Source organism: Komagataeibacter sp. SM21 (genome assembly GCF_041402665.1).
Classification (GTDB): Bacteria; Pseudomonadota; Alphaproteobacteria; order Acetobacterales; family Acetobacteraceae; genus Komagataeibacter; species Komagataeibacter saccharivorans.
This window is the reverse complement of sequence record NZ_JBGLOV010000002.1, coordinates 1-57,003: the sequence shown is the minus strand read 5'-3', so window position 1 is coordinate 57,003 and position 57,003 is coordinate 1. Positions and strand designations below refer to the sequence as shown.

General features: G+C 62.5%; 52 protein-coding genes, 1 tRNA gene, 1 other RNA gene and 1 pseudogene (1 of these 55 only partly in view). 14 read left to right on the top strand and 41 right to left on the bottom strand.

The genetic code is table 11. The features are described from left to right. The 25 genes from ACBR42_RS02225 to rnpB all read right to left on the bottom strand — a co-directional run. Positions 1–38: the 5' portion of an ABC transporter permease gene (locus tag ACBR42_RS02225; RefSeq protein ID WP_102323354.1), read on the bottom strand. The gene continues 901 nt to the left of window position 1, outside the view; 38 of the gene's 939 nt are visible here — the first part of the coding sequence; its start codon is at positions 36–38; the stop codon falls past the left edge of the window. Continuing rightward, a complete protein-coding gene (locus ACBR42_RS02220) occupies positions 35–1,114 on the bottom strand; it encodes an ABC transporter permease (protein WP_102323355.1) in 1,080 nt (359 codons plus the stop codon). Before ACBR42_RS02220 ends, ACBR42_RS02225 begins: the two co-directional genes overlap by 4 nt. After that, positions 1,114–2,700: an ABC transporter ATP-binding protein gene (locus ACBR42_RS02215; RefSeq protein WP_102323356.1), complete on the bottom strand. Its 1,587-nt coding sequence runs from the start codon at positions 2,698–2,700 to the stop codon at positions 1,114–1,116. The genes ACBR42_RS02220 and ACBR42_RS02215 overlap by 1 nt, the downstream gene beginning before the upstream one ends. Then, the gene (locus ACBR42_RS02210; protein WP_371207187.1) at positions 2,693–3,820 is read right to left on the bottom strand and encodes a BMP family ABC transporter substrate-binding protein; all 1,128 of its coding nucleotides are present in this window, start codon (positions 3,818–3,820) and stop codon (positions 2,693–2,695) included. The genes ACBR42_RS02215 and ACBR42_RS02210 overlap by 8 nt, the downstream gene beginning before the upstream one ends. A gap of 171 nt (positions 3,821–3,991) precedes the next feature. After that, on the bottom strand, positions 3,992–6,136 hold the full coding sequence (ligA, locus tag ACBR42_RS02205) for an NAD-dependent DNA ligase LigA (protein WP_371207186.1): 2,145 nt from the start codon (positions 6,134–6,136) through the stop codon (positions 3,992–3,994). A 1-nt stretch (position 6,137) separates the two neighbouring features. Next, a complete protein-coding gene (gene recN, locus ACBR42_RS02200; RefSeq protein WP_110547887.1) occupies positions 6,138–7,859 on the bottom strand; it encodes a DNA repair protein RecN in 1,722 nt (573 codons plus the stop codon). A gap of 36 nt (positions 7,860–7,895) precedes the next feature. Continuing rightward, on the bottom strand, positions 7,896–8,780 hold the full coding sequence (locus tag ACBR42_RS02195; RefSeq protein WP_102323360.1) for an outer membrane protein assembly factor BamD: 885 nt from the start codon (positions 8,778–8,780) through the stop codon (positions 7,896–7,898). A gap of 82 nt (positions 8,781–8,862) precedes the next feature. Beyond that, positions 8,863–9,828, bottom strand: a complete 966-nt coding sequence (gene lpxC, locus ACBR42_RS02190; protein ID WP_371207184.1) for a UDP-3-O-acyl-N-acetylglucosamine deacetylase — start codon at positions 9,826–9,828, stop codon at positions 8,863–8,865. A 160-nt stretch (positions 9,829–9,988) separates the two neighbouring features. Further along, a complete protein-coding gene (ftsZ, locus tag ACBR42_RS02185; RefSeq protein ID WP_371207183.1) occupies positions 9,989–11,500 on the bottom strand; it encodes a cell division protein FtsZ in 1,512 nt (503 codons plus the stop codon). A 77-nt stretch (positions 11,501–11,577) separates the two neighbouring features. Then, positions 11,578–12,981, bottom strand: coding sequence for a cell division protein FtsA (gene ftsA / locus ACBR42_RS02180; protein ID WP_102323363.1), 1,404 nt, complete (start codon positions 12,979–12,981; stop codon positions 11,578–11,580). Continuing rightward, positions 12,978–13,910 (bottom strand): cell division protein FtsQ/DivIB, encoded by a 933-nt coding sequence (locus tag ACBR42_RS02175; RefSeq protein WP_371207182.1) that lies wholly within the window; start codon positions 13,908–13,910, stop codon positions 12,978–12,980. The genes ftsA and ACBR42_RS02175 overlap by 4 nt, the downstream gene beginning before the upstream one ends. Beyond that, entirely contained in the window at positions 13,907–14,848 is a 942-nt protein-coding gene (locus ACBR42_RS02170; protein ID WP_371207181.1) for a D-alanine--D-alanine ligase, read from the bottom strand. Before ACBR42_RS02170 ends, ACBR42_RS02175 begins: the two co-directional genes overlap by 4 nt. After that, positions 14,845–15,795, bottom strand: coding sequence for a UDP-N-acetylmuramate dehydrogenase (murB, locus tag ACBR42_RS02165; RefSeq protein WP_243705350.1), 951 nt, complete (start codon positions 15,793–15,795; stop codon positions 14,845–14,847). Before murB ends, ACBR42_RS02170 begins: the two co-directional genes overlap by 4 nt. Before the next feature lie 17 nt (positions 15,796–15,812). Next, positions 15,813–17,264 (bottom strand): UDP-N-acetylmuramate--L-alanine ligase, encoded by a 1,452-nt coding sequence (gene murC, locus ACBR42_RS02160; RefSeq protein ID WP_102323366.1) that lies wholly within the window; start codon positions 17,262–17,264, stop codon positions 15,813–15,815. Between the two features lie 32 nt (positions 17,265–17,296). Then, positions 17,297–18,412 (bottom strand): UDP-N-acetylglucosamine--N-acetylmuramyl-(pentapeptide) pyrophosphoryl-undecaprenol N-acetylglucosamine transferase, encoded by a 1,116-nt coding sequence (locus ACBR42_RS02155; RefSeq protein ID WP_282759686.1) that lies wholly within the window; start codon positions 18,410–18,412, stop codon positions 17,297–17,299. Next, complete coding sequence (locus ACBR42_RS02150; RefSeq protein ID WP_102323368.1) at positions 18,409–19,575, bottom strand: FtsW/RodA/SpoVE family cell cycle protein; 1,167 nt, start codon at positions 19,573–19,575, stop codon at positions 18,409–18,411. Before ACBR42_RS02150 ends, ACBR42_RS02155 begins: the two co-directional genes overlap by 4 nt. After that, positions 19,572–20,972, bottom strand: coding sequence for a UDP-N-acetylmuramoyl-L-alanine--D-glutamate ligase (gene murD / locus ACBR42_RS02145; protein ID WP_371207180.1), 1,401 nt, complete (start codon positions 20,970–20,972; stop codon positions 19,572–19,574). Before murD ends, ACBR42_RS02150 begins: the two co-directional genes overlap by 4 nt. Then, complete coding sequence (gene mraY / locus ACBR42_RS02140; RefSeq protein WP_110547881.1) at positions 20,969–22,060, bottom strand: phospho-N-acetylmuramoyl-pentapeptide-transferase; 1,092 nt, start codon at positions 22,058–22,060, stop codon at positions 20,969–20,971. The genes murD and mraY overlap by 4 nt, the downstream gene beginning before the upstream one ends. Further along, complete coding sequence (gene murF, locus ACBR42_RS02135) at positions 22,060–23,454, bottom strand: UDP-N-acetylmuramoyl-tripeptide--D-alanyl-D-alanine ligase (protein ID WP_371207179.1); 1,395 nt, start codon at positions 23,452–23,454, stop codon at positions 22,060–22,062. Before murF ends, mraY begins: the two co-directional genes overlap by 1 nt. Beyond that, positions 23,451–24,923: a UDP-N-acetylmuramoyl-L-alanyl-D-glutamate--2,6-diaminopimelate ligase gene (locus tag ACBR42_RS02130; protein WP_371207313.1), complete on the bottom strand. Its 1,473-nt coding sequence runs from the start codon at positions 24,921–24,923 to the stop codon at positions 23,451–23,453. Before ACBR42_RS02130 ends, murF begins: the two co-directional genes overlap by 4 nt. A gap of 3 nt (positions 24,924–24,926) precedes the next feature. Beyond that, entirely contained in the window at positions 24,927–26,951 is a 2,025-nt protein-coding gene (locus tag ACBR42_RS02125; RefSeq protein WP_110547879.1) for a penicillin-binding protein 2, read from the bottom strand. A gap of 36 nt (positions 26,952–26,987) precedes the next feature. Continuing rightward, positions 26,988–27,773 carry an ABC transporter permease gene (locus ACBR42_RS02120; protein ID WP_282759694.1) on the bottom strand — a complete coding sequence of 262 codons (786 nt, stop codon included), beginning with the start codon at positions 27,771–27,773 and terminating at the stop codon, positions 26,988–26,990. Next, the gene (rsmH, locus tag ACBR42_RS02115; protein WP_110547877.1) at positions 27,770–28,768 is read right to left on the bottom strand and encodes a 16S rRNA (cytosine(1402)-N(4))-methyltransferase RsmH; all 999 of its coding nucleotides are present in this window, start codon (positions 28,766–28,768) and stop codon (positions 27,770–27,772) included. The genes ACBR42_RS02120 and rsmH overlap by 4 nt, the downstream gene beginning before the upstream one ends. Then, positions 28,765–29,238, bottom strand: coding sequence for a division/cell wall cluster transcriptional repressor MraZ (mraZ, locus tag ACBR42_RS02110; protein ID WP_102323375.1), 474 nt, complete (start codon positions 29,236–29,238; stop codon positions 28,765–28,767). Before mraZ ends, rsmH begins: the two co-directional genes overlap by 4 nt. A 330-nt stretch (positions 29,239–29,568) precedes the next feature. Continuing rightward, positions 29,569–29,982, bottom strand: an RNA gene (gene rnpB / locus ACBR42_RS02105) — RNase P RNA component class A. Positions 29,983–30,085: 103 nt separating this feature from the next. Here rnpB and ACBR42_RS02100 point away from each other — a divergent pair. Then, positions 30,086–31,102 (top strand): alpha/beta hydrolase, encoded by a 1,017-nt coding sequence (locus tag ACBR42_RS02100; protein ID WP_371207177.1) that lies wholly within the window; start codon positions 30,086–30,088, stop codon positions 31,100–31,102. Here the strand turns inward: ACBR42_RS02100 and ACBR42_RS02095 are convergent. Together ACBR42_RS02095 and zwf are read right to left on the bottom strand one after the other, a co-directional pair. Next, entirely contained in the window at positions 31,041–31,496 is a 456-nt protein-coding gene (locus ACBR42_RS02095; RefSeq protein WP_371207176.1) for a hypothetical protein, read from the bottom strand. The two genes, ACBR42_RS02100 and ACBR42_RS02095, sit on opposite strands and share 62 nt — an antisense overlap. A 6-nt stretch (positions 31,497–31,502) precedes the next feature. Beyond that, entirely contained in the window at positions 31,503–32,984 is a 1,482-nt protein-coding gene (gene zwf, locus ACBR42_RS02090; RefSeq protein WP_102323377.1) for a glucose-6-phosphate dehydrogenase, read from the bottom strand. A 255-nt stretch (positions 32,985–33,239) separates the two neighbouring features. On the opposite strand from zwf, the gene ACBR42_RS02085 reads away from it, so the two are divergent. Beyond that, a complete protein-coding gene (locus tag ACBR42_RS02085) occupies positions 33,240–33,515 on the top strand; it encodes a DUF2312 domain-containing protein (protein WP_102323378.1) in 276 nt (91 codons plus the stop codon). 64 nt (positions 33,516–33,579) lie between these two features. Then, on the top strand, positions 33,580–34,308 hold the full coding sequence (locus tag ACBR42_RS02080) for a hypothetical protein (protein ID WP_371207174.1): 729 nt from the start codon (positions 33,580–33,582) through the stop codon (positions 34,306–34,308). A gap of 12 nt (positions 34,309–34,320) precedes the next feature. On the opposite strand, the gene proB is transcribed toward ACBR42_RS02080, so the two are convergent. The 4 genes from proB to rplU form a co-directional block, all read right to left on the bottom strand. Continuing rightward, entirely contained in the window at positions 34,321–35,475 is a 1,155-nt protein-coding gene (gene proB, locus ACBR42_RS02075) for a glutamate 5-kinase (protein WP_102323380.1), read from the bottom strand. Then, entirely contained in the window at positions 35,472–36,509 is a 1,038-nt protein-coding gene (gene obgE / locus ACBR42_RS02070; protein ID WP_102323381.1) for a GTPase ObgE, read from the bottom strand. The genes proB and obgE overlap by 4 nt, the downstream gene beginning before the upstream one ends. Positions 36,510–36,657: 148 nt before the next feature. Beyond that, complete coding sequence (gene rpmA / locus ACBR42_RS02065; protein ID WP_102323382.1) at positions 36,658–36,927, bottom strand: 50S ribosomal protein L27; 270 nt, start codon at positions 36,925–36,927, stop codon at positions 36,658–36,660. 65 nt (positions 36,928–36,992) lie between these two features. Continuing rightward, positions 36,993–37,307 (bottom strand): 50S ribosomal protein L21, encoded by a 315-nt coding sequence (gene rplU / locus ACBR42_RS02060; RefSeq protein ID WP_102323383.1) that lies wholly within the window; start codon positions 37,305–37,307, stop codon positions 36,993–36,995. A 249-nt stretch (positions 37,308–37,556) separates the two neighbouring features. Here rplU and ACBR42_RS02055 point away from each other — a divergent pair. After that, a tRNA-Ser gene (locus ACBR42_RS02055) sits at positions 37,557–37,646 on the top strand. A 22-nt stretch (positions 37,647–37,668) separates the two neighbouring features. Here ACBR42_RS02055 and guaD read toward each other — a convergent pair. The 4 genes from guaD to ACBR42_RS02035 all read right to left on the bottom strand — a co-directional run bounded on the left by guaD (position 37,669) and on the right by ACBR42_RS02035 (position 43,431). After that, complete coding sequence (gene guaD, locus ACBR42_RS02050; protein ID WP_371207173.1) at positions 37,669–39,003, bottom strand: guanine deaminase; 1,335 nt, start codon at positions 39,001–39,003, stop codon at positions 37,669–37,671. 40 nt (positions 39,004–39,043) lie between these two features. Beyond that, on the bottom strand, positions 39,044–41,248 hold the full coding sequence (locus ACBR42_RS02045) for an FUSC family protein (RefSeq protein WP_102323385.1): 2,205 nt from the start codon (positions 41,246–41,248) through the stop codon (positions 39,044–39,046). 108 nt (positions 41,249–41,356) lie between these two features. Further along, positions 41,357–42,595, bottom strand: a complete 1,239-nt coding sequence (locus ACBR42_RS02040; protein WP_371207172.1) for a UdgX family uracil-DNA binding protein — start codon at positions 42,593–42,595, stop codon at positions 41,357–41,359. Between the two features lie 47 nt (positions 42,596–42,642). Further along, positions 42,643–43,431, bottom strand: coding sequence for a sulfite exporter TauE/SafE family protein (locus ACBR42_RS02035; RefSeq protein WP_371207171.1), 789 nt, complete (start codon positions 43,429–43,431; stop codon positions 42,643–42,645). A gap of 202 nt (positions 43,432–43,633) precedes the next feature. Between ACBR42_RS02035 and ACBR42_RS02030 the strand changes: the two genes are divergently transcribed. The 4 genes from ACBR42_RS02030 (at position 43,634) to ihfB (ending at position 46,212) form a co-directional block, all read left to right on the top strand. Continuing rightward, complete coding sequence (locus ACBR42_RS02030) at positions 43,634–44,047, top strand: helix-turn-helix transcriptional regulator (protein WP_102323388.1); 414 nt, start codon at positions 43,634–43,636, stop codon at positions 44,045–44,047. Between the two features lie 387 nt (positions 44,048–44,434). After that, the gene (locus tag ACBR42_RS02025) at positions 44,435–44,893 is read left to right on the top strand and encodes a MucR family transcriptional regulator (protein WP_371207170.1); all 459 of its coding nucleotides are present in this window, start codon (positions 44,435–44,437) and stop codon (positions 44,891–44,893) included. Positions 44,894–44,959: 66 nt separating this feature from the next. Next, complete coding sequence (gene sppA / locus ACBR42_RS02020; protein WP_371207169.1) at positions 44,960–45,889, top strand: signal peptide peptidase SppA; 930 nt, start codon at positions 44,960–44,962, stop codon at positions 45,887–45,889. A gap of 26 nt (positions 45,890–45,915) precedes the next feature. Further along, entirely contained in the window at positions 45,916–46,212 is a 297-nt protein-coding gene (ihfB, locus tag ACBR42_RS02015; protein ID WP_102323391.1) for an integration host factor subunit beta, read from the top strand. An 82-nt stretch (positions 46,213–46,294) separates the two neighbouring features. Here ihfB and ACBR42_RS02010 read toward each other — a convergent pair whose 3' ends face one another. Both ACBR42_RS02010 and trxB read right to left on the bottom strand, forming a co-directional pair. Further along, complete coding sequence (locus ACBR42_RS02010; RefSeq protein WP_102323392.1) at positions 46,295–47,182, bottom strand: LysR family transcriptional regulator; 888 nt, start codon at positions 47,180–47,182, stop codon at positions 46,295–46,297. A 107-nt stretch (positions 47,183–47,289) separates the two neighbouring features. Further along, on the bottom strand, positions 47,290–48,246 hold the full coding sequence (gene trxB, locus ACBR42_RS02005) for a thioredoxin-disulfide reductase (RefSeq protein WP_371207168.1): 957 nt from the start codon (positions 48,244–48,246) through the stop codon (positions 47,290–47,292). Positions 48,247–48,386: 140 nt separating this feature from the next. On the opposite strand from trxB, the gene ACBR42_RS02000 reads away from it, so the two are divergent. After that, a complete protein-coding gene (locus ACBR42_RS02000) occupies positions 48,387–48,857 on the top strand; it encodes an Lrp/AsnC family transcriptional regulator (RefSeq protein ID WP_102323394.1) in 471 nt (156 codons plus the stop codon). Further along, positions 48,854–50,314 (top strand): ArnT family glycosyltransferase, encoded by a 1,461-nt coding sequence (locus ACBR42_RS01995; protein WP_371207167.1) that lies wholly within the window; start codon positions 48,854–48,856, stop codon positions 50,312–50,314. The genes ACBR42_RS02000 and ACBR42_RS01995 overlap by 4 nt, the downstream gene beginning before the upstream one ends. A gap of 21 nt (positions 50,315–50,335) precedes the next feature. Here the strand turns inward: ACBR42_RS01995 and ACBR42_RS01990 are convergent, their stop codons facing one another. The 3 genes from ACBR42_RS01990 to ACBR42_RS01980 form a co-directional block, all read right to left on the bottom strand. Next, entirely contained in the window at positions 50,336–50,680 is a 345-nt protein-coding gene (locus ACBR42_RS01990) for a response regulator (protein WP_102323396.1), read from the bottom strand. Beyond that, the gene (locus ACBR42_RS01985; RefSeq protein ID WP_110547863.1) at positions 50,677–51,186 is read right to left on the bottom strand and encodes an NUDIX hydrolase; all 510 of its coding nucleotides are present in this window, start codon (positions 51,184–51,186) and stop codon (positions 50,677–50,679) included. Before ACBR42_RS01985 ends, ACBR42_RS01990 begins: the two co-directional genes overlap by 4 nt. 96 nt (positions 51,187–51,282) lie before the next feature. After that, complete coding sequence (locus ACBR42_RS01980; protein ID WP_102323398.1) at positions 51,283–51,666, bottom strand: hypothetical protein; 384 nt, start codon at positions 51,664–51,666, stop codon at positions 51,283–51,285. Between the two features lie 174 nt (positions 51,667–51,840). Here ACBR42_RS01980 and guaA point away from each other — a divergent pair, with 174 nt between their 5' ends. Next, positions 51,841–53,445 carry a glutamine-hydrolyzing GMP synthase gene (gene guaA / locus ACBR42_RS01975; RefSeq protein ID WP_102323399.1) on the top strand — a complete coding sequence of 535 codons (1,605 nt, stop codon included), beginning with the start codon at positions 51,841–51,843 and terminating at the stop codon, positions 53,443–53,445. A gap of 305 nt (positions 53,446–53,750) precedes the next feature. Next, a pseudogene (locus tag ACBR42_RS01970) lies at positions 53,751–54,947 on the top strand (tyrosine-type recombinase/integrase). On the opposite strand, the gene ACBR42_RS01965 reads toward ACBR42_RS01970, so the two are convergent. Next, entirely contained in the window at positions 54,934–55,785 is an 852-nt protein-coding gene (locus tag ACBR42_RS01965) for a winged helix-turn-helix transcriptional regulator (protein WP_371207166.1), read from the bottom strand. The pseudogene ACBR42_RS01970 and the gene ACBR42_RS01965 sit on opposite strands and share 14 nt — an antisense overlap. A gap of 109 nt (positions 55,786–55,894) precedes the next feature. Between ACBR42_RS01965 and ACBR42_RS01960 the strand changes: the two genes are divergently transcribed. Beyond that, positions 55,895–56,116 (top strand): AlpA family transcriptional regulator, encoded by a 222-nt coding sequence (locus ACBR42_RS01960; RefSeq protein ID WP_061508591.1) that lies wholly within the window; start codon positions 55,895–55,897, stop codon positions 56,114–56,116. Between the two features lie 156 nt (positions 56,117–56,272). Further along, the gene (locus ACBR42_RS01955) at positions 56,273–56,995 is read left to right on the top strand and encodes a replication initiator protein A (protein ID WP_371207164.1); all 723 of its coding nucleotides are present in this window, start codon (positions 56,273–56,275) and stop codon (positions 56,993–56,995) included. The last annotated feature ends 8 nt before the right edge of the window (positions 56,996–57,003 follow it).

Sequence of the window (57,003 nt, the reverse complement as noted above, 5' to 3'; positions counted from 1 at the left end):
ACGGCGGTGGCCAGCATCCCTGTCAGCAGCGTGATCATGATACTTTACTCCCTGCCGCAGTACCCTGTGGTGTTGTCCGGGCCAGCGGCCGGTAATGAGCCAGTTCGTCGCCAATGGCGATCATGAACAGGATCAGCCCGGTAATGGCCAGAATGACCGAAGCCGAAAGCTGCTGGGTCTGCATGACAATGCCCGAATCAAGGATAAGGGCCATGAGCAGCGCGGCAGGGATCACGTTCAGGCACGACCCGCGCGCCAGCACCGCCACGACAATGCCCAGATAACCGAAATTATTGGCCATCCCGCCCTGAAGCCGGTGCACGGTACCCGCAACTTCAAACATGCCAGCCAGCCCCGCCAGACCGCCGGAAAGCAGCATGACCGAAATGATGCGCAGCCTGACCGGAATTCCGGCATAGCGCGCGGCTTCCGGGTTCGCGCCGCCAATACGGATTTCATACCCCCACCGCGTGCGCGACAGCACCAGCGCCAGTCCGATCACGATCACGATCGCCACCGGAAAGCCCCAATGCACGATTCCCCACATTTCGGGGATGGAGACCGAAATCCGCTGTGTCGAAACCTGCGCCCCGCTGATCCGGTCCCGCCATGGCCCGGTCGTAAGATAATAGGTCAGGAGGGAGGCGATAAAATTGAGCAGAAGGGTGGTGATGATTTCATTCACCCCCGCATAGGCCCGCGCCAGCGTGGGTACCGTAATCCACGCCATGCCCCCCACGATACCGGCGATGGTCATGAGCGGCAGAACCGTAAGGGCGGAGCCATGCACGCCAAGGGCCACCCCCGTCGCGGCAATGGCGCCAGCGTAGAACTGTCCTTCCGCGCCGATATTCCACAACCCGATCGTGCCGCACACGGTAACAGCCGCGCCGGTCAGCAGCAGCGGACACATGAACAGGGCCAGATCCTCCAGCCCGAAGCGCGACCCGAGGGTGGAGTGTATGATCAGTTCCGCCAGCATCAGCGGGCTATGCCCCGATAGCGCCAGCACGCAGGCGATGATGAACAGCGACAGGATAATGGCCACCAGCCGCAGCATAAGGATGCGCCCGGCCGGGGCGGTGGGCAGGCGCTGGAATGCACGTGTTGCCATTACTGTGCTGCTCCCGCCTGTATGTCAGCCGGTTCGCGGCCACCCATCAGCATTCCTATTGTAGCGATATCCGCGCCCGCGGCAGGGATCACCGACATGAGACGACCATGAAACATGACCCCGATCCGGTCCGATACATTCAGCAGGTCTTCCAGATCTTCCGATATGAAAACGACCGCCACCCCCTGATCGCGCAGGTCCGTAAGATAACCCAGCATGGTGGCGATGGCCCCGATATCCAGCCCGCGCGCGGGATAGGCCGCGACCAGAACCCGGCTGGCGATACGGATTTCGCGTCGCGCGACCAGACGCTGCTGGTTACCACCCGACAGATTGCGGATCGGCATGGCGAAGTCAGGAATGTTCACCTGCGCCAGTCCGGCGATATCGTGCGCCAGCGCACCCGCCGCCGTGGCGTCATACAGCCCGTGCCGGCCAATCGGTGGCTGGGCATATTCACGCAGCGCCATGTTGGCCGTAATGGACAGCGATGGGGCCAGCGCGCTGCGCAGCCGGTCTTCGGGTATGTGGCCTACGCCTGCTGCGGCAAACAGGGCGGGGTCCGCCCGGTCCACCAGCGCGCCATCAAGCAGGATCTCGCCCGAGGTGCGGGCCATGAGGCCGGTCAGCACATGGGTCAGTTCGCGCTGTCCATTACCCGCAACCCCCGCGATACCAAGGATCTCACCGCCATGCAGGTCAAGGCTGACATCGCGCAGGGTTTCCACCCCGCGGTCGTCGCGCACGCTCACATGGCGTAGCTGCATGATCGGTTCCGGTGCGATGGGGGCCGCCCCTTCGGGCCGGGTCCGCATGTCGCGGCGCACGATGTCGCGCCCCACCATGGTCGCCGCCAGCATGGACGGGTTGCAGTCCGCCGTGTTGAACGTGCCGATCTTGCGGCCACCGCGCAGTATGCTCACGCGGTCCGAAATCTCCATCACCTCGTCCAGTTTGTGACTGATGATGATGACGGCATTGCCCTGCGCCCGGAACGCGCGCAGCGCGCGGAACAGTTCGCGCGTCTCCTCCGGCGTCAGGACGGCTGTGGGTTCATCCATGATCAGCAGCCGGGCCTTGCGCGCCAGCACGCGCAGGATTTCAACGCGCTGCTGTTCCCCCGCCGACAGGTCGCATACGCGGGCATCGGGGCGGACGGGAAAGCCGAAACGCTCCGAAATTTCCTGCGTGCGCGCTTCCATCACGGCGGGGGAGGCGATACGCGGGGCCTCGTCCCAGCCAAGATGGATGTTTTCCGCAACGGTGAAGGCTTCCACCAGCTTGAAGTGCTGGTGGACCATGCCGATCCCGGCCCTGATCGCTTCCTGTGGGGAGGCAAAGGTCTGGCCATACCCGTCAAGGATGATTTCACCTTCCTCGGGCTGGTAGATGCCGGTCACGACGTTCATCAGCGTCGATTTGCCGGCTCCGTTCTCACCCAGCAGGGCATGGATTTCACCCGGCCAGACATCAAGGTCCACGTCCTTGTTGGCGATTACGCCGGGAAAGAATTTTCCGATGCCACGCAGTTGCAGGACAGGCGGTGTGCCCGGCGCCCTGCCGTTCGGGTTGGACGGTTTATTCAAGACCGGATACTCCCGCCACAGCCCAATCGCTGTGATAGATGTCAAGATCGCTTGGCGTGACTCCAGCAGGCACGCGCAGCCGCCCGTGATTGTCATGTATCGGGCCGGTGAAGGGAACATACCCCGCCAGGATGCGCGTACGCATGTCATCGGCCTGGCGCGCTACGGCTTCGGGCACGCTTGGCCCCCAGGCATCGCGGTCCACGCCGTGGCCCAGCGTCAGGAACCGCCCCTGCGGCTGCCATGTGCCCGCCAGAAGGTCGCGCACCTGCGATACATAGAAATCGTTGAAATCCAGCGATACGGAACTGACATAGGCTTCCGGCCCGTAGTTCAGCATGCCGGTATTCCACATCGCGGCCTTCAGGCCGCGTTGCACGGCCACACGCAGATAGGCGGGTTCATCCATGATCCCGCACAGGAAGTCGCATCCGTTATCGGCCAGCGCCGTCGCCGCCTGCGTGGCCGCCTGCGGGTCGAACCATGCGTTGATGGTGATGGCCTGCATCGTGATGGATGGATTGACCGACTGCGCGCCCAGCAGCGTCGCATTGGCGCTGGCATAGACGGAAGGAATGGGAAACGACCCCAGAAAGCCCAGCTTGCCGGTTCGCGTCATAAGCCCCGCCGCAATGCCGATGATGTAGCTGGCATACCAGTGCGCCACGTAATACCAGCCCAGATTGCCGGTTACGTTGTTGCCGTCACATTCCATGAAGGCGACATCGGGCGCGCGGTCGGACACGTCCTTGATGAAATCGCCATATTCCGAAGTGGCGAACACCATCTGTGCGCCTTCGGCCACGAACTGGCGGAAAATGCGCGTGGCGTCGGCGGAATAGGGCACGCTTTCGACATAGATCGTACGCAGTCGCGGGAAGGTCCTGCGCACCGCCTGCACACCCCGGTCATGCACCATGGACCAGCCACCATCGGTAATCGGCCCCGTATGGCCAAAGGCAATGACCGCATCCGATTCCGCCAGCGGCCTGCGCCACGCGGGCTGGTCCGCCGCCGTGGCGTGACGTGGCAGCAGCAGGCCGGACCCGGCTGCCCCGGCCATGCCCAGCAGGCCCCGGCGCGTTGTCAGTAACCGCCCCCGCGGTCCTGAAACTGTCATAAAATATTATCCCCCTGATAATCCATGCCGCATCCCATCGCGGCATCATGACGTGTCGGTCCCGTGCGGCTGCTCCTGCTACTTCATGACTGGTTCGATATGACAGTAAACGTTACGCGACACAGACATGCAAGGCCGCATCCACAGCTATGCGGCCCCGACCCGCATGCGTCATTCCTGCGCCGTCACGGGCGGCATGCCAGCCAGTGTGCGCCAGTCGGCTTCATCCATGGTGGCGACGCCCAGTTCGGCGGCCTTGCGGGCCTTGGAGCCCGCTTTTTCACCCAGCACCACAAGATCCGTCTTTTTCGATACGCTGTCCGAGACCCTGGCGCCCAGACGCTCGGCTACGGCGCGGGCTTCGGGGCGGGTCATGGTCGTCAGCGTGCCGGTAAAGACGATGGTCTTGCCCGACAGTGCGCCTTCGGCCACCATTTCCTCGTCCACAACCTGCGCAAGCTGTGCGGTCAGGTCATCCAGCGTAGTACGGTTGTGTTCCTCGGCAAAGAAGGCGACCAGTTCATCGGCGATGGCCGTGCCGATTCCGGTGATGGAACCCAGTTCCAGCCGTTCATCCGATCCGATTATGGCTGCCTTTTCCATCTGCTCGCGCCAGTTCGCCAGCGAATGGTAATGCCGCGCCAGCAGCCGGGCATTGTTGATGCCGATGCGCCGGATACCCAGCGCATAGATCAGCCGTGACAGTTCAATGGTGCGCCTTGCCGCGATGGCGGTGACAAGGTTGCGGGCCGAAACCTTGCCCCAGCCGTCACGACTGGCGATTTCGGTTTCATGGGCTTCAAGGCGGAAAATATCGGCCGGGGTGCGCAGCCAGCCGAGTTCATGGAATTCCGTAATCGTGCGGTCGCCAAGGCCGTCGATATCAAACGCATCGCGCGATACGAAATGGCTCAGACGTTCCACCACCTGCGCCGGACAGGTCAGCCCGCCGGAACAGCGCCATACGACCTCGCCTTCGGGGCGTTCGGCATGGGCGCCGCAGACGGGACAGATATGGGGAAAAGCGTAGGGCTCCCGCTTGCCATCACGCGGCAGGACAACACCCGTCACCTGCGGGATCACGTCGCCTGCGCGCTGGATATGCACCAGATCGCCGATACGGATGTCCTTGCGCGTGATTTCGTCTTCATTATGCAGGCTGGCGCGGGTCACGATCACGCCGCCCACATTGACGGGTTGCAGGAATGCCACCGGTGTCAGGGCGCCGGTGCGTCCGACCTGTATGTCGATGGCTTCCAGCCGTGTTATCGCCTGTTCAGCGGGGAATTTCCACGCTACCGCCCAGCGCGGCGCACGCCCCGCGAAGCCGAGGCGGTCCTGTAGCGCCCGGTCGTCGATCTTGTAGACAATGCCATCAATGTCATAGTCCAGCGCCGAACGTTCGCGTGTCAGCCGTTCCATGAAGGATTCGGCATCCGCCGCATTGCGGACCTGCGTGTTGAGCGGATTGATCCGGAAACCCCAGTCCTCAAGCAGCCGGAGGTAGGCATGATGGGTCGCGGGTAGCGGCGCGCTGCAAAAACCGGCGGCATAGGCAAACAGGGATAGCGGGCGTCTGGCCGTAATATTGGGATCAAGCTGGCGTAACGACCCTGCAGCGGCATTGCGCGGGTTGGCGAACGGTTTGTCGCCCGCGCGTTCCTGTGCCGTGTTCAGGTCCAGAAATGCCTGCTTGGACAGGAAAACCTCGCCCCGGATTTCGATGATATCGGGGAAAGGGGCAGGTAGCTGTTCAGGCACATCGCCCATCGTGCGCAGGTTGGCCGTTACGTCCTCGCCTTCCGTCCCGTCACCCCGTGTGGTCCCGCGCACGAAACGCCCGTGTTCGTAGGTCAGGCTGATGGACAGGCCGTCAATCTTGGGTTCCGCCACAAAGGCAAGCTGGTGGGCATGTTCATCCGTCAGGCCAAGAAAGCGGGCGATACGGCTGACGAAGCTGTCAAATTCCTCGCGTGAGAAAACGTTATCGAGCGAGAGCATCGGCACCATGTGCCGGTGGCGGTGGAAGGGGCCGCTAGCAGGAGCGCCGACCCGTGCGGTCGGGCTGTCGGCGCGGTGCAGGCCGGGGAAGCGGGATTCCAGTTCGGTATTCAGCCTGCGCAGCGCATCGTAGGTGGCATCATCGACAGCGGGCGCATCATTCTGGTGATAGGCGGCGTCCAGTGCAGGCAGCACCTGTGCCAGACGTTCCAGCAGGCGTGCTGCATGGGGTGCGTCCTGTTTGGTGGCGGCGGCATCAGCCAGCAGGCTTCTGGCCTGTTCCGTAAGCGATTGCAGGGGGGCGAGGGGGGGCATGTCAGTCCCCTTTCAGCAGGCTGTCCGCCGCGGCCCGCGCGGCGGGGGTAATGGTGTCGCCGGACAGCATGCGGGCGATTTCCTCGCGCCGGGCCTGCGCGTCCAGCGGGGCGGCGTGGGTTTCCGTCCGGCCTTTGCTCACACTCTTGCTTATGCGCAGATGGGCGTCACCGCGCGCGGCAACCTGCGGGCTGTGTGTCACCACCAGCACCTGCACGCTGCGGCCCACGGTATAAAGCCGTTCCCCGATGGCGGAGGCCGTGGCCCCGCCCACACCGGAATCCACTTCGTCAAATACCAGCGTGGGAATGGCCGACCGACCGGCCAGCACCACCTTGAGCGCCAGCATGAGGCGCGAGAGTTCACCACCGGACGCCACCTTGGCCAATGGTCCCGGCGGCTGGCCCGGATTGGCCGCGATCAGGAAAGACGCCTGTTCCTTGCCCCGTGCATTCCATGCCTCAGCTTCCAGCGGCACAAGGGAGACGATAAAGCGGGCGCGTTCCAGCTTGAGCGGCTTCAGTTCGGCCATGACGGCCTGTTCCAGCCTGCGGGCCGCCTTTTCACGTGCCCCCGTCAGTTCAAGGGCGACGGCTTCGAACGCGGCGCGGGTTTCGGCCACGGTTTTTTCCAGAGTCTCGATCCGGACATTGCCCGAATCCAGCGCGGCCAGCCGATCGGTAAAGGCGGCAAGCAGGCCCGGCAATTCCGGCACCGATACGCCATGCTTGCGGGCTTCGGCGCGCAGGGCGAAAAGGCGTTCTTCCGTCTGTTCCAGCAGGCGTGGTTCAGCCTGCGCATCGGATGCAAGGCGGGACAGCAGGCTTTCGGCTTCGGCCAGCGCTTCTTCCGCCCGTTCCAGCGCGTTCAGGGCTTCCTGTGCGGCTGCCTGTTCATCCGCCCCTATGGCGTCCGGGTTCAGGTCGGTAGGTGCCGGCAGCAGGCGTTGCAGCGCACGGCTGGCGTTACGCAGCGCCGATGCGGGGCCGGGGGCGCGGCGGTCACGCGGCGAGAGGTCGGCAAGGGCTGCGGATATGGCTTCCGCCCGGCGTTCCCCCTGTTGCAGCGCCTGACGCAGGCCAGCCAGATGGGCTTCCTCGTCTTCCTGCGGGGCGAGTGTGCCCAGATCCTCCACCGCCTGACGCAGCCAGTCTTCCTCCCGCGCGGCATTTTCCATTTCGGCTCGGGCCGCAGCCAGTTCCGCCGTGGCCTCGATCCATTTGCGATATGCTCCACCCGTCTGGCCGCGCAGGGCGGGGGCCACGCCAAAGGCATCCAGCAGGTCCAGATGCGTGGCCTGATCGGCCAGCCCCATCTGTTCATGCTGTCCCTGTATTTCCACCAGCAGGGTCGCGGCGCGACGCAGCAGGCTTACGGCGACAGGCTGGTCGTTGATATAGGCGCGCGAACGTCCGTCGGTCGTAACGACACGGCGTAGCAGGACAGGCTCGCGCACGTCATCCAGCACGATGCCCTGTTCATTCAGTAGGGTATGCAGCGGGTGGGTGGGGGTAATTTCAAAACAGGCGCTGACACTGGCCTGTTCGCAACCCGCGCGCACCAGCGATGCGCTGGCGCGTTCCCCCAGTGCAAGGCCGAGACTATCCAGCAGGATGGATTTTCCGGCCCCGGTTTCCCCCGTCAGCACGGTCAGTCCGGGCGGGAACGCCAGATCCAGTTTTTCGATCAGGACCACATCCCGTATCGAGAGCTGTGTCAGCATGCAGGATTCCTGTTCAGCAAACGTCGTTGGCGGAAATCAGAAAACCGAATGCCATGCCCGCGAGATTACGTTGCGCCCCTGCTTGTGATCCTTGCCATCCACGCCCTTGATCAGGTTATGCGCGCGCAGGTGGTCATACGCATCATGATACCATTTGCTGCTGGGATAGTTATAGGCCAGCACCGATCCGGTCTTGCGCGCCTGTTCCAGCAGTCCCATGTCCAGATAGACTTCAACCAGCCGTTCCAGTGCCTCGGGCACGTGGTTGGTTGTCTGGAAATCCTGCACCACGCGCTGATAGCGTCCTGCGGCGGCGAGATAGTCGTTCTGCTGCTGGTAATAGCGGCCCACCAGCATTTCCTTGCCCGCCAGATGATCACGGCACAGGTCGATTTTCAACTGCGCATCACGCGCGTACGGACTTTGCGGGAAGCGGGTGATGACTTCCTCCAGCGCGTCCATGGCTTCGACCGTGCCCTGCTGGTCACGCTGCACGTCGGCGACCTGTTCATAATAGCATAACGCACGCAGGTAGAAGGCGTAGGCAGCATCCGCGCTGGTGGGGTGGAGTTCCAGAAAGCGGTCAAGCTGCTGCACGGCCTCGGGATATTTGTTCAGCAGGTAGTTGGCGTAGCCTTCCATAAGCTGCGCATTGGCCGTGTAGGGCGAGTAAGGATAGTTGCGCTGCAACGTATCGAACTGATTGACCGACAGCAGGAAACGGTCCGAACGCAGGGCATCCACGCCGTTATTATACAGCGTTTCGGCCGAACCGACGCGGGGCGCACGTTCGTTGATGCTGCTGGCGTTGTTGCCGCACGCCGCCAGCATGCACGCTGCGGGCAGGAACGCCATCCAGCGCGCCATGTGGCGGGTACTACGCGATAGCTGTGGGGTATATCGTGATCTGCGTACGAACATGCCGGCTCTTCCAGTTACGGAAGCTTTATATCATGCGCCGGGTGCGGGTGAAGTCTCCGCGTGCGGATTTCGCCCCTTCCCATCATGCGGCCTTGATCTGGGGCAGGCGCGTGCGGGTGCCCGGTCGTGTCGTGCGCCAGTTTTCCTGATTTGCAAACAGTTTGCGCAGCAGGCGGTTATTGAGGGTATGCCCCGATTTATGACCCCGGAAATGGCCATGGATCATCCCACCGGCCAGATACAGGTCACCGATCGCATCCAGAACCTTGTGCCGGACAAATTCATCCGCATGGCGCAGTCCAGCCGGATTCAGCACATTATCCCCGTTGACGACAATGGCGTTGTCAAGCGAGCCACCCCGGGCCAGTCCCACGGAATGCAGGTGGTCGATTTCGGATTGCAGAACGAAGGTGCGCGCCGTGCACAGATGCCTGCGGAACAGGGCGGCATCCACCTGCGCCCCATAACGCTGCTGGCCGATGGCCGCGGCGGGAAAATCTATCGATATGTCAATCGACAGGCCAGGCTGGGTGGTGGGTGAAAGTTCAGCAAAGGCGTCGCCGTCTTCCACGCGCACGGTCTGGCGGATGTAGATGTTCCGGCGCGCGGCAGCCTGCTGCGTGATGCCCGCGCATTCCAGCAGGAAGACGAATTCGGCGGCAGAACCGTCAAAAACCGGGATTTCCGGGCCGTTAACATCAATGAACACGTTATCGATGCCGCAGCCGGACAGGGCGGCCATCAGATGTTCTACCGTAGCGATGCGTTCAGCCTGCGGTGGGTTCGTGCCGTGCCCGAGCACCGTGCTGAGCCGCGTATCAACCACTGCGTCATAGCGTGCCGTAATGGGCGGCAGGGCTATATCCGTGCGTCGGAATACGATGCCGGTATTTTCCGGTGCAGGGGAAAGGCGCAGTTCAATACATGCGCCGGTATGAAGGCCCGTGCCAACACTACGGATCGGCTGGCGGGGGGTATGCTGCATCTGCCCGTCATGTTGGGGGGAAGGCATGAGGGTAGCGCCTGTCTGCGGCAATGCGGCGTTCATCGCCTGTATCCTTGAGGGCAGAGTGGGAAAACTCGCAGTAGATGGCATGACGTAATGCTACTGCCTTGTCGCCCGTTCGGACAGTCAAGGATTATTGCCTATTGTTACCTATCGGCAAGGAGACGCGGCCTGTCATGAAACAGGCCGCGTGGAACAGGAATTATGAAGAACGGCGGCGCAGGAAGGCGGGAATGTCCAGCCCCCCGTCATCCGGCGTCGGGTTGCCGCTGGCGGCCTGTTCGGGCTGCTGTGGCTGCGGCTGTACCTGCTGTGGCGCGGCCTGCTGCGGGGCTGCGGTGGGTTCGTTCCGTACGGGTGCTTCGTGCTGCGGCGGCGGGGAGGAATGGCGGCGGAGCGCGCCGGTCACGATTCCAAACAGGCTGCGCGGTGCGGGCTGCGGTTCGGCAGCGGGGGCCTTCGCACTTTCCGTAAACAGTGGCGAGCGCGGGGAGGCGCTACGCTGTGCCTGTGCAACCTGCGGCGGGACCGCGTTGGGGGAAGGGGCCTGCGGGGCTGCAGGCTGCTGCGCGGTGGCGGCGGCCGGCTGGGCGGCAGCGGGTGCCGCCGGTGCGGGCGTGGCCGGCTGGGCCGGTGCTGCGGCAGTCGGTGCGCCCGCCTGCTGCTGCCCGGCGGCGGGGGCCGCCTGCGGGGCCGCTGCGGCTTCAGGCTGCTGCGGCGGCTGGGTCGTGGCGCGGGAAGGCGGGTTGTCGATACCGGTCGCCACCACGGATACGCGGATGCGCCCGTTCAGCGATGTATCAATGGCGGAACCGAAGATGATGTTGGCGTCCTCGGCCACTTCCTCACGGATGCGGTTGGCGGCCTGATCCACTTCAAACAGGGTCAGGTCCTCGCCACCGGTGATGTTGATGAGAAGGCCCTGCGCGCCCGCCATGGATGTATCTTCCAGCAGCGGGTTGGAAATGGCGTCCTCGGCGGCGGCGATGGCGCGGTTTTCCCCTTCGGCTTCGCCGGTGCCCATCATCGCCTTGCCCATTTCGGCCATGATGGTACGGATGTCGGCAAAGTCGAGATTGACCAGACCCGGCGCCATCATGAGGTCGGTCACGCCGCGTACGCCCATGTACAGCACGTTATCCGCCATCTTGAAGGCGTCTTTCCAGCTTGTGCGCTCATTGGCCAGCCGGAACAGGTTCTGGTTCGGGATGACGATCAGCGTATCGACAAACTGCTGCAGTTCGGCAATGCCCGCATCCGCCGATTTCGCGCGGCGTCCGCCTTCGAACGTGAAAGGCTTGGTCACCACGCCCACGGTCAGGATGCCACGCTCGCGCGCCATGCGGGCGATGACGGGGGCCGCGCCCGTGCCGGTGCCGCCGCCCATGCCTGCGGTGATGAACACCATATGCGCGCCATCAAGGTGGCGGGAAAGCTCATCGCATGCCTCTTCCGCCGCCGCACGACCGATCTCGGGCTTCGCACCCGCGCCGAGGCCCTGCGTCAGATGCGGGCCAAGCTGGATGCGGCGGTCGGCGCTGCTGTGCGAAAGTTGCTGGGCATCGGTGTTGGCGACAACGAATTCCACCCCCTGCAACTGCGAATGGATCATGTTGTCCACCGCATTGGTACCACCGCCGCCAACCCCGATCACCGTGATGCGTGGGGTAAAATCGGAATGATTCTGCTGCGGGATGGTCAGGTTGAGGGTCATGCTTGGCTCCCGATGGCTTGGGGTATGCGGGCTGGCATATTAACGGCTAAAGTACAATAAAGGGTTTTGACACAATGTCATACCCTTTCGCGTATGAAATCCATAAAACGTCGCACAAGCCCGGCGGGGCGTACGTCGCGTATGTCGGGTTCGCCCATCTCATCAGCGGCACCCGCCGCCCATGCCAGCAACCCCGCCGAGGTGGAGAACATGGGCCAGGTCGCCGCGTTTTCCGGCAGCCCCACGATCCGGCGCGGACGGCCCAGGCGGACCTGACGGTTCAGGATGCGCGCGGCCATCGGCCCGATCCCTTCCAGCAGCGATCCGCCCCCCGTCAGGATGACGCGCCCGTCCGATGCGGGGCCGACGCCCGCCATTTCCAGCCTGTCCCGAACCATTTCCAGTGTTTCCTCCACACGCGGATGGATGATCGAGACAATTCTTGCACGTGGAATTCTGACGTAATGATGGTCGTTGTCACCAATAAGCTGCACAAGGATCGGATCGTGATCGTCGCCTGCCAGCAGTTCGGCTGACCCGTGCATGGTTTTCAGCCGCTCGGCATTGTCGATGGATGTGGACAGTCCATGGGCGATATCGCGGGTGATGTGCAGCCCGCCCACGGGAATCGTGGAGGTATGCAGCAGCCGCCCTTCGCCAAACACGCCGATGGAGGTGGTGCCCCCACCCATATCCACAACCGTCGCGCCAAGGTTGCGCTCATCCTCGTTCATGACCGCAAGGCCGGAGGCGAGGGGGGATGAGACCATGCCCTCGATATTCAGTTCCACGCGCGACAGTACGGCTTCAAGGTTGCGCAGGGCGGTCGTGTTGGCATCAATGACATGCAGGCGTGCGGAAAGCAGGTCGCACAGGTGCCCGCGCGGGTCGAGCACTTCCTGCGTGTCATCAACCGCGTAATCCAGCGGCAGGGTATGGATGGCGGACCGCCCTTCCGACACTGCCCGCAGGCGGCCTTCGGCGATGATGCGGCTGACATCGCCCTTTGTGATCTCGCGCCCGCCGATGGGCCAGCGCGCATTGATATGCCGGCTTTCGGGATGGCCACAGGACAGGTTGACGAAAATCGAGTCGCGGCGTTCCGTCGCCATGTCCTCCGCCTGGGCCACGGCGGCGCGGATGGCGCTTTCCGCTTCGCGCAGGTCCACGATCCCGCCCGACCGCACGCCATGCGACCGGCGCCAGCCATGGCCCAGAATCCGGATGGTGTTGTCAGGCTCGCCGCGTCCGATCAGGCACACGATCTTGGTGGAACCGATATCCAGCACGCTGAACGGTCCCGTACGCAGCCTGCGCGCGGGGGCGCGTTCTTCCGCCGGCACCAGTGCGGTGGCCTGACGGGAACGTGATGTCCGCGCGGGCCTGCCCTCCGCGCGAAGGGCCGGGACCGGCGCGCCCGGTGTGGATGTGCGTGGGGTGGGAAGAACCGTCTTCACCGGCCCCGGCACTGGATATGTCATGCCCGCCTCCGTCTTGAACCGGCATCAGGTAAAAGCCATGGCGCGGAAGGTGCCTGATCCCCCGTAGGGGCCGCCTGCGGTTGCGTGTCGCCTTTGTCCCGGTCCGTATCGCCGGATGGGGCAGCGGGGTTTTCACGTATGATCAGGCGGTCAGGCAGGCGCATGTCTATGGCGATGACCGGCCGGTCCAGTATTTTTATGTTTTCCTGCATTTGTGCAAGTCGCTTCAGCGCCGCGACCTCCTGTCCTTCGGGCAGGAGGATGGTCGTGCCGTTGCGCAGGGTCAGGTTCCACCGGCGCTGGCCCACGCGGGCGGCGGCCACCACATGGCTGCGTACTTCGGGCTGGGCGGACAGTTCATCGATCAGCGCCGCGGCGGCTGTGTTCGCGTCCGGCCCCACGACCAGCGGCAGTTGCATGAAGGCTTCAGCATCCTTGCCGGTCATGCCCTGGTCACGCACCGGATTGCCCTCGCGGTCGATCAGGGAGAAATGGCCGTGATTCTGCCACACGGCGAACGGACGGCGTTCAAACAGATGGATGATGATGGTGTGGGGCAGATGCCGTTCCACCACGGAATGATCGACAAACGGCAGGTCGTCGATCCGCTTGCGCGCGGCGGTGACGGAAAATCCAAGGATGAAATCACCCGTCCGCACGCCCAGCGCTTCCTGCAGGGCGGTTTCACTGGTCAGCACGCAGCCCGTCACGTCGATTTCGGTAATACGCAGCGGCAGCATGTTGATGACGCGCGCGCGCAGGGGCGCGAAACGGGTGTCCGACCCGAAATGCCGGAATGCCGTGGCGCAGCCTGCCACGATCCCGGCCAGCACGAGCAGGACCAGCAACGGACGCAGCAGCCGTTTCTGCTTGCGCAGGAAAAGCGAAAGCCGGGAAGGGCGATGGCTGCTGTCAGTCGGTCGTTTCATGTACGACAGGTCGCGTGGTCGATCATCCACTGGCACAGTGCGGCATAATCTGTGCCACATGCCGCCGCCTGTTCAGGCAGGAGCGAGGTCGGCGTCATGCCCGGCTGGGTATTGGTTTCCAGAATCACGAGACGACCGGGCCCGGTCGGGTCCGTCGTGTCGTCATAGCGGAAATCCGTGCGGCTCGCCCCCCGGCAGCCCAGTGCGCGGTGCGCGGCCAGCGCGAGTTCACGCGCCTGCGCGAAGGCCGCGGGATGAATGCGCGCCGGAAGTTCATGGCATGAACCACCTGCGGCGTATTTGGCCTGATAATCGTAAAAACCGGTTCCATTGCCCGCTGGTGTTATATCCGTAACCGTCAGCGCGCGGTCTTCCAGCACGCCTACGGTCAGTTCCCGACCCGGCACGAATTCTTCTACAAGGATATGCGTGCCAAATGACCATGACTGCGCGACCATGGCGCGACGGTTGCTGCCGGGATGGATGATCTCGACCCCGACGGACGAGCCCTCATTCAACGGCTTGATCACATACGGGACGGGCAGCGGGTCCGCCGGTTCCAGTTCGGCGGGCGTCATGACCCGACCCGTCGCCACCGGCAGGCCGGCGGCGGCGAAAACCGTCCGCGCGGCGTCCTTGTCCATGGCCGTGGCGGATGCCCGTACGCCGGAATGGGTATAGGGAATGCCGATCCAGTCCAGCACGCCCTGAATGGAGCCGTCCTCGCCAAAGCGGCCATGCAGGGCGTTGAAGACAACATCGGGCCTGTGGTCATGCAGGTCGCGCACGATTGTCAGCAGGTCTGTTCCCGTATCGATGCAGCGCACCGTATGACCAAGACCCCGCAGGGCGTCTGCCACGTTGCGACCGCTGTTCAGGCTGACTTCGCGCTCGGCGGACAGGCCGCCCATCAGGACGGAAATCTTCCGACGGGTCATGCGCATTCTCCATTGGTGACAGGGCGACCGATTCGTTTGATTTCCCAGCGCAGGGTAACGCCCGTATGGTCATGCACGCGCCTGCGTACGGTTTCGCCCAGCCGCTCAAGATCGCCCGCGCAGGCATCCCCCGTATTGAGCATGAAGTTGCAGTGTTTCTCGCTGATCTGCGCGCCGCCTTCACGCAGGCCCCGACAGCCCGCCGCATCGATCAGTTCCCATGCCTTGCGGTCGGATTCGTCCGGGGCGGGGTTGCGGAAGGTGGACCCGCCGGTGCGGGCGCGTACGGGCTGGGCCGCTTCACGCGCCGCGCGGATTTCCTCAATACGCTGGCGGATGACGGCAGGCGGGGCTTCAATCCCGTTCAGCCGCGCGCGCACGACAACCGCATGTGCGGGCAGGGTGGCATGGCGGTACCCGAAATCCAGCGATGCGGCAGGCAGGCGCAGAAGCCTTCCGTCGCGGGTGACGACCTCCACCCAGTCCAGGACGGTTGCCATGTCCGAACCATAGGCCCCCGCGTTCATCGCCACTGCGCCGCCGATGGAACCGGGAATGCCCGCAAGGAATTCCAGCCCGGCCAGTCCCGCTTCCGCCGCATGTTCGGCAACGGTCATGTCAAGGCAGGCGGCCCCCGCGATCAGGCCATCCCCATCGCGCGTGATGGTGGAAAAGCCGCGTGCGAGACGGATCACCAGCCCGTCCACACCGCCGTCGCGCACGATCACGTTGGAACACGCGCCCAGCGCCAGCACCGGCACCTCCAGCGGCAGGCGACGCAGGACCTGCGCCAGATCCTCCGCACTTGCGGGCTGAAACAGCAGCTCCGCCGGTCCCCCCACGCGGAACCATGTGCGCGGGCCAAGGGCTGCCTGCGCGGTCAGGCGGCCACGGGGATGGAATTCATCCGTATCCAGAACCCGCGCCCACGGGGGCAGGGCGGACATGGCAGGGGGCGTCTCGCTCATTGATGGGCTTCCGCCTTCTGGGCGGGGGCTGCATGCGTGCCGGACTGGAGTTCCGCCAGTTGACCCGGCAGCGCCTGTGCCCAGTTGGTGATGCTGCCTGCGCCAAGGCAGACCACGAAATCACCGGGGCGGGCGATGGCGTTGATCATTTCCGCCAGATGTTCCGGGCCGGGCAGGGGCACGACCGAACGGTGCCCGCGTTCACGCAGTCCTTCCACCAGCGCGTCACGGTCAATGCCATCAATCGGCTGTTCGCCCGCCGCATAGACATCGGCGATGATGACGGTGCCCGCATCGTTCATGCAGGTGCAGAATTCGTTGAACAGGGTCTGCAGCCGGGAATAACGGTGCGGCTGCACCACCGCGATCACGTTGCCCGCGCCCGCCTGCCGGGCCGCCTTCAGCACGGCGGCGATTTCCACGGGGTGATGGCCGTAATCGTCGATCACGGTAATGCCGCCGGTTTCCCCCGTGCGGGTGAAGCGGCGCTTGACGCCACGGAACGCGGCGAAGGCGGAGCGGATGGTCGCGTCGTCGATTTCCATCTCCGTGCCGACAGCAATCGCCGCCAGCGCGTTCTGCACATTATGGTGGCCAAGCATGGGCAGGCGGAACGGCCCCGCCCGGCGGGAACGGTTGCGGTTGCGGTTGGTGATCACGACCTCGAACGTTGCGCCCAGTTTGTCGGTAATGACCTTTTCCGCGCGCACGTCCGCCTGCGGGGAAAAACCATAGGTGATGATCCGGTGGTCCGACAGGCGCGGGATCATCTGCTGAACGGCGGGATGGTCGATGCACAGGACCGCAAAGCCGTAGAAGGGGATGTTGGACACGAACTGGTCATAGGCCGCCTGCATGGCCTCTTCCGTGCCCCAGTGGTCCAGATGCTCGGGGTCCATGTTGGTCACGACCGTAATGACGGAGGGCAGGCGCAGGAAGGAGCCATCGCTCTCATCCGCCTCCACCACCATCCAGTCACCCGAGCCCATGCGGGTATTGGTGCCGTAGGCTTCGATGATGCCGCCATTGATGACGGTGGGATCAAGCTTCGCCGCTTCCAGTACTGCGGCGACAAGGCTGGTTGTCGTGGTCTTGCCATGCGTGCCGCCAACCGCGACCGACCAGCGCAGGCGCATGAGTTCCGCCAGCATTTCCGCCCGGCGCACTACCGGGATCAGCCGCGCGCGCGCGGCCACGACTTCGGGGTTGTCGCGCTGTACGGCGGTGGATGTGACCACCACCTGCGCATTGCCAAGATTGGCCGCGTCATGGCCTATGGTCACGGGAATGCCCGCGGCCCGCAACCGCTGGACATTGGCGTTTTCCGCAATGTCGGAACCCTGCACCACGTAGCCGAGCATGTGCAGCACTTCGGCAATGCCGGACATGCCGATCCCGCCAATGCCGACGAAATGAATGGTGCCAATGGAAAGGGGCAGGGCTCTCATGTAACCGGGTCTCCGTAATCGCGCAGCGGGAATTAAGCGGTGCGGGGCTGCTCAGGCAAGCGTGCTTCTATCATGTCCGCCAGACGGGTGGCGGCATCGGGACGGCCAAGGCTGGCCGCGGCCTGTGCCGTGCGGGCCAGCAGGTCACGGTCGCCCAGCAGGGTGGTAAGGCGGTCGGTCAGGGCAGGGGCGGTAAAATCAGGCTGGCGGATCATCCATGCAGCCCCCGCGTCGCTCAGCGCCTGCGCGTTGGCGCCCTGTTCATCACGGGCCGCGATGGGCAGCGGCACCAGCAGGGACGGACGCCCCGCTACGGTCAGTTCCGCAACCGACGATCCGCCCGCACGGCCAATGACCAGATGGGCGGTGCGCAGGCGATCGGGCACATCATCAAGGAATGGCGCGACGTGGGCGGGAATTCCCGCCGTGGCGTATGCCGCGCTGACACGCGCCACATCTTCCGCACGTGCCTGCTGTGTCACCTGAATCCGCGCGCGCAGGGCAGGGGGCAGGGCGGCAAGGGCCGTGGGCACGACATCACTGAACACCCGCGCGCCAAGCGATCCGCCCCAGACCAGCAGGTTTATGACCCCATTGGACGGGCTGTACCCTTCTCCCGCCAGTGCCGCGATGTCAGGCCGTACCGGCATGCCCGTAAGGGTGGTGGGAATGGCGGCGGGCACCCCCGCGACAAGGCTGAAGGAGGTCGCGATCGCATCCATGCGCGACGCCAGGAAGCCATTGGCCTTGCCCAGAACGGCGTTGCCTTCATGCACGAACAGCATCGGCCGTATGGCCCGTGGCAGCAGGCTGCCCCCCAGCAGTGGCGGAACGGAAGGATACCCGCCAAAGCCAATGACGGCGGATGGCCGCAGCCGCGCCAGTATGCGCCGCGCCTGCATCGTGCCCCGTGCCAGCGCGAATGCCGCGCGCGCGGCCCGGACTGCACCGCGTCCCGCAATGCCGCCGCCGGGCAGGACAAACTGCTGGCGGCTTGCGAATATGCCGCTTTCGCGCACGCCCGCGCGGCGGTCGGTCATGAGGATGATGTCATGTCCCCGTCGCACCAGTTCGCAGGACAGGGCTTCGGCAGGGAAGAAATGGCCACCGGTCCCTCCGGCCGCGACAGCAATGCAGTGACGGGTCATGACGGTACTTTCCGGTTTGAAGAGGGGGCCTGCCCGAACTGTCCGAACCGGCCTTCGCCCAGTCGGCTGCGGGTCAGGGCCAGAACCATGCCGATGGTCAGGGCGACCGACATGGCGGACGATCCGCCATAGGAAATGAACGGCAGGGTCATACCCTTGGTCGGGATCAGGTGCAGGGTCGAACCCATGTTTACGAAAGCCTGCAACCCGAACCCCGTCATCAGTCCCGCCGTCGCCACCGCGATGAACGGATCGTTCTCGCGCAGCAGCTTGAGCAGCGTGCGGATGACCATTACGGCAAACACCCCGATGATGAACAGACATATCAGCATGCCGAATTCCTCACCCGCCACGGCGAATACGAAGTCGGCATGCGCATCGGGCAGCAGGTCCTTCACCCGGCCTTCACCCGGCCCGCGCCCCAGCAGTCCGCCATTGCCAAAGGCGCGCAGGGCGGTATCGATCTGATAATGGTCGCCCACGGCGGGATGCAGGAAACGTTCCACGCGCGAACGCACATGCGGGAACACCATATAGGCCCCGATGAACGCCGCGACCATGCTGGCGGCCCCTGCACCGACCAGAAACAGGCTGAGCCCGTCGATGAAAAGCTGGGTCAGGAAAACGGTGGTGATGACGCTGAGCATCCCGATATCAGGCTGCGACTTGAGCAGCAGCAGCACGACCCCGAACAGCCCGAACGCCACCAGCAGGCCGGGGAAATACCGTCGCTCCTTACGCACCGTCAGCAGCCAGGCCGTGACAACGGCAAAACAGGGCTTGAGGAATTCCGATGGCTGGACCGACATCATCGGCAGCGCGATCCAACGGCGCGCGCCCTTGATCTCGATCCCATGCACAAGGGTCAGGAACGTAGCCCCCAGCGCCAGCACGAAGCCCACCCAGGCGGCTATCCGCACCCCGCGCAGGGACAGTAACGACGTGGCGATGACAATGCCCGCCGCCAGCAGCAGGAAGCAGACCTGCTTGAAAATGAACATGTCGCGCGACGCACCGATACGCACCGCCACCGCCGGACTTGCCGCCAGCATCAGGATGTAGCCAAAGCCGATCAGGATGCCGACGCATATCAGCGTGACCCGGTCGATGCTTCGCCACCACCGCGCCGCCTGCGAGGTGTTTATGCGCGACAGGCCACTCATGCGCGAAAACTTCCACCTGCATGCGCCGTCAGATCGCGCACGAGGGCCGCGAAGCGCGCTCCACGTTCCTCAAACCCGCTGAACTGGTCGAAACTGGCGCAGGCAGGTGAAAGCATTACCGCATCCGCGTGCAGTGTGCGTGCCGCCTCCAGCGCATCCGGTACGGCGCGTTCAAGCGTATCGACAATACGGCAGGGAATATCGTGGCGTTCCAGCGTCCGCGCCAGTTCAGGGGCATCGCGCCCGATCAGCAGGGCAAGGGCAATGCGGTCGAACAGGGGGGCAAGATCCTCGATGCCGCCTGCCTTGGCGATGCCGCCCGCAATCCAGATCATCCGGTCATGGCAGGCTAGCGCACGGGCGGTCGCATCGGCGTTGGTGGCCTTGCTGTCATTGATGAACCGGATGCCATCAATGGTTCCCACCACTTTCTGCCGGTGATCCAGCGCGCGGAACGATACCAGCGCGGGTTCTATCGCCGTCCGTGGTACGCCCAGATGCAGCGCCATGGCACTCGCCGCTGCCGCGTTTTCACGGTTATGGGTGCCGGGCAGGTCATGGACAGGACGCAGATCCGCGATGACGCCCTGCTGGTCACATAGTGCCGTGGTGGTGCAGTACAGGTCACATTGCGCGACATCGGTGCCGCTTATGCATGCGATACGGGCGCGGGATGCGGCAAGCCTGCGGTGCAGGTCGGCAAGATTGGGTAGCGTGGCCCCCAGCACGGCCAGGTCGCCCTGATGCTGGTGATCGAATACATGCAGTTTCGCCGTGACATACCCGGCCATGTCCCCATGACGGTCCAGATGGTCGGGCGTCAGGTTCAGCAGGCAGGCAGCATCGAAATGCAGCCGTTCCAGCCGTTCGAGCATGTAGGACGACATTTCGAGCACATAGACACCGTTATCGGGCAATAATGGCAGCGAGAGGGCGGCTGGCCCCAGATTGCCCCCCACAGCCACGGGCACGCCAGCGCTTTCCAGCATATGGGCCAGCAGCACGGTGGTAGTTGATTTGCCGTTGGTGCCGGTGATGCCTGCAAAACGTGCGCGGCTGCCTGCCGCCCGGACGGCACGGAACAGGATTTCCGCATCCGACACGATGGGCACGCCCGCTTCCATCGCCATGGTCGCAAGCGGGTGCGGCGCGGGCAGGCGGTGCGGGATGCCGGGGGACAGGATAAGGGCGGCAAGCCCCAGCATGCCGGTAAAGGGGGCGATCTTCAGCCGTTCATGGGTGGGTAGCGCGGCGCGCGCGCTGGCATTGTCATCCCACGCCTGCACGCTGGCCCCCATGGCCAGCAGTGCGGCAACGGCTGCGTTGCCATTACGGCCCAGTCCCGCCACCCCGTAATGGTAGCCCGCGAACAGGGTAGAAGGAAAAGAGCCGTTCAACGCAGTTTCAGCGTGGCCAGACCACACAGCCCCAGCACGATGGATACGATCCAGAAGCGGATTACGATCTTGGATTCAGCCCAGCCCTTTTTTTCGAAATGGTGGTGCAGCGGGGCCATCAGGAACACGCGCCGTCCGGTGCGCTTGTACCAGAACACCTGAATGATGACGGAAAATGTTTCCACCACGAACAGGCCCCCCACAATGCACAGCACCAGTTCATGCTTGACGGCGACGGCGACGGCACCCAGCGCCCCGCCAAGCGCCAGCGATCCCGTATCCCCCATGAACACGGCCGCGGGCGGTGCGTTGAACCACAGGAAACCAAGTCCGGCACCCACCAATGCCGAACAGAATACCCCCAGTTCCCCCGTGCCGGGTACGGCATGAAGCTGCAGGTAGTCAGCGAAGATATGGTTGCCGACAAGGTAGGAAATCAGCGCGAAGACCAGGGACGCGACGATAACCGGCACGATGGCCAGTCCGTCCAGCCCGTCGGTAAAGTTCACCGCGTTGCCAAAACCCGTAATCGTGATCATGGCGAACAGGGGAAAGGCATAGCCAAGCGGCAGCAGCAGATCCTTGACGAAGGGGAAGGCCAGATGATTGGCAAGGTCGGGCGGCATGAGGCTTTCCAGCCAGATCCCCCCGATCAGCGAGGCCGAGAACTCACACCCCAGCCGCATGCGTTTGGAAACGCCATCGGTATTGCGGCGGGACAGCTTGAGGTAGTCATCCGCGAACCCCACCGCGCCAAAAGCCAGCGTGGTCAGCATCACCGCCCATACAAATCCGTTGGTAAGGTCAGCCCATAACAGCGTCGATCCGAATAGTGAAAGCAGGATCAGCACGCCGCCCATGGTGGGGGTGCCCACTTTCTCGATCAGGTGGCGTTCCGGACCCAGCTTGCGGATGGGCTGTCCCTCGCGCTGGATGCGACGCAACTGCGCAATCAGCGGATTGCCCAGACACAGGCTGATGAGCAGCGCGGTCATGCACGCCGCGCCGGAACGGAAGGTGATGTAGCGGAACAGGTTGAGCACGGAAGTATGGGACGTGGCATGCTGCTGGAACAGGTCATAAAGCATCAGGCCAGCCCCGCCTGCACGGTATCCGCCCGCAGGGCCGCAACGATCCGGTCCATCCGGCTGCCATGACTGCCCTTGACCATTACGGTGTCACCGGCGCGCAGGCTGGCGCGCACGATGGGGGCCAGCAGTTCGGAATCGGGCGTCCACCCCCCCTGTAGGGAAGAAGGCAGGGTGTCGAAGAGTATTTTCATATTCGGGCCGCAACAGAAGACAGTATCCGCATTTTCACGGACAGCAGGAAGGAGGGAGGCATGCTCATGCCCCGCGAACGTGCCCAGTTCAAGCATGTCGCCCAGCACGACGACCCGCCGACCGGCTGCGACAAGCCCGAGCAGGTCAAGTGCCGCGCGGACGGATGCAGGCGAGGCATTATAGCTTTCGTCGAGCAGTGCAACACTATCGTGCATCACATGGGTGATGGCGCCACGCCCGGTGCCGGGGCGGAAGGTGGCCAGACCATCTGCCGCGCGCGTCATGTCCGCGCCGCAGGCATCGGCCGCGGCAAGGGCCAGCATGGCATTTGCCGCCATGTGGCGTCCCGGCGCATTGATGCGGGCCTGCCCGTGCCAGCCGGGCAACCGGATGTCCAGATCGCTGCCCTGCGTGTCATGCCGCGTCACTTCGACCGTTACGGTGCAGGTGGCGTCGTATCCAGCACGCCACAGGCGGGCACCTGATCCGGCGGCATTCAGCACGAAATAGTCCTCGCCCGTTATGCCAGCGGGAATGATGCCGGTGCCACCGGGGGGCAGGGCGCGCATGATCTCCGCCTTTTCACGCGCGATGGCATCCACGCTGCCCATAAGCCCCAGATGGGAGGAAGCGACCGTGCTCACGACCGCTACATCCGGGCGCACCATACGTGCCAGCGGCAGGATCTCGCCTGCATGGTTCATCCCGATTTCGCACACGCAGTAGGCGGCACCGGCGGGCAGACGCGCCAGCGTAAGCGGCACGCCCCAGTGATTGTTGTAGGACGCCACGGCGTAATGCGTCGGCCCGCAGGCTTCCAGCGCGTGACGCAGCATGTCCTTGACCGATGTCTTTCCCACGCTGCCGGTCACCGCCACCATGCGCCCGGCAAAACGCGCGCGGGCAAAGCGTGCCATGTCCTGCAGGGCGACCAGCGTATCGGCAACGGACAGGATGCGCGGATCGGCAATGTCGCATCGTTCATGGACAATGACAGCCGCCGCACCCGCGTCCAGCGCCGCGCGGACATGGGCATGGCCATTGCTGCGTTCCCCCTGCAGCGCAATGAACACATCACCGGGCCGCAAGGTACGCGTGTCGATCGAAACGCCCGTACCTGCGATATCGGATGGGATGGTGGATGGAAAATGTCCCGATGTCGCGGCCAGCAGGTCCGCGCGGCTCCATAGCAAAGTCATATAGTCCCCGTCAGGCCACGGATTACCGTGGCGTCGTCAAAAGGCAGGATTTCCCCGCCTATGATCTGCCCCTGCTCATGCCCCTTGCCCGCGACCACAAGCACGTCGCCCGCTTCCAGCATGTCCAGCCCGGTGGCGATGGCCTGACGACGGTCGCCGATTTCAAGCGCGCCGGGGGCGGCGGCCATGATGTCGGCGCGGATCGCGGCGGGAGTTTCGGAGCGGGGATTGTCATCCGTCACGATCACCCGGTCGGCAAGGCGGGTCGCGGTCGCCCCCATGACCGGACGCTTGCCCCGGTCACGGTCGCCGCCGGCACCCATCACAATAATGATCCTGCCCTGCGTATGCGGGCGCAGGGATTGCAGCAGGCGTTCAATGGCGTCGGGCGTATGGGCGAAATCAACATAGGCGGCAGCCCCGCTGGGCAGGACGGCCACGCGCTCCATGCGGCCCCGGACGCCATGCAGGCGCGGCAGCAGGTCGATGGCATGGTCTACCGATGCTTCCGTCTCCCCCGCCATGGCGGCGGCAAGAAGCAGGTTATCGACCTGGAAACGCCCGACCAGAGGCACCGTAACCTCACGCCGTCCGGCGGGGGTGGCGACATGCAGCACCTGTCCCGTGGGGGTCGGACGTGCTTCCAGCAGCTTTACCGTCTCACCCTGCGTGCCGGTCGTGCGCAGGATCAGATTACGCCGCAGCGCCACATCGCGCAGGGCGGCGCAGGTGGTCGGGTCCATATCCGCGTTGATGGCCGCTATGCCGCCTTCGGGCAGGATGGTGTCGAACAGGCGCAGCTTGGCCCCGCGATAGGCTTCGCTACTGCCATGATAGTCCAGATGGTCGCGCGTCAGGTTGCTGAAACCGGCCACATAGGGCGCAAGCCCGTCCAGCCGCCGCTGCTCCAGCCCGTGGGAGGACGCTTCTGCCGCCACATGGGTTACGCCCCCTTCGGCCATCGCACCCAGCAGGTGCATAAGCCCCACGCTGTCGGGCGTGGTCAGCACGGGGCCGCAATCGGGCAGCGGGCAGGGCGCAATGGCGCCCAGCGTGCCGATCGTGCCTGCCTTGAAGGCCTGCAGGGTCCATATCTGGCGCAGGAATTCAACCGTGCTGGTCTTGCCATTGGTGCCGGTTACCGCGGCGATATGTGAAGGCAGGCGGGGTGTCAGCGCACGGGCGATCAGCGCCAGCGCCCGGCGTGCGTCATCCGCGCGCAGCACGGTTATGCCGGGGGGGGGGGTGAAAGCCGGGTCCGTATCCAGCAGCAGCGCCGCAGCCCCTGCCGCCATGGCCTGCGCGATATAGGCCCGGCCATCCTGATGGGTGCCGCGCAGCGCGGCGAAGATCATGCCGGGGCCAATGTGGCGGCTGTCAGCGGAAATACCGGTAATGTTCAGGTGTTCTGCCCCGGCGGGGCATGACAGGTCCATCCCCGCATGGCGCAGGACTTCAGGCAGGTGCATCATTCATCCCCTGTCGCGCGGGTGCTGGGCGGGTGTGCGGCGTACGTCGTTGCGGGCGTGCAGGGCGCGGTCCGTTATCTGCGCGGTATCGGTGGCATCACGGGGCGTGCGGGCGTGGCGTGCGGCACGGGCCGGGGCATCATGTTCATGGTCATGTTCGTGCAGATGCGCGGTGCCCGGATCGTAATCCGGTCCCAGCGCGCGATAGCCACGCGGCACAGCCGGTTCCATCGGGATCGCCAGTTCGGCCTCGATCGCTGCCGTATGCTGCGTATCGGGGAACAGGCCAAGCATGGGCGCTATGCGCGTGATCATGTGCGATGCGGTGGGGGCCGCGTTCCAGCCCGCCGTTGTCCAGCCATGGGTCTGCGCTGTGGGCTTGGGGCTGTCGAGCATGACGTAAATGGCGTAGCGCGGCGCATTCATCGGGAAAATACCGGTAAAGGCCGATACGTTGACGTGCTTGAGATAGCCGCCATGCGGACCGATTTTTTCCGCCGTGCCGGTCTTGCCGCCCACATAGTAACCCGGCGATTCCGCCTTCTGCCCCGTCCCCTTGACGACATCGAGGCGCAGGATCTTGCGCAGGATATCCGCATTGGCGGCCGAGATCACACGTTCCGCATCGGGCGGGATGTCCGCGTCGGATGCAGCCGGTTCGGCTCCCGGCACCGCAGGCGCGCTGTCATGGGCCAGCAGGGTGGGCTTGAGCAGGAAGCCGCCATTGGCGGTCGCTGCCGTGCCGCGCACGATGGATAGCGGGGGTTCGGCCACACCATGGCCGAACGCCACGGTCATGGTGGTTGAAACGCCCCAGTTATGGAGGGACGGGATGATCGGATGGCCCGCTTCCGGCAGTTCGACCGGCACGCGGGAGAAAAAGCCCATATGCCGCAGCCAGTCCTGCTGCCGCGCGGCCCCCGCATCCAGCGCGATATGCGCCGCCGCCGGGTTGGAGGAATAGGCCATGACTTCAGGCAGGTACAGCCACGGCGCGAAATGGTCGGACTTCATGTCCGATATGGTGAAGCGACCGATCTTGATGGGAATGCTGGAAAAGCGGTCCCAGATATGGGCCACCCCTTCCTGCAGCGCCATGGCGGTGGTCTGCAGCTTGAAGGTCGAGCCGGGTTCATACATGCCCGTCACCGCCCGGTTGAAGCGTGAGTCGGGGGGGGCCTTGCCAAAATCATTGGCGTCATAATCGGGCAGGCTGACCATGCTGATGATCTCGCCCGTATGCACGTCCATCACGATGGCGCATGCGCCGATGGCCTGGAACATGTCCATGGCCCCCTGCAGTTCATCATGCACCACGTTCTGCACGCGCACATCCATCGACAGGCGCAGCGGCGTGCGGTCAGTGTCCAGCCGCCGGTCGAAATAACGCTCGATCCCGGCTACGCCGTGGTCGTCGATATCAACCCCGCCCAGAATCTGTGCCGCCACGCGGCCCATAGGGTAGCGACGACGCTCCCCGGGTTCGAAATACACACCGGGAATGCCCAGATTGTTGATGGCGAGTTCCTGCGCGGGGGTAATGTCGCGCGCCAGATAGACGAACTGCTTGTTCAGTGACAGGCGGCGCTTCGTTTCCGCCTCGTTCAGGGTTGGCAGCACGCTCTTGAGCTTATGGGCCGCATCCGTCGGGTCGATCATCTCCAGCGGGTTGGCATAGACCTGTGCCACCGGCAGCGACATGGCCAGCACCTGTCCGGTGCGGTCAATGACCGATGCCCGGTGAACCTGCGGCAGGACGGTGTCGCCCGCGATAATGCCCTTGGGGTCGCTTTTGGGAATGGGGGGAACCTGCGGCGCGATCTGCTGCTGCTGTGGCGGCATGGGCCGGATGATCGTGGCCAGTGTCAGCTTGAAACTGATGGCCGAAAAAAGAACGAAGAACCCGCCCGCCAGAAACAGCAGGCGCGCATGCATCCGGTCCTGCGCCATAAGCGTGCGCAGGCTTCCCCCCGGGGGGAGGGAAGCCTGCTCGCTTCTGCCATTTCGGTCATGGATCGGGTTGCTCATGCGCGTTCCGGGCGTGAAAGCCGGTAGAAAGGAAAATCAGTTGCTGACGGGAACCGGCGGCGGCAGGGCGCTGACATGCGGGCTGCCAAGGGATGTGCTTCCCATATGCGCCACCGCCGTCGGGTGCCATGCCACATCGGCAATGTTCTGGCTGCGGACGCGATAGGCGGGCATGCGGGTGGCAGGCACCACAGTGTCATGCTGGACACTGCTGGCCACAGGGGCCGGTTCGACCGCCGCAACCCGTTCCGGCGCGCGGACATGTTCAGGGGCCGCCACATGCGGCGGCGTGCGTACGTCATTCTGCGCCATCGCCCTGACCGGGGTGTCATGCGGTGTTTCCACATGGCGCGGCGTAACGGTGGCAACCGCATGATCCACATGCGCTGCCATGGCAGTGCTGACAGCGGGGATGATACGGGGGGATGACGTCACCGGTGCGTCGGCCTGTGCCGGCGTCATGCCATGGTCGGCTGCCAGGGTCGCAACCATGACGGCGCGCGGGGCAGGCGCGGGATGATGCGGCGCACTGCCGACGGCGGGCAGGTGGCTGCTCAGGGCGGACAGTTGCACGAACTGGCCGGGGGTCACGGTCTGCAGGCTCCGGTCATAGCGGCTGGCGAGGTTTGCCAGCCGGTCGGGCTGGTTCAGCATGGCCCATTCGGCCCGCAACATGGCGGTTTGTGAACGCGTGCGCTCCGTCTGCCCCACGATCTGGGCGATCTGGTGGTCCAGCGCGGTAGTCTGCTGCTTCTTGTTATACAGGAACAGGCCAGACACCGCCGCCATGACAGCGCAGAATAACGTAACAAACCGACTCATCGGGCAGGTTCCGATACTGGGGTTGGGGGAGCCGTGCATTCCATCGCGCGCAGCCGTGCACTGCGGGCGCGCGGATTGCGGCGGGTTTCATCTTCACCGGGGCGAACAGGGCGTCCGGTCAGGAGCGTAAAGCGCGTCCGCTCGGGGCGGAGCATCATGGCGCGCGGGTCATGGCGCGACGGGGCGGGCATGCGCCCGGCTGCAAGGGACATGGCCTGCTTGACCAGCCTGTCTTCCAGCGAGTGGAAGGAGACGACCACCAGCCGCCCGCCGGGCGCCAGCAGGGCAGGCGCCTGTTCCAGCACGCGCCTGATCTGTCCCAGCTCGTCATTGACGTGGATGCGCAGCCCCTGGAACGTGCGGGTCGCGGGATCAATGCCGGAACGGTCGGGCCGCACGACCGAACGCACCACATCAGCCAGTTGGGTCGTGCGCAGCAGCGGGGCTTCGGCGCGGGCGGCCACGATGGCGCGCGCCACCCGGCGCGACATGCGCTCTTCGCCATAATGGTAAATGATGTCGGCCAGTTCTTCTTCCGGCGCGTTGTTGACCACATCGGCGGCTGTGGGCCCCGTATCGGCCATGCGCATGTCCAGCGGCCCGTCCATGCGGAAGGAGAATCCGCGATCGGCCTCGTCAATCTGATAGGACGACACGCCGAGGTCGAGCACGATTCCATCAACCGCCGTAATGGCGTTTTCCGCCAGTAATTCGGCCATGTCCCCGAAGCCACCATGGAGCATATGCAGCCGTGACCCACCGCTACCATCAGGATAGGCGGGGGCGAGTGCAGCGCCGCGCTCCATGGCCGCGGGATCGCGGTCGATGCCCCACAGGGTGCAGTTGCCGGAAGCCAGAATGGCGCGGGCATAGCCGCCACCGCCAAAGGTGCCATCCACGTAGCGCCCGCCATCACGCGGGGCCAGATATTCCATGACCTCGGCCAGCATTACGGGCACATGGCCCGGATCGTGCGGGGGAAAAGCTGCGTTCATGATGACGCGCTCCCGCTGCCCGTGCCACGACCGGCCGTAAGGCGGCGGGCACTGTCGCGTGCCGCCTGACGGCGTTCCATCGCGGCCTGCGGGTCCCAGATCTGGAAGGTGCGGCCCAGCCCCATGAACGCCACCTGATCGGTAAGCCCGGCATGGCTGCGCAGGGTTTCAGGCAGCAGGATGCGGCCTTCCCGGTCGGCTTCGAACGGGTACGCATCGGCATATAGCGCTGTGGCGAGGTCGTCGTGGTCTTGGGAAAAAATATCCATCTCATCCAGCGGGCGGGTCAGTGCGGCAAAAGCATCGGCGGGCCATGCCTCAAGGCAGGGATGCAGATGGGACGGTCGCAGGATGGCAAGCGGTTCGCCCGATTTGGCCCTGGCACGCAGCGCCGTGCGGAATGCGGAAGGGATGGAAACCCGTCCTTTTGCATCCAGCCGGTTCTGGTGTGTGCCCAGGAATACACTCACGCTGCGCGATGCCCTCCCTTGCTTGGCACGTATTTCAGAAACCGACCGTATTCAGCCCAGACCGTCACGCCTGAATTCTGGTGACTGCCCTTTGCCCGGCGTAGGAATGGGATAACATGGGATTTTATGGGCGGTCAATTAAAGATGCGCGAAAGATGGCCGAAAACCGCAGTTATTCAGCACAGACACAGGTGCGGGCAGGTAAAGCGCACAATCTGCATATAAAATGGCGATGCTGTGGCAGGTTTATGTTTTGTTCTTTTGGGTAATACTTGTTAACAACACGGCGTGCGACGCTGTCGTTACGCGTGTTGTGGTGCGGATTGGGTAAATACCAGACGGTCTGTAAGCCGGGTTCTGTCCGCCCCGGAAGGGGCGGGACGGTCATTCCTCTGCGATGAGTCTTGCGACACACCTTGCGCGACCAACCCGAACGACAGGGCGGAAAACCCCCGATGGCGCCTTGCGGCCCATCCGCCGTTCCTATTCGGTCTTGCTCCCGGTGGGGTTTACCCTGCCATCCATGTTACCATGGATGCGGTGCGCTCTTACCGCACCGTTTCACCCTTGCCCCCAACACTGCCCGTATTGCTACGGACACCGCCGTGAGGGCGGTCTGTTTTCTGTGGCACTGTCCCTGGGGTCGCCCCCGCCGGCCGTTAGCCGGCACCGTTTTTCCGTGGAGCCCGGACTTTCCTCCATCACATGGCAGAACCACGCGACAGCGACCGTCCGACCGTCTGGCATGCGGAAACTGGAGGTGCAGGGGGGCTGCGTCAAGCTATAAATGAAATCATGCCATCCGCTCTCGCCCTTTATGTCCGTTTTGTCCCGTACGACGTGCATCATGCCTGATCTGGCCAGCCCATCTCGCCCCGGCCTGCTGACCCGTGTGCTGCTGGGGGGAATGAAGTGGCTGTCTTCCCGCAGGCCGCAAGCGCCCCATACACTGGAAGACCTGCGCCGCAAGCTGGATCGCCCATGTTTTCCCATGGCGCTGTCCTCGCTACAGGTACGGCGCGTGATGGATTGCCACGCGCCGGGGCGTGATCGCCTGCTGCCCGCCCGGTTATACGTGCCTTATGGCCGGGTGCATGGCGTGGTGCTGTTCATGCATGGTGGGGGGTATGTGCATTGTGGGCTCAATTCCCACCATGGGATCTGCTGCAGGCTGGCGCGGCAGTCAGGTGCCGCGGTTCTGTCGCTATCCTACAGCCTGGCGCCGGAAAACCGTTTTCCCCATGCGGTGGATGACTGCTGGGCTGCGCTGCGGTGGCTGGCGGGGGAAGCCCATCGCTGGGGCGGTCCCATTGCGGTGGCGGGCGACAGCGCCGGGGGCACGCTGGCGGCGGTGCTGAGCCAGATGGCGCGGGATGCGGGTGGTCCCGAACTGGCCATGCAACTGCTGTATTATCCGTCCCTGTTTGGGGAACGTGATGTCCCTTCGCGGCAGGCCTATGCGCATGGCTACGTCCTGTCGACGCGGCTTATGGAATGGTACGCGGAGCAGTATATCCGCACGCCCGATGACCTGCGTGATCCGAAACTGGCGCCGATTTTTGCTCCGTCGCTCGCGGGGTTGCCGCCTGCGATCATCGCGCTGGCGCAGTGCGATCCGCTGCATGATGAAGGAACGGGATACGCGGCGGAAATGCGGCGGGCCGGAAGCCATGCCGAAACCCGGACATGGCGGGGAACGGTGCATGGCTTCCTGAACTTCTATTCATTCCTGCCCGCCGGACGCGAGGCCATCCGCTATGGGGCTCGTGCGCTGCGGCGTACCCTGCGTGATAAAGATGTGCCTAACGGGGCAGGGGATGGAACATCCCCGGCGACTGCCAGTCCGTCTGGGCGGTCTGGTTAAGGCGGTCGATCTGGATGGTGAACAGGTGCGGCAGGGTATCCCGGTCGCCAGGGCACTTGCCTGAATGTTTTTCCAGAACCTCCAGACGTGTGGCGTCTGGCGGGTCGTTGCCATTGATGACGAACAGCAGGCAGTCCTTGGCGTCCGATGTCATGCCGTTATGGGTGACGATGGTGCGGAAATGCTCGACCACGGCGGTATTGTCGAACCAGCTTGTGCGTGAAAACGTCAGCTTGTCCGCAGCCTGATCCAGCCAGCCCATCCGGCCGACCAGAAAAACCAGCGCGGCCATGGGCACGATCATCATGACCCGGCGCAGGATGCGCTGTTTCAGGCTGAGGGGCGCGCGCCTGCGGGTCAGGCGCGGCGGGGTGGCCTGTGTTGTATCATTCATGTGGGATTATTTTTTCATGTCCTCGTGCCACAGATGCCCTGACTGCGACAGCAGGTTTCGGGCACCTTCCGGTCCCCATGTGCCTGCGGCATAGGGTTCGAGCGGGGCCTTGCGTTCCTTCCATCCCTGCAGGATGGGATCGATCCAGCGCCATGCGGCGGCCACTTCATCGCGGCGGATGAACAGGATCGGGTCGCCACGCACTACGTCCAGCAGCAGGCGTTCATACGCGTCGGGATAGCGGATGTTGAAAGCTTTCTCGAACTCGACATTGATGTCCGCGTCACGCAGGGTCAGGCTGTCGGTCGGTGTCGGGTCCTTGGTGGATACGCACAGCATCACGCCTTCATCGGGCTGGATGCGGATGATCAGGCGGTTGGGTTCGGGCCGGTTGGAGAAAATGGACCACGGGGCCGACTTGAACTGGATCACGATCTCGCTGCACTTTTCCGCCATGCGCTTGCCCGAGCGCAGGTAGAACGGCACGTTGCCCCACCGCCATGTCAGGATTTCCGCCTTGAGGGCAACGAAGGTTTCGGTCTCGCTGGTCACGCCCTCGCCAAGGTCTTCCAGATAACTGCCAACGGTCTTGTCCCCGATGGTGCCGCGCGCGTACTGCCCGCGTGAGGTATAGATGGCCACGTCATCGGCGGAAATGGGCTTGAGTGCGCGCAGCACCTTGAGCTTCTCGTTACGCACCGCATCGGCTTCCAGCGATACGGGCGGGTCCATCGCCACAAGGCACAGCACCTGCAGCAGGTGGTTCTGGATCATGTCGCGCAGCGCCCCGGAGCGGTCGTAATACGCGCCACGCCCCTCCACGCCCACGGTCTCGGCGGCGGTGATCTGCACATAGTCGATTGCATCGCACGACCACAGGCGTTCAAACACCGGATTGGCGAAGCGCAGCGCAATCAGGTTCTGGACCGTCTCCTTGCCCAGATAATGGTCGATACGGAAAATATGATTTTCGGGGAAATGACGGCCAACGCTGTCATTGATTGCTTCCGCACTGGCGAGGTCGGTGCCGATGGGTTTTTCCAGTACCACGCGCGACTGCGCGGTAATCAGGTCTTCGCGGCTGAGGTTTTCACATATCTGGCCATACAGCGCGGGCGAGGTCGCCAGATAATACACCCGGATACGGGATGTCGAGGCATCACCGAACAGCGCCTTCAGCGCGGGCCAGTCACTGTCGGCTTCCGCCCCGTTGAGGCTGACATAATACACCATGTTCAGGAAACGCTGCACCGTTGCATCATCCAGCGCATCGGGCTTGACGTGTTCACCCAGCGCCGCCTGGGCGCGCTGCTGGTATTCCGCCCGCGAAAGGGGGGAACGCGCAGTGCCGATAATGCGGGAATCTTCCGGGATCTGCCCATCGCGGTAACGGTGGTAAAGCGCAGGCAGCAGCTTGCGCATGGTCAGATCCCCGGTCCCGCCGAAAACGATGTAGTCAAAGGTATCAACGGGGGGAAGATGTGCCATGGAAGTCGGCCTCCTGCCTGATCTCTGGTATCGTGCATGCCGTGCGGACGCATGCGGCATGAATAGGGTATGACGCGAAAGCGGCCTGTTGCTGCCGTCCGATTACGGCCCGCTTCTTCGCGCTGTCAAGTTGGCATTGACCATCGGACAGCGGCGCGATAATCCCGCCGTTCCACCCCGTCGCCTAGTGACATTAATTTCATATGTGCCGGCGGGCGCGGAACGGCACAATCACGATATCTGGAGACACCTGCCATGAATGCTGACAATTTCGAGGCGGACGACAAGCCTGCCGCGGTCGGCGGTATCGCAGCCGACCGCCTGCGCAGCATTATCGAACGCGTTGAGCGCCTTGAAGAAGAGCGCAAGGCGCTTGCAGGCGACATCAAGGATATTTTTACCGAGGCGAAGTCCGCCGGGTTTGATGTAAAGGTGATCCGCCAGATCATCCGCCTGCGCAAGCAGGAACCCGCGGAAGTGGAGGAGCAGGAAACCCTGCTTGACATCTACCGTCGCGCGCTTGGCATGTAATGGTCTGGCGGCGTGGGCAACGGGCCTGTGCCGCCGGGTAACTTCAGTTCAGGGCGCATGATACATGCTGTCGTCCCTTTTCCCGCAATGGATGCCGCCATGGGCGCAGGCCGCGCTGCTGGTGGGCGGTATGCTGTTCGCTCTGGTATGGCTGCTGGTGCCCTTCGCGGTATTTGGCGTGAAAGGACGGCTGGATAATCTGGCCGTGCAGCTTGACGACCTTCAGGCCCAGTTGCGTGTCATGGCGATGGGACTGAACAGCGCGCCGCCTGCCGCGGGCGAGACGTTGCCCGACATGCTCGATCCACGTCCGTCCATGCAGGCATCTCCCGCGCCGTCCGTGCCTGTATGGGAACCCGAAACGCCACGGGGCGGACCCGTTCCCGTCACGCCTGACCGTGACGGTGCGGAAGAAGAGCGTGACATACCTGCCTATGAACGCCGCGCGGCCCGTGTTCAGCCACAGCCCCCGGCTGCCACGCCACAGCGTCAGGTTCAACCCGACCCCGTGCGCACCCGCCAGTATGGCGAGGTAGAAAGGGATGACTGGTCACCGCAGCCCCCCCGTCCCGCGCGGCCCTACGTTCCCCGTCCACCTGAAGCCGAACTCCCGGCAGGGGGGCAGGACAACAGGCGCGGGGATCATGGCCCCAGCCTGTCGGAATGGAGCCGTAACGGACGGACTGAATCCGGGCCTGTAGCTACGAATCGGCCCGTGCGTGCCTCCGTCTGGCCACCAGAACGCAGGCTGCGCACGGAACCAACCCTGCGCTGGCCGCCCCGGGCCGACTAGTCCGGGCAGAACCTAGCAGTTGGGTGTGTTTTCGGTTTTTGCAAACAGCACCAGATCGTCCCGGTGGATCAGTTCATCCGTGCCCTGCCAGCCCAGCAGGGCTTCGATCCGTTCAGACTGATGTCCCGCGATCCTGCGGGCTTCATCCGCCGCGTAAGCCGCAAGGCCACAGGCAATCTTCTGGCCCTGCCGGTCCAGCACCGCAATCAGGTCGCCCCGGTCGAAATCGCCCGTCACTTCGGTCACGCCTGCGGGCAGAAGTGACGATCCCATTATCAGGGCCTGCACGGCGCCATCATCAATCACGGCGTGACCCGCCGGGGTCAGGCTGCCTGCAATCCAGTTCTTGCGGGCGGAACGGGCATCGGGGGCGGGCAGGAACCATGTGCAGCGCGCGCCATCACGCAGGCGCGCCAGCGGATGCAGGCCCTGACCGCGGGCGATTGCCATGGCGCAGCCCGCCTGTGTGGCGATGCGCGCCGCCATGAGCTTTGTGCGCATGCCGCCCGATGAATAGCCCGGCGGTGGTGCGCCCCCCATGGCTTCGATACTGTCGGTCAGGGCGGCCACGACCGGCAGGTGACGGGCATCGGGATTATTGCGCGGATCGGCGGTATAAAGCCCGTCAATGTCGGATAGCAGGACAAGCTGGTCCGCATTGATCATTTCCGCCACGCGCGCGCCAAGGCGGTCATTGTCGCCAAAGCGGATTTCCGTTGTGGCGATGGCGTCATTTTCGTTGATGATCGGCACGCAGCCCAGCGCCAGAAGCGTGTTGAGCGAGGCCCGGGCATTGAGATACCGGTTGCGGTGTTCGGTATCATCGGGGGTAAGCAGAAGCTGCGCCGCCGTCAGTTCATGGCGCGACAGGGCATCGGTCCATGCCTGCGCCAGCCGGATCTGGCCGACCGAAGCTGCGGCCTGCTTTTCTTCCAGCCGCAGCACCGGGCGTGTCAGCCCCAGTTGATGGCGCGCCAGTGCGATTGCGCCGGAAGACACGACCACGACTTCAGTACCCTGTGCGCGCAGGCTGGCGATGTCGTGGGCAACGCTGTCCAGCCATGCCTGCCGGGGGGCGGCTTCGGCCGGGTCGACAATCAGCGCGCTGCCAATCTTGACGACAACGCGCCGTGCGTTACGCAGGGCGGGCAGGGGGGTATCCGTCATGTGGCGGGGATCTCCCCCTTTTCCTGCTCGGCCTTTTCAGCACGGTTGCGGGTTACGTAATCCTGCAACTGGCGCAGCACCGTATCCACATTCATATGCGCGACGGATGACATGCACATCACCGTCTGTCCGCTTGCCTGTTCAAGGGCCGTGCGGCGCTCGTCGATTTCCTCGGGCAGGAGGGCGTCAATCTTGTTCAGGACAATGATTTCCGGCTTTTCCGCCAGACCGCCACCATATTCGGACAGTTCATGGCGGATGGTGCGCCAGGATTCAACGACGTCTTCCGCCGTGCCGTCGATCAGGTGCAGCAGCACCGCGCAGCGTTCGACATGGCCAAGAAAACGGTCGCCCAGCCCGCTGCCTTCATGCGCGCCTTCGATCAGGCCAGGAATATCCGCAATGACGAATTCTTCCGTAACCGACAGCCGCACCACACCAAGCTGCGGATGCAGGGTGGTGAAGGGGTAATCAGCGATCTTTGGCCGTGCCGCCGATACGGTGGACAGGAAGGTGGATTTACCTGCATTGGGCAGGCCAACCAGCCCGACATCGGCAATCAGTTTCAGGCGCAGCCAGACCCAGCGTTCCTCACCCGGCCAGCCCTTGTCCGCCCGGCGCGGGGCGCGGTTGGTGCTGGTCTTGTAATGGGCATTGCCGCGTCCGCCATCCCCGCCACGGCACAGCAGCAGGCGCATGCCCGCCGTGTCGAGATCGCCCAGCATGGTTTCGCGGTCTTCATCGAAAATCTGGGTGCCGATCGGCACCTTGATTACAACCGTTTCCGCCGCGGCCCCCGTCCGGTCGGAGCCCGCGCCATTGCCGCCCTTGCGGGCGCGGAAATGCTGGGTGTAGCGAAAATCGATCAGGGTGTTCAGGTTATCGACCGCTTCGAAGATGATATCCCCGCCGCGCCCGCCATTGCCCCCGTCCGGACCGCCAAATTCGATATATTTCTCACGGCGGAAGGCGACGACACCGTCACCGCCATCGCCGGATTTTACATAGATTTTGGCCTGGTCAAGAAACTTCATTGCCTGCGATCCGGTAGGGGCCTGAATGCGCGCCCCGTATGCATGCATGATACCAGAGAATGCTGCCCGGCATCATACGAAAAAGGGGGGCGGCCAGAATGACCGCCCCCCTCAATTCGGGAAAACCCGTAGTGATAAGGCGCGTGCCTTATTCGGCTGCCAGCGGCAGGGCCTGCACGGAAACATGCACGCGGCCTTCTGCACGGCGCTCGAACTTCACCTGTCCGTCAACCAGCGAAAACAGGGTGTGGTCGCGGCCAACGCCAACGTTCACGCCCGGCTTCATCTTCGTGCCGCGCTGACGGACGATGATGTTGCCAGCGATGACGCTTTCGCCACCAAACTTCTTGACGCCAAGACGACGTCCGGCGCTATCGCGTCCGTTACGGGACGAACCGCCTGCCTTTTTTTGTGCCATTGCCTGAACTCCTTAAAACTGAAATCTCTGATCAAACCTGCCCAGCCTGTATGACCGGGCGGGGATCAGGCGGCGTTGATCGCGGAAATGCGCACCACGGTCACCGGCTGGCGGTGGCCATTCTTGCGGCGGCTGTTCTGCCGGCGGCGCTTCTTGAAGATGATGATCTTCGCCAGACGGTCCTGCGCGATCACGGTTGCGGTGACGGTGGCGCCTGCCACGGTCGGCGCGCCGATGGTCGTGCCACCTTCGCCGCCAACGGCCAGGACCTGGTCGAACGTGATGGTGGCGCCGGCTTCGGCTTCCAGCTTTTCAACCTTCAGGACGGCATCCTTGGAAACACGGTACTGCTTCCCGCCGGTACGGATAACTGCAAACATTCTCTATCTATCTTTCCGATCTCTTGGCGTGTGCGGCACCGGTTCAGGGGTGCAGGCGACACGGCCCAGTCGCTTTTTTATATTGGCCGCAATTGCAGCGGCTCCCCGTCCGCGCGGGGTGAATGCGGGCTTTTACTGGGTGGCGGGGCGCAGGTCAATATTTTTTATGGTGCGTGGAACAGGGCAAAAAAGACCCCTTGCGCCCGTTACATCTGCCCCCTATAAGCCGCTGCATCACCGCGTGCAGTTGGAGAGGTGCCGGAGCGGTCGAACGGGGCGGTCTCGAAAACCGTTGTGCGTGCAAGCGTACCGTGGGTTCGAATCCCACCCTCTCCGCCACTGCATCGCGTGTGATGTTTCCCTAAATCGCTGTTTCGCTGTCGCGGTCATGAACCAGCCGTCCGCCTGCATAGGTTGCGCGGATGCTGCGGTCATCGCCCAGCATCATGAGTGTGAACAGCAGGTCCGCCGTGCTGTCGCACATTTCCGCGCGCAGCGTCTGTATGGACGTCGCACGCGGGTCAAGAATGCACAGATCCGCATCCATGCCCGCCGCTACCATGCCAATGCGGTCATCCAGATGCAGCGCATGCGCACCGCCTGCCGTCGCCAGCCAGAATGCCTGTACCGGGTGCAGCCGGTTTCCGCCCAGGCGTGCGACCTTGTAGGCCTCGTTCATGGTCTGCAGGTGCGACAGGCTGGTGCCGGCTCCCACATCGCTGCCCAGTCCCGTGCGTACCGGGCGGCGGGGATCGGTTACGTCATGCAGCCGGAAAAGGCCGCTGCCCAGAAACAGGTTGGATGTGGGGCAGTGCGCCAGCGCGCAGCCACTTTCATGGCAGCGGCATAAATCGTGTTCATCCACATAGATACCGTGGCCCATCACGCTGCGCGGACGGACCAGACCAGTGCGGTCATACACATCCAGATAGGAACGGCTGTCAGGGAACAGTTCTGATACCCACGCCACCTCCGCCCTGTTTTCGGCAAGGTGGGTCTGCATGAACAGGGTATCGTCGCGCTGAAGAAGGGCGCCCGCCAGCTCAAGCTGTTCCGGCGTGCTGGTGGGGGCGAAGCGGGGGGTTACGGCATAATACTGCCGGTCGCGTCCGTGCCAGCGTTCGATCAGGCGCAGGGATTCATCATATCCCTGCTGGGCCGTGTCGCGCAGGTAGTCAGGGGCGTTACGGTCCATCAGTACCTTGCCCGCGATCATCAGCGTGCCGAGACGGGTCGATTCCGTAAAGAACGCATCAACCGATTGCGGATGAACCGTGCAGTAGACGGCAGCCGTCGTCGTGCCGCAGGTCAGCAGGCCGCGCAGGAATTTGCGTGCGATCGTGGCGGCATACGCACCATCGGCGAAGTGACGTTCGGTGGGGAAGGTGTAGCGTTCAAGCCATTCCAGCAACTGTTCGCCATAGGCCGCGATCATGGGCAGTTGCGGATAGTGGACATGGGTATCCACGAAACCGGCGGAAATCAGGCAGCCCCGGTAATCCGTAACCTGCATGCCCGGCGGCAGGTGGGCAATCGTTTCATCATGGGCGCCGGCATGCGTGATGCGTCCGTCCTGTACCAGAACCAGCCCGTCGGGTTCGTCCAGCAGGGCGTCTTCGGGCGGCATGAGGAAGGGATTGCCGCGAAACGTGACAATATGACCGCGCAGGGCGGCATTGGCGGGGGCAGGGGTCATGATTGGCTCCGTCTCCCGCCATATGCGTCATGACAGGGCGTTATGATGCGTCATTGGCACGATAGGGCTGGGAGGCATCCAGAAAGGCTGCGTTTGCGCCCAGTTCATAGGAAATGACCAGCAGATAGGCAATGGCGCGTGTAATCTCGATACGCGATGTAATATTGCCTTCCCCGGCTTCCAGTCGGCGCAGGCTACGTGTGGCCCCGCGCGCCACGCGCGCCGTGCGGCCAAAGCGTCCGTAGCGCCCGCTGAACTGGGACATGCGGGTCAGGAACAGTTCGATGGCCCGGTCGGCGGCAGGGGGAAGCTGCCCGCGTTCCTGCACGGTGCGCAGGCGGATGATGTTCAGCCCGATGGTCATGGCCGACAGCGTACCCTGCAGATAGGCTTCGATGGTGGGGGTCGGCGCCGGTCCCGCATGGCGGATCAGGCGCGAGAAACGGTCCGTGTTGCGCCCGATCCACGACTGGGTGCGCGGCATGGGATGGGCCGATGCAAGATGGCGCAGGTCATGCAGCGTGCGGTTGCGCATGCGCCAGCGTTCTTCATCATTATTGAAGGGCAGTACCGCACGGAAGATCAGCACGGCAAAGCCGATGCTGCACAGCAGCGCGAAGGATGCGTTGAAATAGGCGATTTCGTTCAGTCGGGTCTGATTGCCCGGCCCCACCAGATTGGGCAGGAACAGGCAGTAGGATGCAGCAGCGCCCGCCGTGGCCGGATTGCGTGCGGCCAGGCCGCCAGCAATCATGGGCAGGGCGAGGACCGCGGCCAGCATTTCGAATTCCGCCGGGCGGGGCAGGAACAGCAGCACCAGAAAGCCCGAAACCAGCACGGCCCAGCACGCGCCGCGCAGGAAGTTCATGGTGCCGACCACCGGGTTTTCACGTGTGGCGAACAGTCCGCATGTCACCGCTACCATTGTGATGAACCCGACGCCATTGGGCCATGCCGTGACTTCCCATATCAGGGCGGCGACGCCAATCGCCACGGCGGCGCGGACACCGTTATAGGCGGCTTCCTTGAAGTCACGATGCGCTTCGATGCGGAAATGGAAATGATCGCCGCGGATTTCGTGCTGGCTGGCATCGAACTCCCGTATCGCCTGTTCCAGTTCGCCCAGCAGTTCGTCCAGTGCGTTATGCAGGATGCGGCAGTTCAGCAGGTCATCCACATCGGTCGTCTCGATGCTTTGGGCTGCGCTGATCTCGTGTGTCAGTGCATCAATGATGCGCTGGCGGCACACGCCGCGCAGATCCTGCAGGTCGTGCAGTATGTGGGGAATTTCGCTGTCGTTTTCCAGCCGCGCCGGAACCCCCAGCAGGAAGGTGCGCGTGAGCAGCGAGCTTTCGGTAAACTGTTCATTGGTGGTGCCCAGCGCCCGGATGCGCGCCATCATGCCCAGCCCGCGCGACAGCAGGACCGACACGGATGCAAGGGCCGCGCGGGCATGGTCCCCTTCGTGCCCGTGCGGTCCCATTTCGACCTCGCTGAACTCGATCTGGTCATTGATGGCCAGAATGGTGCCGAACAGCGCGCGCGAGCGGATGAACGCCGCGTCATCCCCCGCCAGCAGGTTGGCGACGGCATCGGTCGCGCTGCTCAGCGCCATCTGGATTTTCTGGCGCATGTTCTTGCGCGCGGCCCCGGCAAGGTTATGGGCGAACAGGACCGCAACCAGTGTCTCGCACGCGATTCCCAGCACGATATAGGTCGTGCGCGACATGGTTATCATGAAAATGTTGTCAGGCTGGCGCGTGGCAGCCAGCGCAATGATGGCGCAGGTATACCCCGACAGCACCAGTGCGTAGGACCGGAAATTGCGCACCAGCGTCGCGCACATGCAGCACAGGCCGATCCAGATGCTGATGGCGGGAAAGAACAGCCATGGCGCCTGCGGAAACGAGCAGACCAGTACAACCGCGCTTATGGCCCCGATGGCGGTCCCGACCAGGCGCCACCGCGCCTTGGACAGGCTTTCCCCGCGCGACCCCTGTGCCACGATCCATACGGTCATGGCCGCCCATGGCGGGTCGTCCAGTTCCATCCACATGGCAATGGTCAGGGCCATCAGCGCCGCTACCGTGGTGCGGATGGCAAAGGCAAGGGCTTCAGGTGTGGGGGCGTAAAGCCATTTCAGGCCACTCATCCGTGCGTAGCCGGGGGCGCGGAGGGTGGGGAAATATTTTCCGCTGAAAACACGGGTCAGGAACGGGGGCAGAAAATTGAGGTCTGCAGGCACGATATACGGCTTCCGGCGACATGGGGGCGTGTCAATCCATAACGCATCTTGGCATCACGTAATGGTGTCGCGAGCGCATATCTGGCATCGGCTTTCCTCGTGGCGGCATTATGGCGCTGCGGGCTGGAGATGGGTGGCCGCCAGACGCAGGTCATCAACAAAGCGCGCATATTCCCGCGCACGGCTGGCTTCATCGGGAATGCGGAGCAGATAGGAAGGGTGCACGGTTACGATGCCGGTCGTTCCGTCTTCCAGCGAAATGGGGCGGGAGCGTTCGCGACCAATTGTAACGGCGCGCCCCAGCAGGGCGGATGCCGCCGTGGCTCCAAGCATGACCAGAACGTGCGGGCGGATGATACGCCGCTCCGCCGCCAGCCATGGCGCACAGGCCACCATTTCTTCCCGCCCTGCCTTTTCATGGATGCGACGGGTGCCGCGGGGGCGGAATTTGAAGTGCTTGACCGTATTGGTCACGTAGGCGTCATCACGCGCAATTGCGGCTTCGTGCAGGGCGCGGTCAAACAGTTGCCCGGCCGGACCGACGAAGGGACGGCCTGCAATATCCTCCCTGTCGCCCGGCTGCTCGCCCACGAACATCATGCGGGCATCCGTCCGGCCTTCCCCGAACACCGTCTGGGTGGCGTGGCGGGCCATGGGGCATATCAGGCAGGTTTTTGCCGCCAGCGCCACGGCGCGTAGCGAAGTTATCCGGCCAATATCCAGATCCGTTACCAGCGGCAGGGCCGGGGGCGGCAGGCTTGCAAAGGTTATGGGGACGGTGTTGTCCACTGGTCCCGCCATAAGGTTTTTGCCCGTCCAGCGCAGTTCGCGCCCCGGCAGGGCAAGCCGCCACGGCGCAAGCGATAGCTGATAGGTGATGAAACGGGCATTGCTTTCGGGAACATGGGTCTGTGTATCCAGCGTGCCATGCCATTGCGGGCTGTCGCCTTCATGGCGCATGGTGCTGAACAGGTTCTGGCGTAAAAGCCGGGTTTCCGCCCGGACGGTTTCCGCTGCTTCCTCCATCCGGGCCAGCGTGTCGGCGCTGAGTGTCGTGTCTGTGGCATGGGCGTGGATCAGGGCGTAGGCCAGGGCGAAGCGGTCTGGCAGCATGGATTGGATGACATCGGCGGCCAGTCGCAGCGTGTCGCGGGAAATTTTGAAGGTCCGGGTGTTTTGTGCGTCTGCGGCGTGCGAGGCTGAATCGGGTGGACCGTCCGCTTCGTCCGATGCGATGCGCCACGTTATCGCATCGGGCTGGACATTGTGGCTGATCAGCATGCGGGTGGCGGTGCGCCACTGCGCGAAATCAGCCGGATGCGCCAGGGTGACGACGGATTGTGGCATGGGGCAGGAGGTCCGGCAGTGAAGAACGCGTGGCGTGCGTGCCTGTATCAGACAAGGCCCATCGCCTGTGCGCTGCGCCACATCATATAGAATGCCACAATGAAAATCAGATAGGCAAAAATCATGCGCAGCCGCTGCGGCCGGTCGCCCAGATGTCGTGCCAGCATGGTTCCGCCCATGCTGCCGACAATGCCGCCTGCCACCAGAATGCCGACCATGGGCATATCAACCATGCCCGCGGCGGCATATGTAATTGCCGTGGTCATGCCAAAGGCGCACACCGCCACCAGAGAGGTGCCGATGGCATTGATCATCGGCATGGCGGTAGCAGCCAGCAGGGCAGGTACGATCAGGAAACCGCCACCAATGCCAAAAAAGCCTGAACAGAATCCGGTCAGCCCCCCGTAGACGATGACCGGAAGCACGGATGTCCGTTCCGGTCTGCATGGTGTCGGGCCGGTGTCGTGGTTTCCCTGCAGCATCAGGGCGCCTACCACCAGCATGATAAGCGCGAACAGGAAAAGCAGGTGCTGCCCGTTGATGATCCTGCCGCAACTTGCCCCGACGAGTGCGCCCACGATGCCGCAACAGGTGAACAGGGTGGCGCATTTCCACCGTACGCAGCCTGATCGTGCGTGGCTGGCCAGACTGCACAGCGCATTGATGGTCACGGCAAGGGCGCTGGTGCCAATGGCCCGGTGCGGATCGGAAATTCCCACCACGTAAAGCAGTAAAGGCACGGCAAGGATCGAGCCCCCGCCCCCGACCAGCCCCAGCGTAAAGCCGATCATGCCGCCGCTGCACAGGCCCGGCAGGATTTGCCACAGGTCAGGCATGGGGCGAGACGGCTTTGAAGGTGGGGTGTGTCATGCGTGGCTCTGTCCCGGCGGGTGAGGGGAATGATGATTGTTTATCTATTTAATATATTATGTATCTATTTTGGCAAGGCGTGTTCCGGGCGCTGAATGGTCAGGGATGGTGTTGTGAGGGCGGTGGATATGGTACCATCGCGGTGGAAAGTGGCTGAGGGGAAAGCATATGATCAATCTGCCCAGAACGCGTGACGTGGCGGAGAATCTGGCGCAGCGCCTGCGTCTGTTGGGGCAGCCGCAGCGGCTGATGGTGCTGGCCTGCCTGCTGGATGGTGAGAAAAGTGTCGGTCAGATCGAAATTGAAACCGGCATCGGCCAGCCCACCCTCAGCCAGCAGCTTGCGGAACTCCGCCGGGCTGAAATCGTTGTAACACGCAAGGAGGCGCGACAGGTTATCTACAGCATTAAGGATAGTATGGAGGAAATGCGCATTCGCCTGATCTGTTCTGCCTGCGATCCGGATTTTGGCATGGATCAGCTCAGTGCCCTGCTGGGTGAACAGGCAGGGGCCATGCCCGCTTCTCATGCAGGGCAGGATGTGGCGGCGGCCTGTTTTGCGCGAATATGCGTGGACGCCTGACATCTGTACCAGACTACAGGGCGGTCGCAGGCATGTTTATGTGAACCCCGATGAAGGCCCGGCAGTTTGTGATGAATAATGGGAGGAATTACCATCCCAGATTGCAGCATCAGGCCAATACTCCCTTATATCCGGCCATTGGCAACCGGAGGTAGAAAAGAATTTGTAAGAAAATGAGCGGTTTTTTTACAAAAACAAACATTTCAAAATGGCATTACCATCAATATTGAGGGTTTCATGGCAATGAAATCGTCCCATTTTCGCGCATGGATATACTGTGAAGATGTGTCCGCGTTGTGCCTGTTTGAGTAATGGTGTATCGTTTTAGACGAATGGCTCGCCAATATGGCGCGACTGTTATTTACTGAGAGAAACGCGGAATAACGTATGTCTGATACCGAGCAGGATTTTTCATGTCTGGAACTGACGGCACAGGTCGTGTCGGCACATGTTTCAAATAACAGTGTCGCGGCGACTGATCTTCCGGACCTGATCCGTAACGTCTATCAGGCGCTGGCGACTGTCGGTCGGCCTGTGGAGGAGCCGGAAAAGCTCCAGCCCGCCGTGCCCATCAGGCGGTCGGTGTTCCCGGATTACATCATCTGTCTGGAAGACGGCAAAAAGCTCAAGATGCTCAAGCGTCATCTGCACAGCGCCTATGGCATGACGCCCGAACAGTATCGGGAACGCTGGGGCCTGCCGCCGGAATACCCGATGGTTGCACCCAGTTATGCGGAACGCCGATCCAGCCTTGCGCGTGAAATCGGGCTTGGCCGCAAGATAACGGCAGCGTCCGCAGCGGTGGATGCCACGGCTGCCAAACCTGCCCGCCGCGGCCGGAAATAAGGGTAGCTGTCGCATCGGTGTCCTGCGCACCTTCGTCGCGCGCAGTATCCATGATAGGTCAGTGTCATGGATACTGACCCCGACATGATCATGCATGCCACATCGCTTCGCCGCCGGTTACTGTTCTGGCGGGGCGGCGCTGTGGCTTTTTTCGTTCTGGCCTGCCTTATCGGATTTTCGCGTTCCTCTGGCAGTGGCTGGACCGGTCGCGCGCCGCATCTGGTTCATCTGAAGCTCGAAGGCATTATCACCGCCGACGAGCATGAGAATATCGAAGCGCTTCAGAAAGCTGCCGATGATGCGACGGTCAAGGGACTGGTTCTGGAAGTAAACAGCCCTGGTGGCGCGGTAACCGGTGGGGAACTGCTGCATGATGCCGTGGCGGCTTTTGCGCGCCGCAAGCCGGTGGTCGTGTCCATGGGTGGTGTCGCGGCGTCCGCAGGCTACATGGTGTCGGTGCCTGCCAATCGTATTTTTGCGAACCGCTCGACCCTGACCGGATCAATCGGTGTCATTTTGCAATCGCCTGATGTCTCGCGCCTGCTGGATCGGGTGGGGGTGCATGTCGATCAGCTTGTGTCCGGTCCGATGAAGGGGCAGCCTTCTGTCGTGCAGCCACTCTCACCCGAAGGGCGGGAGATGTTGCAGGGTGTTATTACGGATCTTTATGGATTTTTTGTCGATGTTGTGGCCCAGGGGCGACATATGCCAGTCGATCGCGTGCGGCAACTGGCTGATGGCCGACCCTATACCGGGCAGCAGGCGCTTGCGCTGGGACTGGTGGATCAGCTTGGTTCGATGGCGGATGCCCGCGGATGGCTGCTGAAAACCACGCATCTGCCCGATACCGCGCCGGTTACGGATATTGGTCCTGCGGCCACGCGGGTAAAATGGCGGCGCTGGTTCGCGGGGGCGCTGTCGGCGCTGCCGGGGGCAGAATTTTTAATTAAGGAAAGCAGTACGCTTGACGGGGCTGTTGCGATCTGGAAACTTTAATTTCTTGTATAACAAGGGGGAACAGGATGACCAGATCGGAATTGATTGCCGAACTTGCTGCTGCCCGGCCACATCTTCCCATGCGGGAAGTGGAGCGTATTGTTCAGGTCATCTTTGCTGAAATCAGCAATGCCCTGATGCGCGGGGATCGGGTTGAACTGCGCGGTTTTGGCGCCTTCACCATCAAGAAGCGCGATGCACGCACGGGTCGTAACCCGCGCACGGGGGAAACCGTGTCGGTGGATGAAAAGGTGGTGCCGTTTTTCAAGGCAGGCAAGGAACTGCGCGAGCGCGTCAATCACGCCAACGGAAGTGCTGACTGACTAATCTGTTCCGTGCATTGATCGGGAAGGGGCAGGCAGGCACCACGCTGGGTATTTCGCCAGCGTGGTGGAAGGGCCTGTATCAGTGATGGCGGGCGTTGATTTCCGCCAGCAGGAAATCGCGGAATACGGCCACGCGCTTGGACGTGCGCAGTTCTTCCGGGTAGACGAAGTAGGCATCAACGGTTGGTAGCGGCACTTCCGGCAGGATCTTGACCAGATTGGGGTACTGCGATGCCGCGTAAAGCGGGATTGACCCGATGCCGATACCAGCCGCGATTGCGCCCGCCATGGCGGCCAGACTGTTGACTTCCAGACGCGCCTGACGGCGCTCATCGGAAGGAACGCCCGTTTCCGCCAGCCAGTTGATGTGCGGCACTGGCGGATGATAGCCCCCGAACAGGACCAGCTTGTGGGCATTAAGCTCCTCAAGCGTGCGGGGCGTGCCGTGGTCGTTCAGGTATGACTGCGATGCGTAGATGGGCAGCGGGAAGTCGGCCAGATGCCGCTGGATCAGGTCCGGCTGGCGGGGCGGATGCATGCGCACCGCCACATCCGCCTCACGCATGCCCAGATCCAGATCGTTATCTTCCAGTATCAGGGTAATCGAAATGTCCGGGTTGGTTTCCATGAACCGGTGCAGGCGTGGCGTCAGCCAGCAGGTGCCGAAACCGGTTGTCGTGGTGACCCGTAACCGCCCGGCCGCCTTTTCCTTGCTTTCGGTAAGCAGGGACTGGGTCATGGCCAGTTTGGAAAAGACTTCCCGCACCGTCTGGTTCAGTGTCTCACCCTGTTCGGTCAGGATAAGGCCCCGGGCATGCCGGTGGAAGAGGGGAACCTGCAATGCCTCTTCCAGGGCGGAAATCTGCCGCGATACCGCAGACTGGCTCAGGTTAAGCACGTCGCCCGCATGGGTGAAGGAACCTGCCTCGGCTACAGCATGAAATATCCGGAGTTTATCCCAGTCCACGCGTTGACTCCGCTTTGCTATCTAATAAGGGCGCGTCAAATGTTATGACACTACTGTGGCTGTGGTGAAGGAAATGTTGATGCAGGTCAAGGACTCTTCCGGAGTCATTACACAATGGCGCCAAGGAAGCGTTCGGCCTCAAGGGCGGCCATGCAGCCCGTGCCTGCGGCGGTCACCGCCTGCCGGAATATCTTGTCCTGCACGTCACCTGCGGCAAATACACCCGGCACTGAGGTGCGTGTGCTACCGGGTGCCGTAACGATGTAACCGTCCGTATCAATCTCCACCACATCACGGAAAATTGTGGTGTTGGGGGCATGGCCAATGGCAACGAACACGCCATCCACGTCGATATGGCGCTCGGCACCGGTCACGATGTCACGCAGGTCGGCCCCCGTGACTACGGGTGGCGTGCCGCTGCCGGTTATGCGTTCGACCACACTGTTCCAGATGACCGATACCTTGGGGTTGGCATGCAGCCGGTCCTGCAGGATGCGTTCCGCACGCAGGCTGTCGCGACGATGGATCAGGGTTACATGATCGGCGTGGTGGGTCAGGTACAGGGCTTCTTCAACTGCTGTATTGCCGCCACCGATCACTGCCACGCGCTTGCCACGATAGAAGAAGCCGTCACAGGTGGCGCAGGCGGATACGCCCGAACCCTGGAATTCCTTCTCACCGGGGATGCCTAGCCATTTTGCCTGTGCGCCGGTTGCGATGACGACGCTGCGTGCCTCGTACAATGTACCGGAATCGCCGGTGGCGTAGAAGCGGCCGGTCCCGTCGGTACGGCTGAAGTCACACGATACGATGATGTCATCGATAAGCCGCGTGCCGACATTGCGGGCCTGCTCGGCCATCTGCTCCATCAGTTCCGGCCCCTGTACCCCTTTGCCGAAGCCGGGATAGTTCTCGACATCGGTGGTGATCATGAGCTGGCCGCCGGGCTGCAGCCCGGCGACGAGAACGGGGGAGAGATTCGCGCGTGCCGCGTAGATGGCGGCGGTATAACCGGCGGGGCCTGCGCCAATGACAAGCATATCGGTAGAACAGGTCTGGGGCATGAGATCAGAATAACCCTATTGTCACAATTTCCTTTGGTATGGTCGTCCACTGGCGTCCGTGCAAGGGTTGGAGTAGGAAGTGTGCCATTATTGCGGCACAGGGGCGCGGCAGGCGCCCGTTTTCGGGAAATGGAACTTTCATGGCGGAGCGGATGGCTGATCTGGATGCGATTGATCGTCGTATTGTGGCCGAACTTCAGCTGGACGGACGTATGACGAATGTGGAGCTTGCCCGGCGCGTGGGCATATCCGCTCCCCCCTGCCTGCGGCGCATGCGCAGGCTTGAGGAAGACCATGTGATCCGTGGCTATCATGCCGATACGGATGCCGCCCGGCTGGGCTGGTCGATCACGCTGTTCGCCCTGATCGGGCTGGACAGCCAGAAGGAGGCGGTCCTGTCCGCCTTTGAAAATCAGGTCTCGGCGTGGCCGGAAGTGCGCGAATGTCACATGATCCGTGGCGGTGGTGACTTCCTCGTCCGGCTCATGGCGCGGGACGCCACGCATGAAAACCTGCTGACCCGGCAACTGACGGAAGCGCCGCATGTGGTGCGCGTGCAGACCCTGCAGACCATTCGTACCAGCCTCAACCGGCCGGGCGTGCCTGTGTGACCACCGGGTACAGCCCGCGCCGGTGGCTGTATACGCTTGTCGTGCTGGCGGCCTTACGGCTGGTTGTGGCTGCTGTCCTGCCACTTTCACCTGACGAAGCCTATTACCGGGTGTGGGCGCTTGCGCCCGCGGCGGGGTATCTGGATCATCCCCCCATGGTGGCGGCGTGGATACGGCTGGGCATGCTGGCGGGCGGGGATAATGCCTTTGGCGTCAGGCTGATCGGGGTTCTGGCCGGTGCGGGCAGTTCCTTTTTTATATGGCGCGCGGTGCGTGACCTCCTGCCTGATGTAACGCAGTCTGGAGCGTGGCGGGCGTGTATTGCGTTGCAGGCTACCCTTGCCATGGCGATCCAGTCGGTTGTGATCACGCCGGATGGACCACTTGTGTTCTTCATGTCCGTTTTGCTCTGGGCCATGGGGCGCGTTGTGGCGGGGAGCGGACAGCGGTGGTGGCTGGTCGCGGGTGTGGCGGCGGGGCTGGCCTGCGACAGCAAATATACTGCCATCCTGCCCCTTGCGGGCATCATTGTGTGGCTGGTGGTGCGTCTGGCCAGACAACCGGAATGGGCGCGCAGGCAGGGGATGGGCCTTGCGGGTGGTATCGCACTGGCCGCGTTGTGCGTGCTGCCTGTGGTGTGGTGGAACGCGGCACATGGATGGGCGAGTTTTGTGCGGCAGGGTGGTCGGACGGTGGACTGGCATCCCGGTCGGGCCGTTCAGTTTGTCAGCGAACTGCTGTTGGGGCAGGTGGGGTTGATGACTCCGGGCATCGCCGCGTTTTTCATCTGGGGGCAGGTCGGACTGGTCCGGCGTGCGCGACAGATGCCCGGCGCTGCCCTGCTGGCCTGTATGGCGCTGCTGCCCACCTGTGTCTTTATGCAGCATGCCCTTGGTGACCGGGTGCAGGCGAACTGGCCGGTTGTGATCTATCCCGTTCTGGCGGTGGGGTCGGCAGTCGTGGCGTGGCGCTGGTGGCGCTGGGCTGCGGGCGGTGGTCTGCTGATCGGGGCACTTGTCTATATACAGGCGCTTTTTGCCCCGCTGCCGCTATCCCCGCATACGGATGTCGCCCTGCGGCAGATGGCCGGATGGCGGGAACTGGCTTCACGTATTGCAGCACAGGTCCCTGCGGGAGAGTTCATCGCGGCCTGCGATTACGGCACGGCTGCGGAACTGGCTGCGGTCATGCCCGGACGGATCGTGGTGGGAATGGAGCCGCGCTGGGCGCTGTTCAACCTGTCCCATGACATATCGGGCAGTGGCGTTATGGTTTGCAACCCACGGCGTTCTTTCAGCCGTGATGATTTTATAGAAGTGGAACCGATGACAAGGCTGGCGCGCGAAAGGCGTGGTCATGTGGCAGAGATGGTCGATTTGTATCGCGTCCGCCTGCGTGATGACCTGTCTGCTACGGAACGGCAGACGATTGCACGCCTACCAACGCCCGCCGGATAACAGGTCGTAAAGCCTGCCCTGTCAGGGCAGGGCCAGCCTGACCTGATCCAGCAGCGCCTTCATGCGGAAGGGCTTTTCCAGCAGCGGCAACGGCGCATAACCCGCCAGACGGTCCGGATCGCCGCTCATGACGATAATGGGGCAATCCCGCGCGCGTGCGGCGGCGATCAGGGCGTCGGGCTCCCCATCGGGCAGTGTCAGATCCACCAGCGCAAGGCCGAAGGTGCCGGTTTCCATCTGCCGCATGGCATCGGCCACGCTGGGGCTTATGGTGGCGTTGATGCCATGCGTGCCCAGCATCGTGGCGACCAGTTCCGCTATGGTGGCTTCGTCCTCGACAATCAGGGCAGAGGCGGTCTGGGTCATGACAGCAGGCTTTCGGTCTTGTGTTCAGGGATTTTGCCGGGCGTACGGATCTGTGGGGCTACCGGCCATGGGGCGATCCCCCGATCGGACAGGGCCAGCGTGCCCAGTTCCAGCAGGCCGGGACTGAAGGCTGCCGGGTTGGCCCGAACCTGCGCCAGATCAAACCAGCCGACATCACAGGCATCATCCCCTGCCTGAATGGCGCTCCATCCGTTGTCGTGGCATTTCACGGCCACGATCAGATAATGAAAACGGATGTGCCCGCTCCCATCCCGATCGATCAGGTCGAAAGCGGTCAGCGTGCCTTCGGCATGGGTCTGAAAGCCGGTTTCCTCACGTAGTTCCCGCGCCGCCGCCTGCAGATATGTTTCGCCATATTCAATGCGGCCGCCCGGAAAGCCCCACAGACCCTGATCGGGCGGATTGCGCCTGCATACAAGCAGCATGCGCCCGTCACGCACGACGATCGACAGGACAGCACCAGCAAGTGTCATGTTATCAGACATATAGGGAATATATAGGATCGCCCGCCCGCATCCATGCCTGTATCGGACCAGTGTGTTCCCGATTGCGTGATCGGTGGCCCGCGCAGGCGGCGCGGATTAGCGTTTCAGCACGATATGTGCGCGGCACCGTGGGGTGCCGTAGGTGCCGACAATGGTCTTTCCTTCCGGATGGGCCTCGAACACCATGGGGAAGGGCGCGCCGGAAGGCTGCTGGACCAGTGCTTCCGCATGGTAATGGGCATTGCCCTTTTCCGGCACGCCACGCAGCACGATTGATCCGTCAGACGGGGTAAAAGTGATGCGCTTCGTGCCCACCTGAAAGGTGGAGGTATCGCGTGTCTCGTCACATGTCCCCTGATCCGTGACCAGCCTGCCCGTCCACAGCCCGGTCGGGTCATGCAGCGCATCGGCTGTGGCGGCGGAGGAAAGAAAGCCTGCGAAGCAGATAATCGCCAGCAGGAAAACGGGACGTGCGGTCATGGGGCAACCATATGATTCGGTTCGGGAACCGGCAGGGACAACAGGACTGAAAGACTGCCTGCCGGAGCGCCCATAGTGTGCTATCTGGATCGGAAAGGCCATCCCAGCCTTGCAATATGTCACCCGCTCATGCTGGAAGCCTAGTTTATCGATAATGCCGCGACCGAAAGACACATGATGAACGACACCGTGAATACAGCCACCCCTCCGGCAGGGCTTGATGAGGCCCTGCACGAAGACCGTATTCTGATCCTGGATTTTGGCAGTCAGGTTACACAGCTTATTGCCCGGCGCGTGCGTGAAAGCGGCGTGTATTGCGAGATCTGGCCGTATTCCAGCACGGCGGAGCGGATTCGCGCTTTCGCACCCAAGGGGATCATCCTGTCCGGCAGCCCGGCCAGCGTTCTGGACGAGGGCGCGCCCACCATTCCTGACGTGGTGTTCGCCCTGAACGTACCGGTGCTGGGTATCTGTTATGGCCAGCAGGCGCTGTGCCGCCAGCTTGGTGGCACGGTGGAGACATCCGAACACCGCGAATTCGGTCGCGCGCATATCGATATCATCAAGGACTGTGCCCTGTTCCGCGGAACCTGGGCGCGCGGTGGTCGTGAGCAGGTGTGGATGAGCCATGGCGACCGCGTGACCAAGCTGCCGCCGGGCTTCCAGGCCGTTGCGGTCAGCGAAGGCGCGCCGTTCGCCATCATCGCCGATGAGGGCCGCCGTATGTATGGCGTGCAGTTCCATCCGGAGGTCGTGCACACGCCCCATGGCGCGGCCCTGCTGCGCAATTTCACGCATGATGTGGCGGGCTGCCGTGGCACATGGACCATGGCGGGTTTCCGGGACATGGAAATTGCCCGTATCCGCCAGCAGGTGGGCAAGGGGCGTGTGATCTGCGGTCTTTCGGGCGGGGTTGATTCCTCCGTCGCGGCCGTGCTGATCCATCAGGCCATCGGCGACCAGTTGACGTGTATCTTCGTTGACCCCGGCATCCTGCGCGCAGGAGAGGCAGATGAAGTCATCCGCACATTCCGCGACCGCTTCAACATCCATCTGATCCACCGTGATGCGTCCGACCTGTTCCTGAATGCGCTGGAAGGGGTGAGCGACCCCGAAATCAAGCGCAAGACGATTGGTCGCCTGTTTATCGAAGTGTTCGAGGAAGAAGCCGCGAAACTTGGCGGTGCCGATTTCCTGGCGCAGGGCACGTTGTATCCGGATGTGATCGAGAGTGTCAGCTTTACCGGCGGCCCATCCGTTACCATCAAGTCGCACCACAATGTGGGTGGCCTGCCGGACCGGATGAAAATGCAGCTTGTCGAACCGTTGCGTGAACTGTTCAAGGACGAAGTGCGCGAACTCGGCCGTGAGATGGACATTCCCGAAGCCATTGTAGGGCGGCATCCGTTCCCCGGTCCGGGGCTGGCCATTCGTATCCCCGGTGCGATCACGCGTGAAAAGCTGGCCCTGCTGCGTCGTGTTGACTCGATCTTCCTTGAGGAAATCCGCACGGCCGGACTGTACGACGCCATCTGGCAGGCATTCGCGGTCCTGCTGCCCGTGCGCACGGTGGGCGTTATGGGCGACGGACGCACCTATGATTACGCCTGCGCCCTGCGCGCGGTTACCAGCACTGATGGCATGACGGCGGATATCTATCCCTTCGACATGTCCTTCCTGAACCGCGTGGCCGGGCGTATTGTCAACGAAGTCCGCGGCGTGAACCGCGTAACCTATGACATCACATCCAAACCGCCGGGAACGATTGAATGGGAATGATCTCGCGTCTGGTATAGGGTGGCACCACCCGGCATGGAAGTGCCTTAAAGCCCGCAGAAAGGCGGGCTTTTTTGTTTTTTGACCCGGCATTGTCTGGCACCGAACGGTATCGCCAAGCAGTTATTTTTTATGGCATAGTGCGTGGCACTGACTGAGTCTGATGCCATGATTTTTGTTGATACCATGTCAGGCACTTTGTGGGTGTCATGGTATCAATTGTTCATAACCAATTGAATAAAAAGAGATTTCTCTGATTATTCTGGCGGTTTTTGATCATGGTATCGTTATGTGGGTGCCACGAACCGATGCTGACCGATACCAAACTGCGCAACCTCAAGCCGATGGATAAGCTCTACAAGGTGAATGACCGCGATGGGTTGTACGTTGCGGTTACGCCTGCGGGCAGCATATCGTTCCGATATAACTATGCGATTCATGGCAGGCAAGAGACTTTGACTTTCGGGCGGTACGGCGTTGGAGGCATCACTCTGGCCGAAGCCCGTGAGCAATTAGGAGAGGCTAAAAAGCTGATTGCAGCAGGTAAGTCACCTGCGAAAGAAAAAGCTCGCGAAAAGGCGCGTATCAAGGGAGTGGAGACGTTCGGAGCGTGGGCCGAGAAGTGGCTGCGCGGATATCAGATGGCGGACTCAACTCGTGACATGCGCAAATCCGTCTACGAGCGTGAGCTGAAGTCTAAATTCGCCAGTCAGAAGCTTGTGGAGATTACCCATGAAGACCTGCGGGCGCTGACTGACGCCATCGTCGAACGTGGCGCTCCGGCGACTGCGGTCCACGCAAGAGAGGTGATGTTCCAGGTCTACCGGTGGGCTATCGAACGAGGGCAGAAGGTCGAAAATCCGGCTGAACTGGTTCGTCCGACCAGCATAGCAAAATTTGAGCCAAGGGATCGCGCTCTGACGCCTGAAGAGATCGGGCTGATGTATTAGTACATCGAGCGCATTGGCACGACCCCCTCGATCCGGGCCGCAGCCAAGCTGCTTTTGCTGACGATGGTCCGAAAGAGCGAACTGACCAACGCAACGTGGAGCGAGGTCAATTTTAGTCAGGCGCTTTGGACGATCCCCAAAGAGCGGATGAAGCGGCGCAACCCCCATTTGGTATTTCTGTCGCGACAGGCGCTCGATATTTTCATTGCCCTGAAGACGTTTTCCGGGGGCTCAGATTATATATTGCCGTCCCGCTACGACACCGATCAGCCGATGAGTAGTGCCACGCTCAATCAGGTACTCACGCTGACCTACAGGCTCGCTCAGAAAGAAGGAAAGCCGCTCGCAAAATTTGGTCCTCATGATTTGCGCAGGACGGCAAGCACTCTGCTGCACGAGGCAGGTTATAATACTGACTGGATCGAAAAGTGCCTTGCCCATGAACAGAAAGGGGTAAGAGCCGTCTACAACAAAGCTGAATATCGTGAGCAGCGAACCGCTATGCTGCAAGACTGGGCTGACATGATTGATGAATGGACGATCAAGCCACGTTAACGATCGCTTTCTTGGCGTTTTTTAAGTCGCGCCGCTTGATGGCTGCCGAAACAGCCTGGCGGGAAATGCCTAGTTCTCGAGCTATTTCAGCCTGCGTCATCGTGCCTTTTGAGAGAAAGTCATCAAGCATGCTTGTGGGAGATCGTAAGGCTTTGACTTGTCTATAAGCTTCTCTCCGCACGTACGCATGCTCTTCAATATCCCAGCCAGAGAGAGTCGAATTTTTGAAACCATGACTCCAAATCTGTTCCATCAGGGCACGGTATTCCCAAATGAATCTTCGATCACGTTGATAGGCTCTTCTCGAAGTAATACTTCTCCGGGGATTGTGGCTCTCGCAATACAACTTACTAGGCTTTGCACTGTCGGGGTGAGATTTTGCCAGTCGGGTAGCCCAGGCGATCTCACCATGACGAGCCTGTTCTCGTAAAATCATTTTTGGCTCAATGGCTTCTAGGAAGCCTTCTAAAGAGCGATCTGCACGCATCTCTACAATATCACAGTAACGCGCAATCATATGAGCTGCTTCGAGGGGGCCATATTTCCCAGATAAAGCTTCAGAATAACGTTCTGCTAATTTCTGCGCCCTTTTAATTCCTGATAATATCATTTTTTCTGTCAAGTGAACGCGCTTAGCATTCCCGTTTTTTAGTCTTTTTACCACTACCGGAGCAGACCGAACTTCTGAATATTCTGTAAGATTTCCGCAAAGCTCACAAAAACACCATGCATGGTTGTCACTCAGCTTGGCTCTCATGCGCCCAGTCGCTTCCGATTGGATAACCATGCGCTCAAGGACTGGGTCAAAAGCAAGGTAGGTTTCGGTGTTTTTGGCCATGGTCAACCTATACCCTTGGTGTCAACCAAATTCTATCTTTTTCCCAGCCGCAGCAGGCAGTGGCAGGTAACCTCACGCACATTGTCGTAGAGGTGCTGGGGAGAGAAATATGGAAAGCACAGCTAGGGTTCTTATTGATCGCAAGAAACTTCACGCAATGATTCCATTGGCCGAGAGAACCATCTTCAATATGGAGCGGCGTGGCGAGTTTCCCCGCCGTATCGCGCTGACCAGTAGAAACGTGGCGTGGGATCTTGAAGAGGTCATAGAGTGGATTGAGACGCGCAAGGCACAGGGTGCTCAGGCGCAGCGTCCTGGTATGCGCTTCTGATTTCAGAGCTTGTTTGTAACGCCTGTGTCTCCCATTCTCTGGGAACAGCGTGCCGTCAGCAAGGCATCAAAAGGTTCCCCAGCAGACCTCTGCCATCGGGAAGGCTTTTTCGTTGCAGACATTTTGGCCGCTGCACCAAAGGGTGACGCGGTTAGCATGGAGCATCCACTGTTTGCGTTAAAGGCGGGCGATAGGCGTGTAAGAACTTATGAGCGTAACGGTCTCGTGGTGACCGTGAAGCCCGGGGCGGATGGTTGTGCGACCATACATGACAAGGACCTATGGATTTATTGCATCAGTCAGTTGGTGGAGGCCAAGAACCGTGGGCGCCCCATAACACCAACAGTCCGTTTTACGGCCTATGATTTTCTCCGTAGCACGAACCGCTCAACAGGGGGTGTCGGCTACCGCCGTATAGTCGGTATGCTGGCCAGGCTGAGAGGGACTGGCATCGAGACTAACATTGAGACGAACGGACAGCGTGAGCGACGCGGCTTTGGACTGATCGATTCATGGCGGATTGTAGAAAAGTCGCCAACAGATGATCGTGTGACAGCCATTGAGGTGGATTTGCCACACTGGCTATTCCGTTCTGTTACGACCATGCGGGTTCTGACCCTGTCACGGGACTACTTCAAACTCCGCAAGCCGCTTGAGCGGCGCATATATGAACTTGCCCGTAAACATTGTGGTCTTCAGCCAAAATGGCGCGTATCTGTGATGGTCCTGTATGCGAAAAGCGGTAGTACCGCGACGTTGAGTAACCATCCGGCGAGAGACGCGGGCGTGATCAGGCAGCGACGTTATTCTCGCCTTGAGCAATGGTTTTCCAATGCCAGGGCAGGAGTTCATGGAGGCGTGGGTTGGGAGTGTCGTTGATGCGGGCG

Coding starts and splice junctions, on each gene's coding strand:
- rpmA (WP_102323382.1), bottom strand. CDS start 36,927: ATGGCACAAAAAAAGGCAGGCGGTTCGTCCCGTAACGGACGCGATAGC.
- rsmH (WP_110547877.1), bottom strand. CDS start 28,768: ATGAACGCAGCTTTTCCCCCGCACGATCCGGGCCATGTGCCCGTAATG.
- ACBR42_RS02030 (WP_102323388.1), top strand. CDS start 43,634: ATGATCAATCTGCCCAGAACGCGTGACGTGGCGGAGAATCTGGCGCAG.
- ACBR42_RS01985 (WP_110547863.1), bottom strand. CDS start 51,186: ATGTCTGATAACATGACACTTGCTGGTGCTGTCCTGTCGATCGTCGTG.
- ACBR42_RS02040 (WP_371207172.1), bottom strand. CDS start 42,595: ATGCCACAATCCGTCGTCACCCTGGCGCATCCGGCTGATTTCGCGCAG.
- lpxC (WP_371207184.1), bottom strand. CDS start 9,828: ATGAACGCCGCATTGCCGCAGACAGGCGCTACCCTCATGCCTTCCCCC.
- ACBR42_RS02220 (WP_102323355.1), bottom strand. CDS start 1,114: ATGGCAACACGTGCATTCCAGCGCCTGCCCACCGCCCCGGCCGGGCGC.
- ACBR42_RS02195 (WP_102323360.1), bottom strand. CDS start 8,780: ATGTTCGTACGCAGATCACGATATACCCCACAGCTATCGCGTAGTACC.
- ftsA (WP_102323363.1), bottom strand. CDS start 12,981: ATGACATATCCAGTGCCGGGGCCGGTGAAGACGGTTCTTCCCACCCCA.
- ACBR42_RS02130 (WP_371207313.1), bottom strand. CDS start 24,923: ATGCACCTGCCTGAAGTCCTGCGCCATGCGGGGATGGACCTGTCATGC.
- ACBR42_RS02035 (WP_371207171.1), bottom strand. CDS start 43,431: ATGCCTGACCTGTGGCAAATCCTGCCGGGCCTGTGCAGCGGCGGCATG.
- ACBR42_RS02210 (WP_371207187.1), bottom strand. CDS start 3,820: ATGACAGTTTCAGGACCGCGGGGGCGGTTACTGACAACGCGCCGGGGC.
- ACBR42_RS02080 (WP_371207174.1), top strand. CDS start 33,580: ATGCTGTCGTCCCTTTTCCCGCAATGGATGCCGCCATGGGCGCAGGCC.
- ACBR42_RS02170 (WP_371207181.1), bottom strand. CDS start 14,848: ATGACCCGTCGGAAGATTTCCGTCCTGATGGGCGGCCTGTCCGCCGAG.
- ACBR42_RS02175 (WP_371207182.1), bottom strand. CDS start 13,910: ATGAAACGACCGACTGACAGCAGCCATCGCCCTTCCCGGCTTTCGCTT.
- proB (WP_102323380.1), bottom strand. CDS start 35,475: ATGACGGATACCCCCCTGCCCGCCCTGCGTAACGCACGGCGCGTTGTC.
- ACBR42_RS02125 (WP_110547879.1), bottom strand. CDS start 26,951: ATGAGCAACCCGATCCATGACCGAAATGGCAGAAGCGAGCAGGCTTCC.
- guaD (WP_371207173.1), bottom strand. CDS start 39,003: ATGACCCCTGCCCCCGCCAATGCCGCCCTGCGCGGTCATATTGTCACG.
- obgE (WP_102323381.1), bottom strand. CDS start 36,509: ATGAAGTTTCTTGACCAGGCCAAAATCTATGTAAAATCCGGCGATGGC.
- guaA (WP_102323399.1), top strand. CDS start 51,841: ATGATGAACGACACCGTGAATACAGCCACCCCTCCGGCAGGGCTTGAT.
- ACBR42_RS01990 (WP_102323396.1), bottom strand. CDS start 50,680: ATGACCCAGACCGCCTCTGCCCTGATTGTCGAGGACGAAGCCACCATA.
- ACBR42_RS02155 (WP_282759686.1), bottom strand. CDS start 18,412: ATGACCCGTCACTGCATTGCTGTCGCGGCCGGAGGGACCGGTGGCCAT.
- rplU (WP_102323383.1), bottom strand. CDS start 37,307: ATGTTTGCAGTTATCCGTACCGGCGGGAAGCAGTACCGTGTTTCCAAG.
- recN (WP_110547887.1), bottom strand. CDS start 7,859: ATGCTGACACAGCTCTCGATACGGGATGTGGTCCTGATCGAAAAACTG.
- ACBR42_RS01960 (WP_061508591.1), top strand. CDS start 55,895: ATGGAAAGCACAGCTAGGGTTCTTATTGATCGCAAGAAACTTCACGCA.
- ihfB (WP_102323391.1), top strand. CDS start 45,916: ATGACCAGATCGGAATTGATTGCCGAACTTGCTGCTGCCCGGCCACAT.
- murB (WP_243705350.1), bottom strand. CDS start 15,795: ATGTCCGCCCTGCCCCCGTGGGCGCGGGTTCTGGATACGGATGAATTC.
- ACBR42_RS02150 (WP_102323368.1), bottom strand. CDS start 19,575: ATGAGTGGCCTGTCGCGCATAAACACCTCGCAGGCGGCGCGGTGGTGG.
- ACBR42_RS02000 (WP_102323394.1), top strand. CDS start 48,387: ATGGCGGAGCGGATGGCTGATCTGGATGCGATTGATCGTCGTATTGTG.
- ACBR42_RS01955 (WP_371207164.1), top strand. CDS start 56,273: ATGGAGCATCCACTGTTTGCGTTAAAGGCGGGCGATAGGCGTGTAAGA.
- ligA (WP_371207186.1), bottom strand. CDS start 6,136: ATGCCCCCCCTCGCCCCCCTGCAATCGCTTACGGAACAGGCCAGAAGC.
- zwf (WP_102323377.1), bottom strand. CDS start 32,984: ATGGCACATCTTCCCCCCGTTGATACCTTTGACTACATCGTTTTCGGC.
- ACBR42_RS02095 (WP_371207176.1), bottom strand. CDS start 31,496: ATGAATGATACAACACAGGCCACCCCGCCGCGCCTGACCCGCAGGCGC.
- ACBR42_RS02085 (WP_102323378.1), top strand. CDS start 33,240: ATGAATGCTGACAATTTCGAGGCGGACGACAAGCCTGCCGCGGTCGGC.
- ACBR42_RS01980 (WP_102323398.1), bottom strand. CDS start 51,666: ATGACCGCACGTCCCGTTTTCCTGCTGGCGATTATCTGCTTCGCAGGC.
- mraY (WP_110547881.1), bottom strand. CDS start 22,060: ATGCTTTATGACCTGTTCCAGCAGCATGCCACGTCCCATACTTCCGTG.
- sppA (WP_371207169.1), top strand. CDS start 44,960: ATGGATACTGACCCCGACATGATCATGCATGCCACATCGCTTCGCCGC.
- murC (WP_102323366.1), bottom strand. CDS start 17,264: ATGAGAGCCCTGCCCCTTTCCATTGGCACCATTCATTTCGTCGGCATT.
- ACBR42_RS01965 (WP_371207166.1), bottom strand. CDS start 55,785: ATGGCCAAAAACACCGAAACCTACCTTGCTTTTGACCCAGTCCTTGAG.
- ACBR42_RS02100 (WP_371207177.1), top strand. CDS start 30,086: ATGCCTGATCTGGCCAGCCCATCTCGCCCCGGCCTGCTGACCCGTGTG.
- ACBR42_RS02120 (WP_282759694.1), bottom strand. CDS start 27,773: ATGAGTCGGTTTGTTACGTTATTCTGCGCTGTCATGGCGGCGGTGTCT.
- ACBR42_RS02025 (WP_371207170.1), top strand. CDS start 44,435: ATGTCTGATACCGAGCAGGATTTTTCATGTCTGGAACTGACGGCACAG.
- murF (WP_371207179.1), bottom strand. CDS start 23,454: ATGACTTTGCTATGGAGCCGCGCGGACCTGCTGGCCGCGACATCGGGA.
- ftsZ (WP_371207183.1), bottom strand. CDS start 11,500: ATGACCCTCAACCTGACCATCCCGCAGCAGAATCATTCCGATTTTACC.
- trxB (WP_371207168.1), bottom strand. CDS start 48,246: ATGCCCCAGACCTGTTCTACCGATATGCTTGTCATTGGCGCAGGCCCC.